The sequence below is a fragment of the Roseburia sp. OM02-15 genome (assembly GCF_003481835.1).
In the GTDB taxonomy this organism is placed as follows: Bacteria; Bacillota; Clostridia; order Lachnospirales; family Lachnospiraceae; genus Eubacterium_I; species Eubacterium_I ramulus_A.
In genome coordinates this window covers 1-54556 of record NZ_QULX01000018.1, presented here as the reverse complement: position 1 = coordinate 54556, position 54556 = coordinate 1, and the positions used below count along the sequence as shown (strand labels likewise).

Sequence of the window (54556 nt, the reverse complement as noted above, 5' to 3'; positions counted from 1 at the left end):
TTAAAAGAAAAATGGTGCTGGATATAACACCCAACACCAAGTTTGTCTACAGTCTGAAGAATAACTGTATTGTAGAAGAAAGATGAAAAGGATACGAGGTAGAAACATGGAATACATACATCATTATAAATCTCCGTTGGGAGGCATCACCATGGCAAGTGACGGCAAAGCACTGACTGGTTTGTGGTTTGACGGTCAGAAATATTTTGCTGTGACTTTATCAAAAGAGCATGAAAAAAAAATGTTGCCGGTATTTGAAGCAGCAGACCGTTGGTTAGACATTTATTTTCAAGGAAAAGAACCGGATTTTCTGCCACCAGTTTCTTTTGCCTGTGGATCAGAATTCCGGCAGGAAGTGTGGAAAATTTTACTGTCTATTCCGTATGGAAAAACCATGACTTATGGAGAAATCGCGACATGTATCGCGCAACAGCGTGGACTTAGCAGAATGTTAGCGCAGGCCGTTGGCGGCGCAGTTGGTCATAATCCGATTTCTATTATCGTGCCATGTCACAGAGTGGTTGGAGTGGATGGGAGCTTGACCGGGTATGCGGGTGGTATTGCCAGAAAAGTCAGTTTGTTGAAACTGGAACATGCGGATATGGAGCAGTTTTATGTACCGAAAAAAGGAACGGCGTTATAAAAAATGCTTTTTCTCTATTGGTTTCCCGATGTTAAAAAGCGCATTTTTTTGAACAGGGACATCCGCTGGCAGCAAAGGAGCGTATTGATATTCATGAACTGGAGAATGAGCCTTTTATGCTGTTGGAACATGGTGGAAAAACGGAAGTGACAGAATTGTTGGAAATGTATGGTGTTCATCTCAGTCTGAGATGAGACTCCCACTTCTGCAAGTGGTGAGTAGTAACAAGTATTTCTCAGTGGGAGTTCAATCTCCGAATGAGATAAATGCTCCGCGAGGGCGCACATTGTCTGGGAGACAATGGTTTTGCGCTGACCGAAACGAAGTGTAGAGTGCAGTGATTCTGAAAAGAAGATGTCAGCTTGCGCTGACCAGAATCACGCACCAAGTCTCACGTGCGTTCGACTTGAATATTTTGTCAAATTGGCAGAAATAGTGTATAATAAGTTTCAAGTGATTCAAAGAAGGGAAGGTATAAAACTTATGAAAATTGCAGTAACATATGAAAACGGAATGGTATTTCAGCATTTTGGACATTCGGAACAGTTTAAAATTTATGAGGTAGAGGATGGAAAGATCATCGCATCAGAAGTAGTTCCAACAAATGGACAGGGACATGGCGCGCTGGCAGGATTTTTAACGAACCAACAGGTGGAAGTACTGATCTGTGGCGGCATTGGGGCAGGTGCTCAGACTGCACTGGCAAATGTTGGAATTAAATTGTATGGTGGTGTATCCGGTCTGGCAGACAGTGCAGTGAGCGCATATCTGGCAGGAAAACTGGATTATAATCCGGATATCATGTGTTCTCATCATGGAGAGGGACATTCCTGTGGAGAACATAACTGCGGTAATCATTAAATGAAAAGAAACTTAGCTGTGAACAAACCTATAGAGAAGATATTTTGAAAAAAATTAATGCGGAGAAATCCTGAAAATGAGCAGTCAGTTGATGGAGATGTCAACTGGCTGTTTTTTCATATTTGACATATTTTTCATAGTTGTGTATGTCTGTATTTTTTTGAAAAACTTTGTAATGGAGAGTTGTCTGGGAAAGATAGAAAACAAAGGTAAAATATCTGATGAAAATTACAGGAAAGAAGATTGCATAAAATCTGTTTTTAGATAATTTGTTTTAAATAAGATCAGCGCTGATCTTAACGATATTGGAATGTGTTCTATTGACGATAATCCGCAGTCTGTTTATAGTAAATGGTAGTTTTAGGAGGCAAAAGGCAATGGACAGCAAAACAATCCTGCAAAAAATGACATTAAAAGAGAAAATTGCACTTTGTTCCGGTCAGGATTTCTGGCACACAAAAGCGATGAAACAGTATGGCATCGAGGCATTGATGATGTGTGACGGACCGCATGGACTGCGCAAACAGGAGGGAAAGGCGGACATGCTTGGCGTACATAATTCCAGAGAGGCGACCTGCTTTCCGACAGCAGTAACAACGGCATGTACGTGGAATCCTGAATTGATGGAGATCATGGGACAGACGATTGCGGAAGAAGCACTTGCTTATGGTGTGGATATTGTTCTGGGACCGGGAGTGAATATCAAGCGTAATCCGCTGTGTGGCAGAAATTTTGAATATTTCAGCGAAGATCCTTATCTGGCAGGAAAACTGGCAGCAGGATGGATTAGGGAGATGGAAGGGGCAGGCATTGCTTTATCCCTAAAGCATTTTGCCTGCAATTCACAGGAATGGAAACGTTTTTCGTCGGATAGCATTGTGGATGAGCGTACGTTGCGTGAGATTTACCTTTATGCTTTTGAACTTGCCGTAAAAGAAGGGCATCCGTCGACCGTTATGTGTGCGTATAACAAAATCAATGGCGTGCATTGTAGTGATGATAAACGACTATTGACGGATATTTTGCGTCGGGAGTGGGGATTTGACGGATTGGTTATAACGGACTGGGGCGCGATGAATGACCGGATCCAAGCGTTTCAGGCAGGTTGTGACCTGAATATGCCAGGTGGCAGTGCCTATATGGAACGTGAGACAGAGCAGGCAGTAAAAAGTGGAATTCTTTCGGAAAAATCAGTGGATGCGAGTGCCCTTCGCGTGTTAAATCTTATGCAAAAATGTGTTGCTAATAGACTGGTTTATGATAGAAAAACAACTGGAGTTGGATATGATCAGATGATAACTGAAAGAGAAGCTCCAGCGGAGAAAATGGCATCTTCAAAATATGATGCAGAAGTGCATCATGACATTGCCAGACAGGTGGCAGAGGAAGGCATTGTATTGCTGAAGAATGAGGATCAGATTTTGCCATTGCAACAAATTGATGACGATTCGAATGTATCTATGATAAATATGGAAGAAATAGCCGATGCTGATATGCCTATTGAAAATATGGTAAAAACAATTGATTCTGATGCATGTATAAAAAATGAAACAAATACATCAAACGTAGCAAAAAATACTGTTGCTCTGATAGGAAATATGGCTCAAAATTTGCGTTATCAGGGAGCCGGAAGCAGTCATATTAATCCAACAAAATTGCAGCAGCTTGTTGATGTGCTGCCGCATACGGTTTTCGCAGAAGGTTGTGATGCATATGGAAATACAACAGAGAAACTTTTAGAGAAAGCAAAAGTGGCAGCGCGTCAGTGCGAAAAAGTTGTTTTATGCGTCGGATTGCCGGAGCGGTATGAATCGGAAGGATTTGACCGGGGATCTCTGAAACTGCCGGAAGGTCATTTACGCCTGATCAATGCAGTGACTGAAGAAAATGCAAATACTATTGTGATTTTGATGAGCGGTGGCGTGGTGGAATGCCCATGGGCAGGCAAAGTAAAAGGTATTTTGTATGCAGGATTATCCGGACAGGCAGGTGCACAGGCGATAGCAAATATTTTGTATGGAAAGGTCAATCCGAGTGGAAAACTGGCAGAGAGCTGGCCGATAAATTATGAGGATTGTGCCACAGCAGCTTTTTATGGCAAAGAAAAGGATGCTATTTATCGGGAAGGTATTTATGTTGGATATCGGTATTATGACAAAATACAGTTACCGGTGAGATGGTGTTTTGGTTATGGATTATCGTATACAACATTTGCTTATTCTAATCTGAAAATACAAGAGCCGGAATCATCAGAACAGATCAGACAATTACAGAAAAACAATCAGATAGAAAAGATAAAACGATTGCAAAAGGATATTGGAAAACAGACAAAAGATTTAAAAGAAGAATATGTCGTTTCCTGTGATATTACAAATACCGGGGCGCTTCCGGGTAAGGAAATCGTGCAGTTATATGTATCTGCAAAAACTCCTGAAATTCACCGCCCGGTGCGGGAATTAAAAGGATTTTCCAAAGTTTATTTGATGCCGGGAGAAACAAAACAGGTACAATTTTTATTGACAGATCGTGATTTTTGTGTATATGCTGACGGGTGGAAGAGTCCGAGAGGACGCTATACCATAGAGCTTGGGACATCCAGCAGAGATATTCGCCTGTCTGAGACGATACATGCTGGAACGGTGGATTTTGATAAGAACGACGATTGTGCGGATAACATAAAGCAATCAGAGTTTAATAAAATGATGATTTCTGAAAAAATACCAGATCAAACGACAGAACATTTGCCAAAACAATTATCAGATGAGGTGATACAGGCAGTTATGCAGAGAAAACCTCACCATAAAGGAACCTACACTATGGAAGATTCTGTGGAAGAAATGCAGAAAGATGTGCGGTTTATGCGCGTATTCTATAAAGCAGCAGATTGGTTTATCCGGCGTTCTCTGGGTGGAACAATTATCGATGAAAACGAGGCGCAGTATCAGATGATGCTGGCTTCTTCTATGGGAAGCCCGATGCGTACCATGATGATCTGCGGTGGAATTCGTGGCGGTTTGATTCCCGGAGTATTGGATCTGGCAAATGGACATGTGCTGCGCGGAATTGGAAAAATGTGCGGCATTGTGAAATCAAATTTTTCAGAAACAAAGGAAGTTGAAAAAACACAAAGAAATGATTATCAATAGCTAAAAATATCCGAAATTAGCTTAAGAAATGCAGGAAGGACAGCAGATATGAAAGCATTTTTATTTGATGTGGATGATACATTATACGATCAGGTGCAGCCTTTTGCCAGGACTTTTTACCGGTTGTATCCTGAGCGGAACGATATCGACATTCATAAACTGTTTGCCAGAAGCAGAGTGTACAGCGATGAGGTGTTTGAAGATTCCTGTACGGGAAAAATCACCATGGAAGAAATGTATATTTACCGGGTACAGAAAGCACTGGCAGATTTTGACATAGCGATCAGTGATGAACAGGCATTGACTTTCCAGAAGTATTATGAGGAATATCAGGGGAAAATTGAAGTGTCAGAACAGATACAGGCGATGTTGCAGGCATTAAGTGAGAAGGAAAACGTACAGCTTGGCGTTATTACGAATGGTCCCAATGAACACCAGTGGGACAAGGTGCGTGCGTTAGATTTACAACGATGGATTCCAGAGGAACATGTATTTGTTTCCGGAGAGATTGGAATTAACAAGCCACAGAAAGAAATTTTTACCTATGCAGAGAATCGAATGCATCTGACCGCAGAGGATGCCTATTTTATTGGGGATTCCCCGGAAAATGATGTGGCAGGTGCAAAAAATGCCGGCTGGCATTCCATCTGGTTTAACCGAAGAAAAAAAACGACGGTAGTTGGATTAGAACCGGAGTATTGTGTGACCAGCGAAGAAGAACTTGCAGAATTGTTACAGAATATCTGTGGAGCATAATCTGTCAGAATGATATTTATGAAAAGGTAAATACAAACATAGTACAACCATATAGGAAACAAAGGAATAGAAAAGAAGAAGGAAGCAAAGTGCCTTCCCACTTTTTATGCATTCAAGTCGAACGCACGTGAGACTTGGTGCGTGATTCTGGTCAGCGAAAGCTGACATATTCTTCTCAGAATCACTGCACATCTACACTTCGTTCCGGTCGGCGCAAACCCATTGTCTCCCAGACAATGTGCGCCCCCGCGGAGCGTTTATCTCGGTCGGAGATTGTATTCCCACTGAGAAAGACTTGTTATTACTCACCACTTGCAGAAGTGGGAGTCTTCTCGACTGAGATAAATACTTAGACATAAAAGCAGGAATCAGAAAACTGGTCGTTTCTGGTTCTTGTTTTTTTGAAAATTAGATAAATGCTAGTCCCCATTATTGTGATTGCCGGAAAACCACACAGATTTTCAGACACGGGAAAAGCCTGCCTGACATAGAATAATAGAAAGGCCGCACACGGAGGTGCCGATTTGAAATCATTTCAATCGCCGCTGAGTACGTTGGAAGAAAAGCAGTATCTGGAGCAGCTGAAAAACGGAAGCGAGCAGGCAAAATCGGTATTAATCGAGCGAAATCTGCGGCTTGTGGCACACATTGCACGGAAATATCAGGGCGCGCAGGAAGATATGGAAGATCTGATCTCCATTGGAACCATCGGACTGATCAAGGCCGTGTCAACCTACAATCTGGAAAAAGGAAGCCGTCTGGGAACCTATGCCGCCCGCTGTATTGAAAATGAACTGCTGATGTATTTTCGCAGTAAAAAGAAAACAGCCAGAGATGTATCGCTTTATGAGCCTATCGGAACGGACAAAGAAGGCAATCAGATCAAATTGCTGGATATCGTAGAGAGCGGCGAACCAGAGCTGTGGGAGCGGGTGGTAGAAAAGAAAAATATTCTTCGGTTATACGAACTGCTGCCGAAGGTGCTGGATGAGCGGGAAAGCTGGATCATTCGGCGGCGATACGGTCTGTACAACACAAAACCTGCCACACAGCGGGAAATTGCCAAAGGTCTTGGAATTTCCAGATCTTATGTCAGCCGGATTGAGAAGAAGGCATTGGAAAAGTTACGGCAGGAGTTTGTGGATGGATAATCGGCTTAACTGCAAAGAAAAGATATGTTACAATCAGAAAAAGATTTCAAGAGTAACAGCTTGAAGGAGAGCGTAAATGAAAATAGAACACCTTGAGACCGTTCTGGCAGTATACCGCTGTCAGAGCCTGAAATAAGCGGCAGATATCATTCCCTGTGCCTGTTCGACCGTTACAAAACATATCCAGTATGTGGAAGAAGAATTTCAAGATGGACTTTTTGGTACAGATATGCTACAGTAAATTTGTCTTTTATCTTACTTTTTACTTTTTTCGGCAATCGCCGGATTTTTCCGTATACGAAAAGAGGAAAAATGAATATATGTATAGTGTAATTAAAACAGCGGTAGTCTGTGGCTTTGAGTCGCTTCCGGTGAAGGTAGAAACGGATGTCAGTGACGGCATGCCTTCCTTTGATATGGTGGGATTTTTGACATCAGAGGTAAAGGAAGCCAGAGAGCGGGTGCGTACTGCCCTGAAAAACGCAGGATTTCGTCTGCCAGCCAAGAAGATTACCATTAATCTGACACCGGCGGATGTGCGAAAATCTGGCACCGGGTGTGATCTGCCCATGGCAGCGTCTGTTCTGGCAGCATTTGGTTTTCTGGATGAGCATATTTTAAGTAATTATCTGCTGCTTGGAGAGGTTGGATTAAATAGCAGTATTTTGCCAACCAAAGGCGTACTGTCTGCAGCAGTACTGGCACAGAAAGAAGGCATGCAGGGGATTGTGGTGCCGTGGGAGAATGCCCGGGAAGCGGCAATTTTAGATACCGTAAAAGTCATTCCGGTGAAAAATCTCAAAGAATTCGTACAGATTTGTCAGCAGGAACTGCCGGAGACCTGTTTTTACCGGGAGCAGCAGGAAATCTGGAAGACAGAGTATGATGTGGATTTTTCGGAATTGCGGGGACAGCCGATGCTGCGCCGTGCCTGCGAGATCGCCGTTAGCGGCATGCACAATCTGTTGATGATGGGGCCGCCGGGTTCCGGAAAGACTATGGCAGCGAAACGGATTCCAACGATTTTGCCGGAACTGAGCCGGGAGGAAAAACTGGAACTTTCTCAGATTTATTCACTCTGTGGTCTGCTGGATCAGGAACGTATCATTCAGAATGAACGCCCCTTTCGCAGTCCGCACCATACGGTGACGGCGCAGGCTCTGGTGGGCGGCGGAAAGCAGCCGCATCCCGGAGAAATCAGTCTGGCGCATCATGGAATTTTATTTCTGGATGAACTGGCGGAGTTTAAACCGGGAATTTTAGATGTATTGCGGGAACCGTTAGAGGAAAAGAAAGTCCACATTTCCCGGGTAGGAGGCAGTTTTGTCTATCCGGCGGATTTTATGCTGGTGGCATCTACAAATCCTTGTCCATGTGGTTTCTACCCTAATTTGGATCGCTGTAACTGCAGGCCGCAGGCAATCAAAAACTACATCAGCCGCATTTCACAGGCATTTTTGAATCGTATTGACCTGTGTGTGGAAACAGAAGAAGTTCGATACACAACGATGGTGGATATGCGAGAGGAAGAAAGCAGTGCGGTGATCCGTGCCCGGGTAGAACGGGTGCATGAAATTCAACGGGAGCGGTTCGAAGGCAGAAAATATCGGTTTAACAGTCAGATGAACATGGAAGATCTGGAAACATTCTGCGCGCTGGATGCGGAGTCCGCGGAGCGGATGCAGGACAAGTATGAGGAATATCATTTAAGTGCCCGCACTTATGGGAAAATCCTGAAAACGGCCCGCACCATTGCAGATATGGAAGGAGCGGAAAATATTCAGTGGGGACATCTGGAAGAAGCTTTTATGTTCCGAAATCCGGACAAGAATTACTGGAGGAGGGACTAAGTATGCGTGAAATGAATAAAAAGAACGAGATTTTTGATCATACACAAAGGTTTTCCCAAGAAAAGGAAGCCAGAGAAGATTCTGAAAAAAGACAAAGTAGAGAATTTTCCGAGAAGATAGAAAAGAGCGAAAAACAGGGAGAGATAGCAGAGAATCAAAGGAAAGATGATCTAAAGTATGATTTCTGGTTAGCCTCTCTGACAAATATCAACAGCAGCAAACGAATCCAAGTCCGTGAATTATGCGGCAGTGCACAGGCAGTCTATGTACTCCGGGAAGAAACTTTAAAAAATATGCACCTTTTTACCGACAATGAACTACAGCATCTGTTGGAAAGCCGCAAAAAAGATCTGAACCGTGCCTGGGAGCGCTTCCTGGGGCAAAACATCCAGATGTTTCCCATTGGAAGTAAAAAATATCCACAGCGCTTAAAAGACATTGCACAACCGCCATATGCGATCTTCTGCAAGGGTTCCATGCCAGATGCAAGAAAAAGCGTAGGCATCGTAGGTGCCCGCATGTGTTCAGAGTATGGCAGAAGTATCGCCACAAAGCTTGGCAAAATGCTGGCAGGCAAAGACGTGCAGGTGATCAGCGGCATGGCACTTGGCATCGACAGTGCCTCTCATGCCGGTGCCCTGCAGGGGAAGGGCAGCACCTTTGCTGTCCTTGGCTGCGGTTGCGATATCTGTTATCCGAAAAATGCCCGGAATCTGTATGAAAATATCCAGACTTCCGGCGGAGGTATTTTGTCGGAGTATCCGCCGGGAACGGAACCGCTGCCTTATCGCTTCCCGGAGCGCAACCGCATCATCAGTGCCCTGTCCGACAGTCTGGTGGTGGTAGAGGCAAAGAAAAGGAGTGGATCTCTGATCACGGCAGACGCGGCGTTGGAACAGGGCAAAGATGTCTATGCGGTGCCGGGGCGCTTCGGAGATGTATTGAGCGACGGATGCAATGCCCTGATCGGTCAGGGCGCGGGAATTATCTATGATCTGGATATTTTTTTGCAAAATCTGGGATATTTGCCCGAAAAAAATGTAGAAACGACAAAAATAAAAAATATTTCCCTTGATAAAAGCGAAAAGTTGGTGTATGGTTGTCTTGGTTTCCACAGCCGATATATTAACTATATTATAGAAGAAACAGGTTTGGATCTGATTACAGTACTGCATAGTTTAGACAAACTCAAGCGGTACGGACTGGTGCAGGAAACTTTTCAAAATTATTTTTGTAAACGTATATAAATAAGTAAGAACATAGGGGTTAAGAGGTAAGTATGGCGAAGTATTTAGTAATCGTGGAGTCTCCTGCAAAGGTTAAGACAATAAAGAAATTTCTTGGAAAAAATTACGAGGTAGCAGCATCGAACGGACATGTGCGTGATCTGCCGAAAAGTCAGCTTGGGTTTGATGTGGAAAATGACTTTGAACCGAAATATATTACTATCCGTGGAAAAGGAGATATTCTGGCAAATCTGCGAAAAGAAGTAAAAAAAGCAGATAAAGTGTATCTTGCAACTGACCCGGACCGTGAGGGTGAGGCAATTTCCTGGCATCTGGCAACGGCTTTAAAGTTAAATGACAAAGATGCGAAACGTATTACATTCAATGAGATTACGAAAAATGCGGTAAAGGCTTCGCTGAAGAATCCACGTGAGATTGATATGAATCTGGTGGATGCGCAGCAGGCGCGTCGTGTGCTGGACCGTATGGTAGGTTACAAAATCAGTCCGGTACTCTGGGCGAAAGTAAAACGTGGCTTGAGTGCAGGTCGTGTGCAGTCTGTGGCACTGCGTATCATCTGTGACCGTGAAGACGAGATCAACGCATTCATTCCGGAAGAATACTGGACCATTGATGTGGTATTAAACGTAAAAGGCGAGAAAAAACCATTGGTTGCAAAATTTTACGGCGATGAAAACGGCAAGATCCAGATTCACAATCAGGCAGAATTAGATGCAATTTTAAAAGAAATCGAGTCTTCCGAATATAAAGTACTGGAAGTGAAAAAAGGCGAGCGTACCAAAAAGCCGCCACTTCCGTTCCGGACAAGTACCCTGCAGCAGGAAGCAAGTAAGCATCTGAATTTTTCCACTCAGAAGACCATGCGTCTGGCGCAGCAGTTATACGAAGGTGTGGATATCAAAGGCAGCGGAACTGTTGGTCTGATCACATACTTGCGTACCGATTCCACCCGTGTGTCTGAAGAAGCAGAGGCAGCGGCAGCAGAGTATATCGGCAGCAATTATGGCGTTGATTATGTGGGCGGAAGTGCTGATGTGAAGAAAAATACAGCAAAAATCCAGGATGCCCATGAAGCAATCCGACCGACAGATCTGAATCGTTCACCGGCTATGGTAAAAGAATCTTTAAGCCGCGATCTGTTCCGTCTGTATCAACTCATCTGGAACCGTTTTGCAGCGAGCTGTATGACACCGGCAGTATATGAGACCACATCTGTTACCATTGGTGCCGGAAAATACCGTTTTCATGTATCTGCTTCCAAGGTAAAATTCGATGGTTTCATGTCTGTTTATACCTTAGATGAGGAAAAATCCGACCGTGTATTTTTATCAAAATCACTAGATGAGACTTCAGAGCTGACCAAAGAAGAAATCGAGCCGAAGCAGCATTTTACACAGCCACCGGCACACTTTACCGAGGCATCTCTGGTAAAAACACTGGAGGAACTTGGCATCGGACGTCCGAGTACTTATGCTCCGACTATTACAACGATTCTTGGCAGAAGATATATTGTAAAAGAAAATAAAAACCTCTATGTTTCCGAACTTGGCGAGGTTGTCAATAATATTATGAAGGAAGCCTTCCCGGAGATCGTGGACGAGCGCTTCACCGCAAATATGGAGTCCCTGCTGGATAAAGTCGAGGAAGGCACCGTAGACTGGAAAATGATCATCCGAAACTTCTATCCGGATCTGGATGCAGCAGTCAAAGCAGCGGAAGCAGAACTGGAGAAAGTAAAGATTGAGGATGAAGTAACCGACGTTGTCTGCGAACAGTGTGGACGCCACATGGTCATCAAATACGGACCGCACGGCAGATTCCTTGCATGCCCGGGCTTTCCGGAGTGCCGCAACACAAAACCGTATTTTGAAAAGATCGGCGTAGCCTGCCCGAAATGCGGCAAAGATATCGTTTTAAAGAAAACGAAAAAAGGAAGAAAATATTACGGCTGCGAGAACAATCCGGAATGTGATTTCATGTCCTGGCAGAAACCGTCCAAGATCCCGTGCCCACAGTGCGGCGGCTACATGGTGGAAAAAGGAAACAAGCTGGTCTGCGCGGACGAGCAGTGCGGTTATGTCATGGGAAAACCGGAAACTTCCGAAGAATAACACGTCGAGGGTAGTTTTATACAAAATTAAATGTATAAAATGGCTGAAAAAGTTGTGATTTTTAAAATTTCTTGTGAAATTTGAAAAAATATGACAGATTTAAATAAAATTTGTTGAATTTACAGAAAAATAGTGCTAAGATATGCCTGTTAATTATCTTGGCACTATTTTTTTGCCGAAAAATCGGCGTGATAGATAAGAAAAATGATATGGAGGAAGCTATGAGCAGCGTACAGTTATTAGACAAAACACGAAAAATCGGAAAACTGCTTCATAATAACAATTCGTCTAAAGTTGTTTTTAATGACATTTGTGATGTTATGACAGATATCCTTGCATCGAACGTACTGGTAATCAGTAAAAAAGGAAAAGTTCTTGGAACAGGACTTCGCCCGGAAGTGATCGAGATCACAGAACTTCTGGCAGATCAGGTAGGAAATTATATTGATGCATCTTTAAATGAGAGATTACTGGGTATCCTTTCTACTAAGGAGAATGTAAATCTGGAGACACTTGGATTTATGGTAGACAGCGAAAAAGGCTATGCAGCAACCATCGCACCGATCGATATTGCAGGTGAGCGTCTTGGTACTTTATTTGTATATCGCCAGAATGCACAGTTTGATATTGATGACATTATCCTGTGCGAGTACGGTACCACAGTCGTAGGACTGGAAATGATGCGTTCCGTAAACGAGGAGAACGAGGAAGAGACCAGAAAGAAACAGATTGTAAAATCTGCACTGAGCACACTTTCTTACTCCGAGCTGGATGCTATCGAGCATATTTTTGATGAGCTGGAAGGCCGCGAGGGAATCCTTGTTGCCAGCAAAATCGCTGACCGCGTCGGCATCACACGTTCCGTTATCGTCAATGCACTGCGCAAATTTGAGAGTGCCGGTGTCATTGAATCCCGTTCCTCAGGAATGAAAGGAACCTACATTAAAGTATTAAATGATGCAGTGTTCGAAGAATTAGACAATCTCAAGGCAAAAAATGACTAAAAATGTCTTGAAGCGTACCTATAAGTATGCTATACTGAATCGGTCTGAGAAAAGTCACAAATTTTTTTGTGCGCTTTTTTAGATAAATACTATATTAATCACATATGCGGACTAACCGGGATGGTGCCCACAGGGTGAACCGGCGGGTGAGATGCATATGGAAGAGACAAAACCATGGAGGTAAAAAAATGAGCGTTATTTCAATGAAACAGTTACTGGAAGCAGGTGTACATTTCGGACACCAGACAAGAAGATGGAACCCTAAAATGGCTCCGTACATCTACACAGAGAGAAATGGTATCTACATCATCGACTTACAGAAATCTGTAGGTAAAGTTGATGAGGCTTACAATGCAGTAGCAGATATCGTTGCTGAAGGTGGTACAATTCTTTTCGTTGGTACAAAGAAACAGGCACAGGATGCTATCCAGGCAGAAGCTGAGCGTTGTGGAATGTACTATGTAAACGAGAGATGGTTAGGTGGTATGCTCACAAACTTCAAAACAATCCAGAGCCGTATCGCTAGACTGAAAGCAATCGAGAAAATGTCTGAGGATGGAACATTCGATGTTCTGCCGAAAAAAGAAGTTATCAACCTCAAAAAAGAGTGGGATAAACTTGAGAAAAACCTTGGCGGTATCAAAGAGATGGACAGAATCCCGGATGCAATCTTCGTTGTAGATCCGAAAAAAGAGAGAATCTGTGTTCAGGAAGCACACACACTGGGAATTCCGCTGATCGGTATCGCTGATACAAACTGTGATCCGGAAGAGTTAGATTATGTAATCCCGGGTAACGATGATGCTATCAGAGCCGTAAAACTGATCGTTTCCAAAATGGCAGACGCTGTTATCGAAGCAAAACAGGGTACTGTAGAGGCTGACGAGGAAGTTTTCGAAGAGGCTGAAGGAACAGAGGAGTAATCTGTAGATTTGCGGGGAACCGCATCACTATGAATGAAATCGGAGGAATAAAACCATGGCAATTACAGCATCAATGGTAAAAGAATTAAGAGAAATGACCGGCGCAGGTATGATGGACTGCAAAAAAGCTCTTACAGAGACAAACGGTGATATGGACGCAGCTGTTGAGTTCTTAAGAAAGAACGGACAGGCAAAAGCTGAGAAAAAAGCTGGACGTATCGCAGCAGAAGGTCTTGTACGTGTCGCTATGGATGGTGACAACACAGCAGCAATCGTAGAGGTTAACTCTGAGACAGATTTCGTTGCTAAAAACGAGACATTCCAGCAGTATGTAGAGGCTGTTGCAGCTCAGGCTGTTGCTTCTGATGCAGCTGATATGGATGCATTTTTAGCAGAGACATGGAATGCAGATTCTTCCAAAACTGTAAAAGATGCTCTTGTAGAGAAAATCGCAGTTATCGGTGAGAACCTGAATATTCGTAGATTCCAGAAAGAGACACAGGAGAACGGATGTATCGTATCTTATATCCACGGTGGCGGACGTATCGGTGTTCTTGTAAAAGCTGAGACAGCAGTTGTTAATGACGCTGTAAAAGAGGCTCTTACAAACGTAGCAATGCAGGTTGCAGCTCTTGCTCCGAAATATGTATCTTCTGACGATGTAAGCGAAGAGTACAAAGAGCATGAGAAATCTATCCTTCTTGCTCAGGCTAAAAATGAGAACCCGGACAAACCGGACAATATCATTGAGAAAATGATCATCGGACGTCTGAACAAAGAGCTGAAAGAAGTATGCCTGCTTGAGCAGCCATATGTAAAAGCTGAGGATGGAAAACAGACTGTTGCTAAATACTTACAGCAGGTTTCCAAAGAAGTTGGCGCTGACATCAAGATCACAGGTTTCGTACGTTTCGAGACAGGTGAAGGTCTTGAGAAGAAAAACGAGGACTTCGCAGCTGAGGTAGCAGCACAGATGAACGCATAAGTACGTCGGCAAAGTCCGATGGAGGAACCACTGCAAGACCTTGAATTTACTGCATTTTAGGCGTGGTTTCGGAATAAGATGTAAGGTTGCGTACTTGTCATAAAGTATCATAATTTATTGTAGATTATCAGAGGTTTTTGTGTCAGGTTTGCGTAAGGAATTGCGTCAATTGAAAAGACGACTTCCTTCAGCGAATTTTACGCATTTTTATGACTATAAAGCAATCTCATGAATAAAGAGTGTGAATGAACATTGATTTGTTTTTCACACTCTTTTTTTGTGTGAAAATAGGTAAGTTGACGCAAAATACAAAGTGACGTATATATAGCACTAAGGAATCAGAGAAATCTGATCCGATAAAAATGAACGAAAGATGCCATATTGCTACAATCCAGAAAAATTTGAAAAATTAATTTCTTGTAAATAACGAAGTAACCTATTGACAAGACACAACCCAAATTAGGTAGAATAGATTCAAAGATAAGGATTGATAAATTTTCTTGGTAAAAATACAGGGAAATGAATCAGTCCTTTTTTTTGTTGGATTTTTTCGGGAAGAGGGCAAAAAAGCAGAGGTGAAGGAGGTAAAACATGAGAAAAAAAGAAATCAAATGTCCTTATTGTGGCAGTAAAGCAAAATTAGTTCATTTTTATGATATCTATGGGAAGGACGCAACTCATCCGGAAAGGTATGCGTGGGCATGCGCAAGATTTCCACAGTGCGATTCTTATGTAAGCACAATCAAAGGTAGCACGAAACCAGCGGGGACACTTGCCGATGCACAACTACGACATGAGCGGATTGAAGCTCACAGGGTTATCAAAAAAGTGGTGGAGAGCGGTATGGATCAGCATAGCGTCTATCGTTACCTGGAAGACCGGATGGGTCTGCAGAGAGACCAGTTACACATTGCAAGCTTAGGGATTTATTATTGCCGACTGGTACAACAGATTCTGAAATCTTTGTTAGAAAGGAGATGCGGAACATGTTAGGTAAGAATGCAGAAAAAGAATTATTGGCAAACATGGAAGAAATCCGATATATGACCAGAAGTATTGTTCGTAAAAGTGCAATATTTGCGAAATATATGGATATAGAAGATTTTTATCAGGAGGCGTATATTGAATACTTACAGTCTGTAGATTCGTATGATCACACAAAAGGAAAAAGTCTCCATAATTACGCTTATAGCAGAATCAGGCATCGTTTGATGAGTATTTTTCGGAAAAACCGGAATATATACCAGGAATATGGAAGCAATAAATTAGAGGAACAGTTGTCATGTAGACAGGATGTAGAAAGTGAATTACGTGCAGCGGAGTTTGCGGTGGACTATCTGGAAGTAGAAAAGGAGATGATGAAGGTATATATGGATGCTCCAAAAACGATACAGTATGGAATCCTTGCAATCTGTAATGAGGTGCGAGGGATTTCAAAAGCAGAAACAGCGAAAGAACTTGGCATAACTACCAGCTATATTACAGTAAGTATGCGGCGTGCAGCAGACAAACTGAAGTTACCGGTGATGTTTGCCTGGTATGGTTATCATAATCTCAAATGACTAGAAATGATTTTATGATTTAGTATGAAAAGGAGTAAAAATGGCGAATCCGTATAGAAAAGTAATGTACCGATTAAAAGAAAAATGGTCTATTCGGGAAATCGCGGAATTATATGTTGACCGGAATTTCAGTATGGATTTGGTCTCACATATTACGGGAATCCCGTTAGCACCATTGAGCCATATCTTATGGGATTATCATCTGCCAGAAGTGAAAAGCAAATATTATACAGAAAACTTTTTAGGCGAGATTTCCAAACTTACAAAACAAATGCATGCAGAATTTTTCCGGGAAGAGCGGATCTTTACACGACAGTATGAGAATGACAGACGAAAGATGGAGACAGATTTTTTAGCGGAGATTTCGTAACAAAAGAATCATAACTCTATTCGTTTCGTAAGGAAGGAAGGGAGAAAAATGGCAGGGAATAAAAAAGTGAACTCTATTTTTCAACATAAGAGAGAAATACGTGACTATGCACTATGGGCATTGCAGGTGCCGGATATTAGTCCGAAAGAAGATACCTATCTTTTGGTTTCGGAAGCCCAGGCGGGAAATGTAGATGCCAGAAATATTTTATACCTGGCTTATATGAAGTATGTATTCTACATTGTTTCGCATTATTACAGTTTCAAGGATTATATGGAAGGGGAAATTGAAGATTGCGTGCAGGAAGGAATGCTTGGATTGTATGAGGCAATCATGCGATTCGATGTCACCAAAAATGCGAGTTTTACGACTTACTTAACCATCTGGGTGAGAAAATATGTTTCCAGATATCTATCGGAAGATGGAACGATCAAACGATCTTCCAGGATCGTGAAAAAAACCCAACAGTTGCAGAGTGCCTGCATGGACTATGAGCTGCTTCATGGAAGGCGACCTACGATCGCGGAACTTGCGGAAATAATCGGGGAAAGCGAAAATGTAACCAGAAATCTGCTGGAAGCATTGCAAAGAGCAAGAATCAAATCTCTGGATCATCCACGAAATGACGATGAAAAGTGGACAGAACAGTTAAAATACGATTATGATCTGGAATCCGAAGTGTGTCAGGAAGTGATGGATCGTGAATTTGAAAATATGGTCATTGAGGTGCTTCAGAATGAGACCGACCGGCAGATCATCGATTATGTTTTTGAGTATGCTGACAATGACATGACACGCTCGGAGATCGCGGAAAGCGTAGGAGTATCCAAGCAGTATATCTGCAAGCGAATCATCGCAATCAAAGAGCTTTTGAGAAAAAAACATATCATCTAACGGAATGAAACATCCTCCGGCATTTTGCCAGGGGATGTTTTAAGTTTCCGAAAAAGAAGAACTGACGTATTTCTATTAATAGAGGTCATCTATTCTGTATATACAGAACGTCTAAAAAATAGCGAGAACTATTTCTTATCATGTGGAGCGTTGTCTGCGCTCGGAATCCAATTACAATCGGGAGCAATCCTGTTTATTTGATAAATGAAACTAACATAGAGAAAGGAGGGTATGCCATGGATTATGCGGTTTTTCAGGACTGTGTCAAGAGTATGGATCTGCGGCAGCGTTTCCAGAAATTGCAGGATGAGATTTATATCCTGAACAAAAACCGGGAGCTTGTTCCAAATCTTGAATGGGATCAAAGGTACGCCAGAGCATATGCACAGTTATGGCAGCAGATCCAGCAGCGGATTAAGGTCATACAAAAACGGATGCTTTCCGAATATCACCTGCCTAAGTTGAAAGATGAGCAGAAATATCAGTGGTTTATGAGGCAATTTTTAAGCCTGACCACACAGGAAGAGGAGAAAATCTGCCAGATGATCTACCGGAAGGAACATTTTAGACGGATCGAACTGGAATTTTTTTTATGGAGAGAGACCATCGACCGTCTGGTAGGAGAATATAACGTGCAGAAGGCAGAGGAAGGATTAGAACATGAAAGCATTACAAACACATGCACAGATGCTGGAGCCAAGCCTGGGCTTTTTTGAAAATGAATGGTCTGTATTGCTGCAGTTTTTACTGGGACAGGGATATAAACTTTCGATACGGGTTAATGGATTTTTTGTGATCCGTCCGGGAGAAGATGCCTGTTTTTCACGCTGTCTGAATCTTTTGGAGATTGTGAATGAAGCGTTGGCATGTAATGCCCGGTGTCAGCAGTCATCCTGTCAGAAGTTTTATGCGAAGCAGGGGGATCGGAAGGCTGTATGGAAGCAGATCCATAGTGGCATTGAGCGGGAACGGATGTTCCTGAAATTGCAGTGGCATCTGTCGAAGCAGGAGGGAGTGCTGGCTAAACAATGGAAACGGATGTGTTAAAAATGGAAAGCTTCTGGCAGAAACATAAAAAATATGCAGCAGAAGTGTATGAAATCGGAACCAACGTAACCGGAAAACAGCATGGATATGGAAAATACCGGCAGGGAAAAGCCGAACTGATCTGTGAACTGTTTGAGATACCGATGGAGCCGTTTTTACAATTTTCAATGGAAAGGGGAAAAGAAGATGGTTGATATTCTAAAAGGAATGGATGTGTCATTGTGCGTATTCATGGCAGGGATCGTGGCATTTGTTATCGCGGCGATCCTGTATCTGTTTTTGTGGGAAACCTGGTCGAAAGCCTATGAGGAAGATCTGGAAGAGGAAACCATAGAGTATTACATGATCTATACGGTTTGGAGTAAACCGGAATCCTATGGGAGCAGGGTGATCCTGGCAACCGCAGATGAAGCGGAAGCAAGATTCCGGTTCCATCTGATCCGGACGGTGTCGGAAATATATTTTTCCGGTGCGGCGATCGCGGAACATAGAGACGGAATCCGTATCTCCAAAGGAGATGCAAAACTGTATTATGTGATGAAAACGGTGCAGGTAGAAAATCTATAAAAAATGAGAAAGAGAGGACAGAAAAAATGGAACAGTTACAAATTGTAGCGAAGATCACCCCAGGTGCAATCCAGACCAATTTCGAAGAGACGAAACAATGGCTTGCTCAAAAACTGCAGAAGTATAATCTGAGCAATTATACTGGTGATGACGTCATAAAACAGATGAAAGAGGGGCGAGCTACGTTAAACAAACTGAGTGATGCACTCAAAGAGAGAAAACGGGTGGTCAAGGAACAGTTCCTGGAACCATATACTGCATTTGAGATGGCGGCAGATGAGCTGCTGGCAATGATCAAGGAGTCCTGCGATACGCTGGATGGAAAAATCAAGGAATATGTGCTTATCGAAAAGCAGGAGCGCGAGAAAGAAATCACAAAATATTACCGGGAGGCAGTGGCAGAAGCAGGGATTACCTATGATCTGTGGACACAGATCTATGACGAGAAATGGCTGAATAAAAGTTGCAGCAAAAAAACTTGGAAGATGGCAATCACAGAAGCAATCCAGTCTTACCAGAAAAACATAATGCTCTTAGGGCAGCTTGCGGGTGAAGATGATTTTGAGGCGGCACGAAAGCTGTATGAAGTGGACTTAAACTTGCAGGATGCGATAACCTTTATAACCAAGAAAAAGGCAGAAGCGGAAGCACTTGAGCGGGAGCGGATACGCATTGCTGCAGAAGAAGCAGCAAAAGCACAGGCACGCGTGGAAGCAGAAACCCGGCAGGTAATGCAACAGGCAGAATCTTATGCCAGAGAGCGGGAAGCGGCTGTACGGAAAGAAGAACAGGAAGCGGCACAGAAGCAGATGCAGCAAAAGCAACAGGAGCTGGAGCAACAGACTTATCTTCGTATGCAGAAGCAGATGCAAAGGCAGACACAGACCATGCCGGTACAAAGAGCCGGGATGAGTTACCAGACCGGTATTCCGACAGGTGAAAGCACAATGTCAGGAGGGCGGGCAGCCGCCACATCCGGACAGGGAATGTCGCGACCGGCATATGGTATCCGGCAGGGGATGCAACGGCAGCAACCGGTACAGCGGGGAAATGCACCGATCCAACGGTCAGTGCAGCAACCCATTTTGCAGACACAGGCGGCAGAACTGTGTACGTTTACGGTACATAGGGTACACCAGGAAGAAGTCTGCCAGTTTTTGACACAACGTGGTATCGGGTATCACATTCACTAAGATGCAGAAAGGACATGATTTCATGAGTTTTAATATCAGCGAGGTTGCAGACTACCTTGGAATTGAGAAATTACAGGATACAGGTGGGGATTCCATTCCCATCTGCTGTCCGTACTGCGGCGACCGGCGAGGAAAAAATACAATATGTATCAGAAAGGATGGAAAGGAAAAAAATGTATTCCAGTGTTTTTCCTGCGGCAGGCATGGAAATATGCTGGATTTGTATCTGGATCAGAAAGCCGGATATGTCGGAGTCGATCGCTATAAACGTGCATATGCAGATCTGAGGGATGCGCTTGGAAAAGGGTACAGGGATCACACCCCAAAAAAGCGGATGGAAGAAACAGACAGAAAAACAGAAAAGACCAAAGCTCCGGTGAACGTGTTAGACCATACCTACCGGAGCTTGTTACGTCATCTGACGTTGCAGACGATAGACCGATTGGACCTGCAACGCCGGATGCTTACTGATGCAGAGATAGAGGCGGGATTGTTTCGGTCTGTGCCATCTGATCCGGTGGGCATCTGCTGGATTTTAAAGCGGGAAGGATGTACGCTGGAAAACGTACCAGGTTTTTATAAAAATGCAGCAGGTAACTGGCAGTTAAATGTATGGGCAGAAGGCTACTTTTGCCCGGTGCTGCAGGATGGATATGTGGTCGGGATGCAGATCCGGCTGCGTAACCCGAAAAAGCAGAAGTATATCTGGTTATCCAGTTCCGGCAAAAGGGCAGGAATTTCGTCCGGAGCCCCGGTCTGCTTTTATGGCAATCCGGATGCAGAGTCTGTCATCATCACAGAGGGTATTTTAAAAGCATATGTAACGTACTGTCTGCTTTCGGATATCGGTGTCAGTGTGATCGGAGTGCCGGGGGTGAATGTCCTTGGCGGATTGAAGGAGCTTCTAAAGCAGCATCATCATAAGATTGCCTATGAAGCCTACGACATGGACAAGTATATGCCGGTAGCCTGCATGCGGGACTATGAAGCCAAGAAGTGTGCTGCCTGCATACAGTCAGGCGGGCGTGAAGCCTACTGCCCGGATGGAAGTTGCAGATATAAGGAACGAAAAAGGCAGATGATCCAGGAAGCACAGGATTCCCTGCAAAAAGTGATCACCAAGGCAGGTCTGATCGGCAGATCCTATCACTGGGACAGAGATCCGGTCAGCGGTCTGTGGCTTGGAAACAAAAAAGGGATTGACGATTACTGCAGTATGCGGCGAGGAGGAATGAGTCATGCAGGAGCTGGCTATCCGGGCAGTGCCCGTGCAGGTGCGCTGTGAGTTTGATGATTACCAGGTGGTGGTCTATGAGACGGAATCCGGGGAAGAACTGACGGCCGTTGGTTCCCTGCTGTGTACGGAAGGGGAATGTGTCCTGCATGGGACATATTCCCAACATAAGAAATATGGAAAGCAGTTTCAGGTTACATTTTGCGAAGAAGTATTACCGACGACACCAGAAGGCATGAAACGGTATCTGGTGAGCAGTGGGATTGCTGAAATAGGAAGTGCAACGGCAGACCGCATCGTGGATACATTTGGGGCAGAAACATTCCAAGCCATGCGTGATCCCATCCGGTTAGCTGCGGTACAGGGAATCTCGGAGACGAAAGCGGAAAAGATCGTTGTCTCTTTTAAAAAATGCCAGGAGTTACATGAATATGTGCAGTTTTTGGCAGACTATCGGATTCCAAGCGGAAAAACACAAGAAGTCTATCAAAAATTTTCCGGGATACCGGATGCGCTTTCGGTGTTACAAAGCCGTCCATATCTGCTCTGTATGTGTGAAGGGATCACCTTTGCCATGATTGATGCAGCGCAAAAACAAAGAGTTGGATTTGATCCGGTCCATGGTGACCGGATCTGTTTTGCTCTGTCCGCTGTCATGCAACAGAATGAACAAAACGGACATGTATTTATGCAGAAGGAAGACTTGTTTGAAAAGGCAGTGAATATCCTGCGGATACCGGGGTGTGACCAGTCAGTGTTTTTCCCATACCTGCAAGCAGGACTTGTGTATCTGGTAAAAAACCAGACACTGATCTATGACTGCGGTGTGCTCTACCGGAAACCGATGTACCTGGCAGAAAGTGAGTCAGCAGAAAAACTGCTGAGCCTTTTATGGGACGGACAAAAGCAAAAAGTATCGCAAGATAAGATCAATGCAGCGTTAGTGGAAGCAGAAAAACGGCAAGGACTGGTACTCTCAAAGGAGCAGCAAAACGCCGTTTCGTATGCGCTGACAGAAACAGTGAGCATCATTACTGGCGGACCGGGAACCGGAAAGACAAGTCTGTTGCAAGTCCTGATCTGTGCAGAAGAAATGCTGCATCCGGAAGGGAAACTCACCTTGTGTGCACCTACCGGGCGTGCTGCCCGAAAAATGGCGGAGAGTACCGGAAAAGTTGCAGTCACGATGCACCACTTGCTTGAAATCCGTCAGGAGGAGCAGGAACGTGAGGAAGAAGAGGAATTAAAACTAAGTACAGACCTTGTGATCGTTGATGAGTGCTCCATGGTGAGTATGCAGTTACTGTATGCATTGCTGAAGGCATTGGATAAGGGGACGCGGCTGGTGTTGATCGGGGATTGTGACCAGCTTCCCAGTGTACAGGCAGGAAATGTGTTTGCTGACCTGATCGGAAGCCAGGTGTTTCCGGTTACTTATCTAACAAAAACCTTCCGGCAGAAACAGGGGAGTGCGATCCTTACTAATGCAAGCTGCGTCAACCGAGGACGGGGCAGGTTTTTATGGAACACAGACTGTATGCTCTGCCAGACCTGGCAGGAAGAGGATACACTGGACGGTCTGCTTCAGGTGATCCGTGCTCTGCAAAAACAGGGGATTTCCTCAAAAGCCATGCAGGTGCTCACACCGTTTCGAAGTAAAACAAAGCTTGGGTGTATCCAGCTAAACCGGGTGTTGCAGGAGCTTATGAACCCGAAAACGGCAGGAACGGTTGAACTTCTGGTTGGAAGCCGGTGTTTCCGCAAGGGGGATAAAGTGATGCACTTGGAAAATGAAGAGGATGTGAGTAACGGTGATGTTGGTTATATTACAGAGATCAACCAGACGGAACGGAAACTGACGGTCTTGTATGAGACGAGTGTGGAACGTACTTACACGTCAGAAGAATTTTCCATGCTGGAGTTAGCGTATGCATTGACAGTGCATAAAGCTCAGGGCAGCGAATACGATTGCGTGATCCTGCCATTCACCAAGATCTTTGGCCGCATGCGGCAGAAGAACCTTCTGTATACTGCCATGACGCGTGCCAGGAAAAAGCTGGTGATTGTTGGGAATGAAGAAACGCTATGGTATGCTTCCGGAAACCGTATGGAGCGTAGGAACTCCTATCTGGGATTTCGGCTCATGGATGGGAACCGGATGCGGAAAGTAGCGCATAATAAAAGGAAAAGTAGACCTAAAACTGTCATATAGGGAAAGCGAAGCTGCCGCTCCATGAATTTTTGTTCGTGGTAGCGGCAGTTTCCCTGAAAGAACAGGGACGAAACAAAGCTGAGAGAGTGAATCTAAAGTGCAGATTCTTGTATGGATAAAACCATTGTATAATTACTGGTTAGTATCCTCGTTGGAATCTGTCGAATCATCTATCGCAAGATCAGTAGAATCAGAATCTGTGTGGTTGTTCATCCTGACAATGGCAAGAATGCCTGCAATGAACATAATAGTAATACACTGTGCGTTGTCCAAGTTCTGTATATTTGTTGATAATTTCCTAAAAAAGTCTTTCATAGTAATAATCTCATTTAGCTTTTATAAGGATCAGTCCCTCTCTTTCTTTGTTTATGACTGTATTGTAATCATCCGGAATAAAAAAATAAATGTATGACTCAGTGAAATAAGAGGGCTATTTCTGCCAAAATAGTGAAATAGCAATGGAAATGTTTCTATCAAACATATGAAGTATAGGGAATCCGTTATATGGATGGAAACTGGTTGCGAATATGGGCAAAACAGCTTATGATAAAGAATAATATAAACGGAAGTTTGCACAGTTCAGAATACATACTGTGTTAAATAATTTAGAACAAGAAAGGTAGGCGTATGGGTATGAAAATCCGGCAGATTGGAGTTTTATCTGTAAAAATTTTTACACAGGATGATGTTTTGGCACAAAACAGATTGCTTAGCAAAAGTGATCGAGAAATGGATACCAGAGCTGTTGCAGCAGTTAAGTCAGCAATCTATAAGGCAAAAATCTGCAAAAAGCCCATTGCAAAATATGATCCGGTGTTGAAAACGGTATATATAGAATATGCAGATGGAAGGAGATGTTATGTTGAGTAAAAAAGAAAATCTGGCAGTACGTGCTATGCAGTTACTGCAGAAACAGATGAAGCATGAGGCAGAAGAAACAGGACTTGTTTCCGAAGAACGTATTATGGATGTCGTTAAGGAAGTTCGTTCAGAAAGAGAGAATATAATCAGAAAATGGAGATGGATGATGCCAAAAGCATATTGGAAACGTTAAAGAACTATTGGAGAGAGATGGCGAAGAATCAGTAAACTAAAATCTTTTTTGAGAAGGAGCTTTTATGGAGTTAAATGTTAATTCCCCTGCATATTTTGCAGATCATTATGGTATAGATGATGAAGTATATAAATACTGTCAGCAGTTACATGATTTTTTTAAACCCAGGGAATACAGTGAGAGTATGAACATTATCGGAATTACACCTGTTATTGCACCAAAAGAAATATACGATCAGGGAATGTGGAAAGAGAAAGTCCAGGTAGTGGGATTAGGATCCTGTGCGATGATCGATATTAGAATGGATTTTGACAATTATTATAATGCCGATAGTAGTGGGAAAATAGAATTGATTCAGCAAATGATAATCAGAGCTGTGAGAAAAATTAAATCGAAAGGAAAATTTGACTGGGAAAAATTCAGAGATGATTTATTGAGTTATCAAGGTTAATTATAATGCGGATGGGGGAAAGGCATGATTATTAATATGGCATCTACATCAGCTCATGATGAGAATGAAGTTCAATTAGAGGTTGTTGCTGAAAAGGGTGAAATAATTAAAATCGGTGATATTATTACAATTCCGATGAATGACCACACTTTTGAGCAGCGTGAGATTACAGATATGTATAGAGACTGGAAAAAGTGGAAAAGAGGTAAAGACCTATTTTGTGAAATAAGAGAGGGCGAATGGGCAAACTGTATCATCCATAATATTTTTTCCGGAGATATCCATACGATACATTCGCCTTATGAGGAAGAACTGTTCGACAAAGATTGGGTAAGTGGCTAATATTAAATCAAGTAATTGTAAAGGAGACATCATCATGGGATTATTCGATAAGTTAAAAGGGAAAAAAGAAACCGCAGATTGGAGCAATGCATATATCGCAACACCGAACTTCTATGGAAAACCAGATGGTACACCGTTTGGTGCTATTGCATTGACAGAGGGGACGGAAACGGTTTTACCCAAATCTCCGCGGAAAAAATATCTAGTAGACGGTAAGGTTGTATCCGAATGGAAATTAGTGCTTGTCAGTACCACAAAAGATACGATTATCGGAGATGCAGATTATTTTATGGCATTAAAGAATATTGAAAAATATGCTCTTGATTCAAAGGAAGATAGTATTTTAGTAAAAGGTCTTTCGTTAAGTGAATTGGAAAGTTTGGCGGGATTATAAAATGAATGAACTTATTCAGGAAATTATGTCAAACATAAACAAGAAAGGCATCCAAAGGGACTGTAAAAAGATATTGAAGAAATGCAGCATGAAGTCTGCAAAAGATACCGGTTTTATTACGGAATTAGCCGTCTGGTTATATATTTATGGATACACACAGGAAGCAATCTCTGTTTGTGATTTATTTTCAAATGAAAAATTTGATGGCAATTATACTCTTTGGAGTAACATAGATCATGCCTATTGTTTAAAAGCGCGAATACTCAGAGAAATGGGAAAGGTGAAAGAAAGCCAGGAGATTATTAAGTTTGTCAATAAATATAGGCATCCGGAGTTATACATAAATGGTGTAGAATGGTTTACAAAAACAATAGATGTGAATATTCAAAGTAATCTTGATGCAAACAGTAAAGCAAGGGCAAGAAGTTGGAGATTATTAAAACTGGAAGAGGCAATAGCACATAGAGAAGCGGAAAATATCCAATATCATCGGATATTTTGGATAAAACCATTGATGAGTTAAAAGAAATATTATCTGCTGAGAAATAAAAGGACGAGATAGATATGAGACTGTTGGATAAAGTTAAGAAAAAGGGATTTGAATCTGAAAATGTAAAACCAGAGAATAGTGAAGAAATTATAGTAGATAAATTTCCCTTTGCAGATGCACCGAATACTGCTTGTTTTACCTGCCGTCATGTGCTAGAGGAACACAAGCCAATCTTATATGTTTCTCATGATGAAGATGGATATTGGCAGTTCCTATGTGGTGGAAGTCATAAGGAAGAGGATGCGAGAGTAGCTTCTTTAGCATCGATTTTAAATATTGATGAAACAATGAGAGATTTGGTAGGATTAGATTACGGTGAATGTGCACAAGCAGAAGATGTTACAAGTGATTGGACTGTAAATAAAGAATGAGTTATTAAGTCGTGGTTTTTCAATGAATGAATTGAATAATATGTAAAGTAAGTAAGCCAGAAGAAAAACGGATTTTTAGAGGAGGTATGGATTTATGACGAAAGAGCAGATAATTGCTGGATTGCAAAATGCAGCAAAACCATATGAAGAATATTATATAGAAGATGATCTGATAGATGCTATCAACCAATATCCAGAACCTTTTGAATTAGTGGAGCCGATTTTAGAAATCATAGGTACAAATCCACTGGTCGATTTTGGAATGCCGGGGGATCTGCTTCATTTTGTAGAGCAATTTTATAAATATGGATATGAAGAATTACTGATTTCGTCGGTAAGAAAAAATCCAACTCCACATAATATCTGGATGGTGCACCGTTGCTATAATGATACGGAAAATCCAAAGCGTGAAATGTTTGCTGAACTTATGCGCGATTTGAAAAATGATAGTTCTGTTTCTGCGGAGATCAAAAACAGTATTGATGAATTTGATTGGGAATAAAGTAAATTACATAAAGTCATAACATATGGAAAAATCCATACCGAAAGGGTATTCACAAAGATGTGGGTACTTTTTTTTAGTTTCCGAAAAAATGGAATCGGCGTATATAAGAAGCATAAGTTATCACATTCTTTTTACAAGAATCTTCACAGATAGGCAGCGGCCTACGTCACAAGAGCAGGAAGTTCTACCTGCAGTAATCAACAAGGCAAAATAAAAGAGAAAGGAGAGCATGACATGTTATTTATTTCTGCGCTGGAACTGGTGCGGATGTGTCAGAAACATGGCATTTTAATTGGAACAGATTGCGTCATACATTTCTGCGATGAGCAGGGAACCTGGCATGAGATGACACATGCCGAGATGGCTATGGAACTGATGCAGAATGCAGAGGAGACCCGAAAATTATTACGGGAGTTATCAAAGGCAGGAACTACATTTTATTTAAAGGGATAAATTGCCTATTGCAAAGGTGCTGCCATGTGATAACAAAAAATGGAAAGGACAAAAGAAAAATGAAAGAATTGACACTTGAAGAAGTAAAAATCTATGTACTGGAGCATTTTTGTGAATATCTTCCAGTATGCTATCAAAAGAGTGCGCTGAGAGTGGAATCGGTGGTAAAGAATAATCAGAGATTAACGGGAATCAGTTTGGCGGGGGTAAAAATTTCTCCTGCCATTTATCTGGAACATATTTATGAAGAATATCTGGAGCATAAATCTTCTTTATGCCAGATTTTAAGCAAAAAAGCGAAACTGTTTTATGAACGCATGAAAAATGGGGAGGAGATCATGGCATTGTTAAAAAAGGTAAAAACAATGTCGAAAGAGGAAATCGGGAAACATCTGTTTCTTACCCTCGTACAGACCAAAAATAACCATGCGCTTTTGGAACATCGCATTCATCGGAAATTTCTGGATTTATCCGTATTATGTAATTACGAATTTACAGTTGGAAAAGAGCTGTTAAGTATCGGATTAAGCAAAATGCTGTTGGATCAGATTCAGTTATCGGAAGAGGAAGCGTTCAATCTGGCATATAAAAATTCCTGTGCAAGAGGAATACTTCGACAGGATGCAACATTCTACTCACTGGTAAAACTGGAAATGCGGTTGAATCCTGAACTGGAAATGCCTGATGTACATCTGGCATATTCACTCGATGGGGAGTATGGTGCAAATATCATGCTGAATAAGCAGTTTTTAAAAATGGCATCTGATCGTTTGGGTGGAGATTATTATGTAATACCAGCAAGTATTTATGAGCTTATCTTAATATCCGGAAAGATTGATCGTAGTGAGGAAGAAAGAACAGCTTTAAATAAAATGATAGGAGAGGCAAATAAAGTGGCAAAGATGGAGAAATTCATACTGTCAGACCATGCATACTTTTATAATTCCAAAACACACAAGTTGGAATGTGTCTACGAAGAGGAGTAATACCATATGATGAAAACAGTGATTTTATATCTGGCAAGTGCCATTGGTCTTATGCGGATGTTCCAGAAAGCAGGATATTTTGACAAAAAACTGGCATTTGTGCCGATTTTGAATGAATATCTTGCGTTCCGGCTGGCAGGTGTACAAAAAGAATTTCTTTTATACCTGGTCAGCAGTCTGGTATCCTGGCTGTTGCATTTTAATCGGTCATTGATTCTGGCTGCAGCAGGAGCTGGCATTTTTGCGTTGATCCTCCGGATTTACACATCGTATGAACTGGCCAAACATTATGGGACAGGAAAACTGATGGCGGCAGGCATTGTATGTTTTCCAGCACTTTCGTATCTGATTCTTGGATACGGAAAACATGTTTATCAAAAATAGCAGAATGGAGGAACAGGAAAATGAAAAATGAAGCAAAAGAAAACATCGAATATAAGGCTCAGATTAGAAAAGTGTGCCCAATGTGTGAGCGGGAAGTAATCCTGCGTCTGACAAACCAGCAGACGATGGAGCTAGAAGAGTATCAGCGCTATGGAGGACTGATTCAGGACCGTATGCCGTCCCAGGATAGATTCGGGCGCGAATTTATCAAAACCGGCTACTGCCCGGAATGCCAGGAAATGCTTTTCCACACTGAGTGTGAAGATTCTGTCTCATATATCATAAATGGAGTTGTTAAATAAGCAAAAGACGTGGAAAGAACAGGTAGCAATATCTGTTCTTTCTTTTATTAATGGGAGAACAAGATGAAAGCAGAGAAAACAGACAGAAAAGAGCAGGTGCAGGAACTGACGAAAAAGCTGGAGGATGGGATCACTGCATTGTTTGAGAGTGACCGTTATCTGGAGTATTTGACCATTATGGCAAGGTTCCACCATTACAGTTACCGGAATACACTACTGATCTTATTGCAATGTCCGGATGCAACACTGGTTGCCGGATTTCATGCATGGAAGCAGAAGTTTGGGCGTCATGTGAAAAAAGGTGAGACCGGGATCTGTATCCTGGCACCAATGGCGTACAAATACAAGAAGGAAAGTAAGAAACAGGATCAGGAAGTAGTGATTCTGGAACCGGAATCAGAAGATACAAAGCATACAAAAAAAGCGGAGCAGTCAGAGGAACTGGAAGAAAAATCAGAACAGAGGATCGTAGGCTTTCGTGTTGTCCGGGTATTTGATGTTACTCAGACGGAAGGAAAGGAGTTGCCACAGTTAGGGGTAGACGAACTGACGGGAGCGGTAACCGATTATGAAGTTCTCATACAGGCACTGCTTATGGTATCCCCAATGCCGGTCTCTTTTATCGAGATTGAGAGCGGAGCGAAAGGATACTGCAATGTGACCAAACGTGTTATCGCGATCCAGAAGGATATGAGCCAGTTGCAGACGGTCAAAACAATGATCCATGAGATCGCACATGCCATGCTGCATGCTGATAACGATAAGGTTGAAAGAAAAGATGCAGGTACCAGAGAAGTAGAGGCAGAAAGTATTGCTTATGTGGTATGTCAGTATCTGGGACTGGATACTTCCGATTATTCCTTTGCATATCTGATAGGCTGGAGCAGTGGTCGGCAGATGCCGGAACTGCGGGCATCCCTGCATACGATCCAGACAACAGCGGCAGATCTGATCGATCGGATAGAGGAGCAGATCAGTCAGACGAATGCCCGCAAAAGAAAGGCGGAATCGGAAGACTCCGGTCAGGAGATATCCGGTGTTGCGGGTGACTATTTTGAAATCTATCAGTTGAAAGAAAATATGGAAAATCGGCAGTTTTATTTTATGGATCTGTCATTCTGGCAGAGCAGAGGTGTGTCTGTGGAGCATACGAGGTATGACGTAACCTATACGGCACCATTGGATGAAAAAACTACACTGGATGATATTTACTGCCGGTTCAACATAGACCGACCTTCTGATTTCTTCGGGCATTCCTTATCCGTCAGTGATGTTGTTGTACTGCACCGGAAGGGGAAAACGGATAGTTATTTTGTAGATAACATAGGATTTCAACCAGTAACAGATTTTTTCAAGAAAGAGCCAAAGGATGTAGCAGTGTAATAGAAAGAGAAGGAGAAAAAGTAAATGGAACAAAACAAAATTGTTACTTATTATGTGATCAAGGATCTTGCAACATGGACAACACGCGGTTGTAAGCAGAGTGTATGCGAACGTTATGAACATGCGGAAGAAGCAATGCAGCAGTTTCGGGATTATGCACAGTGGCAGACCGTCATAGAGGATAAGCGCATTCGTGCAACGCTTGGAATCCGCATCAAGGGACTGGATTTTGACGTAGTTTACCGCATTGGTGGAAAAAATGCCTTGTCCTTAGAATTTCATCTTTCCTCATCTGTAAATGAGAATCAAAATTTTCTGGTAGCATTGCAGAATATCTGCCAGCAGCTTCCGGTAAGTCATGTCCGGATACATCGTCAGATGACGGAGGAGGAGAAAAAAGAGTGGACAAGAGAGCGGTTTACAAAATGGGTATTGCTTAATAATGTGCATGGGATTATCCAAGACTTGGAGAAAAAGTTTGAACCTCTTTATGAGCAACAGAAGCTGGAGCGCTTTTTGCCAACGAGACAGCAGCAGGATGTTGTGGAGCATATGTCACTTGGTGCATGGGACAATCCGTATTTTGAAGCATTGCCACCGGAGCATTTCGCATTATTTGTTCCGTCCCAATCCCTGTATGTCTGCATGCAGACAAGTGAAATGGAATTTGATTATACCCTGTATGACTCACAGGAGCATATACTGGATGGCGGCAGGCTGACCGGAAATGGAGCATGGACTATCTGGGACGCAATGAATGATCTTTTTGAAGAACTGGAAGTGGACTGGAAAGATATCATTATCCTGGATCATGACAGAGTCAAAGATTGGATCGAAAGCGGAGGAGAAAAGTAAACATAAGTTGAGATAAGGGAAGAAACCGATACCTGACAGGGCATAGTAAGCACTGCCAGTGTCGGTTTTTTCTTTTTCCCAAAATGCAAAGTCACTGAAAAAATGTAGCAATATGTGTGACAGTGGCTTATAATATGGTGATAAGTACGAGAGAGAAAGAGGGTTCAACGTGGCAAAATTGTATTTTCGCTATGGGGCAATGGGCAGCTCAAAGTCTGCCAACATTCTGATGGTTCGTTATAATTATGAAGAGCGTGGGCAGTATGCGGTGCTGTTAAAGCCAAGAACGGATAACCGGGACGGGCAACGGGAGATCAAATCCCGCATGGGTCTTGCAGCTCCGGCAGAGTATGTAGACAATTTTTTGAAAGAAATTTCAAAAAGCTGGAGTGAAACAGATACGGAATATCGGTATCAGGGGAAAAAAGTGGATGCGATCCTGATCGATGAGGCTCAGTTTCTTTCTGCAGAGGAAGTGGATACGCTGTCGGACATCGTTGATTTTTATGAAATACCAGTCCTTTGTTATGGGCTTCGGACGGATTTTTTGAATCACCTGTTCCCCGGCTCCAAACGGCTGATGGAGATCGCTGACGTGATAGAGGAAGTCCCAACGGTCTGCTGGTGTGGCAAACGGGCACAGTGTAATACCAGATATGCGGATGGGAAGATTGTCCGGGAAGGTGCACAGATCATGCTTGGCTCCAATGAGAGTTATGTGGCTTTGTGCAGGAAACATTATAAAGAGGGAAAGCTGTGGAAATAGCGATATAAAAGTGAAGAGAGTAAAACGGATGCTGGTAAGAATTTCAGCATCCGTTTTTTCGACCGTCTTTTAGTGGTTCAAAAATTTTTCTAATGTATGAGCTGTTTTAAAAGAGAATCCCAATTTCTCATAAATTAGATATAAGTGTTCTGTTGGAACTTTCGCGTCGAGCTGACGAGCTGGCACGACGGTTAAAAGGGTAGCATGATGTTTTTTGATGATGTAGCGTTCTGCCTTTGTCAACAATTTTTTACCGATTCCAGAATTTCGGTACTGGGGATCAACATAAAAATCCACAATTTGAAAATGATGGAGATCTTTATTGATTTCAACAATGTCAATATTTCCGATTTCCAATTTCTCATGATGAAACAAACCAATTTTCATTGCTTTAAATACGATATTGATGCGACCGCAATCTGTTGATTCGTTTACATATTTCCTCATAGAATTTCCTCCTTTCTTGATTATTTGTTATAACAGATAAATGCATCTGTTTTAACAATATAAATATGAAAGATGAAATATCATTTTTTTCGATTTTTATACAAGAGTTATTTGTTTATGATAAATAGTGTAATAGGTGGAATATATAACAAAAGTTTTGAAAATTGAAGAAGATATCGTGGATAGAAAGAAACGGATGCTGGTAAGAATTTCAGCATCCGTTTTTACGCTCATATATTTATTGCATGTTTTGTGTTACCAGCATTTGGAGCATTTTCCAAGTCCCATGCTGATTGCTTCCTGTTCCGTTACCTGAGTGGCTTTATCTGGATTCATCCTGCCGCAATTATTTTTGCTGTGGTATTTGGAACCGGTTTCGGATATCCAGACAGTGGCTTCCGAACCCTGCTCTGATTGTGCAGGAGGAGTGGATTCTACTGCCTGCTGTGCAGGCTGAGGTGTGACTGTTTCTGTTGATTCTGTCTGTGATTCCTGTGCCTGAACGTGAGCGGTGCCTGTTACCCGGTAGGTCGTGTTATCTTTTGCGACAACACTTGCATCTTCCCAGGAGTCACCGGTCTGGTAATCAATTCCGATGCCAGGCTGGATATTATATACATAATAACAAAATTGAATGCCTGCGCCCTGATCTTCCACAGAGTAGGCTTCCATTAGGACACCTCTGGCAACTAATTCATCCCCGGAAAACATCGGGGTTACACGATACAGTACATGGTTTCCGGTTGTATCGACATAATCATCGACTGCATTCTCAAAAGGCAGCATTCCGACAACATTTAAGTAGCGGGTTCCGGTGATCAGGTTCTTTGGGTTCGCGTTTTCTCCCGCCAACTGAAATCCGATCAGGTGACACCTGTTGTAAAGATAATTGCCATCGATGATGTCATTGTATTTTACGGTGTGCCAACCGGACGGTTTTACCATTCCGATCTTTCCGCGTGGTTCCGTAGGCTGCAGTTCTTTACAGATGTTTGCATAGGCAACGCCACATCTTCCGAGACTGTCTAATTCACTGTAATCTTCAAACGCATCTGTTCTCTGTTTGTCTGCATCTGTAAAAAAGGGTTGATTGTTATTGATCTCTACAAATGCATAGCCTTCATAGGCAGGGATGGCATCAAGGGATGCACTTGTGGATGAGACCTGCTCTGCATCTGAAACCTGTGTGGCATCAGAAGATTGTGCTGTGTCATCCTGATCCTGAAGCTCCGACTGGTCCAGTTCATCGGTGATCGCTTCCGCATCGGAAGCTTCCTGTGTGGTGTCAGTAACTGATGTTTCAATGGAAGGCTGCGGGTTTTCTGTTTGCACATCGCCGCATCCGCCCAGTGAAAACAGAAGGACAAAGGATAGCAGCAAGCCATACCAGCGGTTCCGTTTCTTAAAGTTCATGTTCCATTTCCTCTCTCTCTGTAAATAAATTCTCTCTGATCATTATACCAGAAGTAGCATGCATTTAAAATTATAATTTAAAAATCACAGGGAGTAATTTCCGATCTGAAAGAAAATTTTGAAAAAAATATAAATTTGTTGTTATTGGCAGCAGTCATTTTCCGTATATAGTATTGGGAGTGTTTCATAGCACTTCCCGATTACAAAGGAAAGAATGCATTTTGATATCAAAATAGACTATGCTTTAGATTAAGACTAAAATTTGGAATATCCAGGGCATCAATCTGCACATGTTTTGATACTTTTTGTCAGACTGTTTATTTTGATACAAAAATGCCGGTGTAACAAATGGGAAAGCTATACGCATATGCAAGGGTGTCTTCCCAGTCCCAGAGACTGGACCGCCAGATCCGAAATATTCTAAATTATCTCGGTGAGGACAGGGCATTAACCAAACTGTTCAAAGAAAAATATACCGGGACAAAACTGGACCGCCCGGAGTTTCAAAAATTATTGAAGATCCTAAAACCTGGGGATACGGTCATTTTCGATTCCGTATCCAGGATGAGCCGAAATGCAGAGGAAGGATTTCAGCTCTATATGGAATTGCTGGAAATGGGCATCAACCTGGAATTTATCAATGAGCCACACATCAATACGGATTATTACAAAAAGATGCAGGCAGAAACAGTTGCCATTGCAAAATCCGGCAGGGAATCTGTGGACAACCTGATCCAGTCTGTGCTTACGGCCATTACGGAATTTCAGCGGGCAGAGACAAAAGAGAAGATCCGGGTGGCATTTGAGCAGGCGGAAAAAGAGGTCACAGATCTGCATAAACGGATTTCACAGGGCATCCAGACGACGAAAGAGAAGAACCAGTTGCTGCCGCCAGAGGAGCAAAAGCAGATCGGAAGACGAACGGGTGTCTCTGTCAGGACAAAAAAATCAGTGGAAATGAAGAACCGGATCTTAAAGATGTCAAAGTGCTTTTCCGGCAACATGTCAGATAAGGAATGTGTGGAAATCTTACAGATCGCCAGAAATACGTTTTACAAATATAAGCGGGAACTTTTGGCAGAAATGGAAAGTGTCGGGAGCACAGTGGAATAAAGCGGTAACGTTAAAATCGGATGAGGGAGCATATCCCGTCATCCGATTTTTCGCGACGGTTAAGTTTCATGACTTCTTGGGCGGTACTGGGAAGGGGAGCAGCCTTTCTGCTTATGAAAGATCCGGCTGAAATACAGGGCATTGTTGTATCCGACAATGCGTGCAATTTCATTGATGGAGTAAGTTGTATTTTCCAACAGTACCTGTGCGTTGGTCATCCGAAGCGAAGTAATGAACTGCACCGGTGTTTCCCCGGTATATTTTTTGAAATTACGGATGAACCAGCTCACACTCATGCCAAGGGAAGATGCATACGCATCGATGTTAATGTCATGGTTGTAATTCTGGTTAAAGTAGGAGGCAGTAGTATCCATCTGCCGGTCCAGAAATTCATTTTTCAGGGTGTGCTCCTGGAGCATTGCCCGGTGGAAGATGATGAGCAGATGGCATAGTAACAGCGTCAGCATTTCCTGATAATCCGCATCACATTTCTGTAACTCTAAGATCATGCGTTTAAAGACGCGCTCATACTCTAAGGATGTCCCGACCGGGAAGATCCGTTCTTTATCTGCAAATCCATTTTTCCGTAAGATATTTTTTACTTCGCCGCCGGTAAAGTGTACCCAGTAAACTTCTGTTTTGTCTTTCCCGTAAAATTCATACTTCTGCAGTTCTGCGGGACGGAAGAGTACAATGTTCCCGGCAGGGACGATGGTCTCATTTTCCGGTTTATCAAAATGAAAATGCACCAGTCCGGAAGCGATGTAAATGATCTGGAAGTCTTTTCGTCCCTTGGGGCGGTAGGTTGGCATTTTTGGATGGCTGGAGAGCCGGTAGGTGCCACAGCTTCTTTGATAAAGCTTTCATTAAATCCCCAGAGATTCATGGAAACGGTGGTGTACCCATCGATGTCCTGCCAGGTAGCTCCTTTATCTTCGGTAAAGTGGATGCCGTTTTCATACGTTTCAATCTGTGTATGCTCCACGACACTGACCAGGTTGGCATCAGCATCGGTGGTGCAGACACCTCTTGCAACGGAGCCGTTTTCCGTAACGGTATTTTTTAACTGATAGCCGACCATGCAGTAGCGGTATTTATCATCATCTGAATGTGTGGACAGGTAATCGTAGATGATCTGAAAACAGGTGGTGCTATAGTAATCATCCGCGTTGATCACTGCAAACGGTGCATCAATGAGATCTCTGGCTGCAAGGATCGCATGGCAGGTGCCCCATGGTTTTTCCCGTCCGTCCGGTACGGTATATCCTTCCGGCAGGTCCTCTAAATCTTGATAAGCATAGGAAACATCCATATAGTTTGCGATACGTGCTCCGATTGCTTCGTGAAAATCCTTTTCGATGGAGTGCTTGATAATAAAGATCACGCGTTCAAACCCGGCACGACGGGCATCATATAGTGAATAGTCCATAATGACTTCCCCATGGCTGCCAACAGGATCTATCTGTTTTAATCCCCCATAGCGGCTGCCATAACAACTAAGATCGGTTTTTTCATGTATGTATACCTCCTGTGTAAAAATGCTGGAAGGCAGACGGGTATGTGATTGAATAAACACGTAAGTCTGTCTCCGTTCGATTGTGCCCTAAGTATACTGCAAATAAAATGAAGTACAATGGATAATACCGGAAGAAAAAAGTGGCAAAATGGTACAATACAGAAAGATGGGAAAAACGGAAGAGAAGATGATTAGCCCAGGGGTGGATTTTTTGCGGAAGTTATGGAAAAGTAATAAAAAATAGAAGTCCACTCCGTTTAAGAGTGAACTTCTGATTCGTTGATTGGTTTTTGTGGGAAGAATAGCATTGCAGATGCTGCAAAAATACCATTTTTGTAATTAAATTGTAAAGCACCATCATATTTTTCAACTGCCTGAGCTACATTATGTAATCCCCAACCATGGAAGGAAGATTTATTTGTCCGTTTCGGAAATCCGTCAGTTGCAAACTCAATTTCAAGAGATGGATTTCTGATTTCTATGATGACAAATTTTTTGATACTTTGGATATGGATTTTTATTGGTACAGTTTGCTCCGGTAATTGTTTCGTTGCTTTTATTGCGTTATCCAGTAAATTAGCCAATATCGTACAAAGATCGGCATCCTCAATACCTGTATTGTATGGAAATTCTGCTTGAACATCATAGTGGATACCTTGATTTTCCATAAGCTGTATTTTGTCATTTAATACGGCATCTACGACATCATTATCGGTCCAGCTCGTTTTCTTTAATAATTGGACCGGTTTTTGTATATTTTCAATGTAATTTATGGCATCTGAAACACGATTTTCTTCAAGCAGATGGTATAGTGTGTACAGATGATTTCTGATATCATGGTACAGCATTGCATTTTGATTAAACATTGCAGAGAGATTTTGATATTTTTCTTCCAATAAATGTTTGCTCAATGCTTCTTTTTCTTGTAAATGTCTGCGGCTTCGTAAGTCAATTTCAAAAAGCAGGATGAAAAACAGCAGTAATAAGAAAGCAGCGAAAACCACCCAGAGTTTTGAAGTTGTTGTCGTATAATTTTGAAATGTACTATGGATCATATATAAAATACTGATATATCCTAATACCGTAACAATCGCCAGTTTCCAGACGTAAAATTTTTCTTTTGCAATACGCCGGATGACAGCACATACAAGAAGGACAACAATCGCCTGTCCACATTTTGTTGTAAGTGAGAAGATAAAACGTGGCCATCCATAATCTAAAATGAGTGTAAGATAATCAGCTCTGTAAGAAGAAAAATGCATGATCAGTGAGGCATAACAAAATTCATAGCATCCCATCATCAATACATAAAATGCACTTATGGAAAGTAGCATAAAATAATCTTTCCGGACTAAAATACATCCGCCAATAAAGGTAGACAGGACGAATATTATAACTGAAAATGCAGAGAACAATGATATCTGGTTAATAAACGTAGTGCAGCAGGCTGATACAAGCGTGATAATAAATGCATATTTATAATTAATATCAGAATAAATGGCTTTTAATATAATAAAAAATAAAAATACTTCGATGAATGTAAAACCATAATCAAAAATCATAAATAAAGCTGTCATAGTGAATCCCTCCATAATTTTTGAAGCTGAAATTTCAACTCTTTCATACGAGGAATACTGGCAAGGATAAAATGACCATTATCTAATTCAATGGTTGTATCTCGAATGCATACAATATGAATTAGGTTTACGATAATACCTCTGTCAATAAAAATAAAATCAGAACTGTTAAGGCTTTCCATAATCGGGACTAAACTTTTTCGTTCTTTTAAAGTATCTTGATTTGCTAAATAAAAAATACTATTTTTCCCTTCACGCTGTATGTATAAAATGTCTTTCAATACTATTTTTCGATGCATTCGGTTATACGATAAGAGATAATATTGATCTTCCTGTAAATGAATCATTTTAAGTGCATCTGCAATAGCTAGTGGCAATTTCTTAGGAATGGTTTCTTTATCAATATACCGGAAAATGGATAGTTCAAATGCATCCAATGCATATTTGGAATGGGCGGTAATAAAAATAATCAATGAATTTGGCAAATGTTTTCGGATATTTGCGGCTAATTCCATACCATCAATGTGTGGCATTTGAATATCCGTTAGTATAAGATCATAAAAATGCCCTTCGTTTATATCATAATTTAAAAATTTACTTTCCCTATAAAGCGTAATTTCTGCAAGTTCATGATTTGATTTTAGTATATCCGTTACTGCCTGATTCAGATTTTGTAAAGATACTTCTGAATCATCACAAATTGCAATTTGAATCAATTTATAAAACCTCCCTAAAAATAAAACTATTTAGATGATAACTCAAATAGCAAATAATAACAATGTTTTATTTGGAACTGTCACATTCAGAGACAGATGGACATAATGTATCAGGTTTTTGAGGCTGATAGGATAGCCAATTAGAAGTAGTTCCGGCACATGTTTTGGCAATCCACTCTAATAATGATGTAATAAAATTCATAATAATTCCTTCTTTCGTACAAGTGTTAGCATAAAGATTTCTATAAGTGCAATCGCTGGCATAAGAGCAAGGGGGTAGTCTAAAAATGACAATACAATCAATCCTAAATATTCAGTAATAGAAAATATAATGCATAGCATATGATTTTTGCGGATTTGCGTAGTGGTGAGAGGTTGATCTGAATGTATTATAGGTTTTTGCTTTGTAAAATAGGTTACAATAACAAGCATTATAATTATAAGGTATAGGGGTGAAAACTTTACCATATATAAAAACTTGTATAGTATAATTCCAAAAACAAAAAGTAACATAGATAGAAAAAAACACCCATGATATGTTTTTGCATGGTAACCGCCTACTACGGATCTTATAGGCATGAAAAATAGCAGGTATAGGATACCATGGATAGGTCCTATGGATAATGTTGCTATGGTAATGATTCCAAGTATTCCAATTATAGTGGATAAAAAATATTCTAATGCATATTGATAAATATCACGCTTCTGGTAATCAGCTCCCTTCTTGATTAATTGTTCTGTAAGTAATTTTGCTAATTGCTCCATAATACTTCCCCCCTGCAGTTTAGCTGACTGTATCTTAACATATAAAATCAAAAATAGTTTACTGTGTCCGCGAATAATAGGGTTTCTGTCCGCGAATCAGTCTCTAATAAGGATTGACGGACTGATAGTATATGATTGACGGACATTTCAAGACAGACAGAAAAAAATATGTCATAGTATGGTTACACAGAAATACTGGAAGAAAGAGAGAAAGGAGAAAATACTATGAGAAAGAAATTATTAACAGGTATTATGACTGCAGCAATGGTAATGTGTTTGGGAGTAACACCTGCATTTGCAGGAAATACGAATTATGCGACTGGAAAAGTAACAAACGTTTATGGTACATTCACATATCGTGCGATGACTAGTTACCCAAACAAAAAAGCGACAGCAAATGCAATGTGGTTTATGAATATAAGTAGTCTTAACTTTGCGGGTTCAATAGATGGTACATCTGGAATAACATTTAAACCAATGTTGCGTTCAGGAAATTCTTCTTATACTGAAGTTGAAGATGCAGATGCTGCATGGGCAAAAACAACAATGAGTACTAAGTATTATAGTTGGAATGGTCATGGACCTGCAAATGTAACATATTATCTGGGAGTACGATTAGATAATAGATTGAGAAATACCAGTGCAACAGCTTCGGGTTACTGGAATGCAAATTAACAACTACTGAGAAAATATAATAATGTAATAGGGTAAAGTAACTTTATTCCGGTATTTCTGAAGTTGATGGAAGCAAGGAAAAATATATGAAGAGGAAAGTTACGACAGTTTTATTTTTATCTCTAATAGTTGGAATGATGTCTGCCTGTGGAAAACCGGAGTTGGATAATACTTCGGTACAGGCTGAATCATTAGATAAGATAGTGCGACAACAAATAAAAGAAGAACAGGGTCGATGGATTGAATGTACGTTTGCAATACCAAATAAAGATGAATATCCAAGTGATATACACATTGCAGCAACTGTTACTGTACCGGAATCTGAAATTGTGCAAGGCGATTATGAACAGACACTGATTTCTAAAAATCAAATAGAAGAAGTATTACTTAATGATCAAAAAATGGAATCAGTAGAAAGTAGCGTCTTAGAAGAAGTATGGCAAATTGCATCAGAGTCAGAAAGTAATAAAGCATTCAAAGTTGATTATACGATAGATAATGGAATCAAAAAGTCTTTTTATGAGAATACTTCTATCCAGAATGTTGCAGACATTGAGTATACGGAAAATAATTGTCCAACACAGGAAATGAAAGAACAGCTAAAAGTTTTATCTGAAAAAGCGAAGGGAGTATCAGAACAGCTTGGCATAACATCGTATATTTTAACGACAAGAATAGGCGGGAATAATGGATACTATATGGCAGACGTTTTAAGTGCTCCTTGTATTGATGATGTCCCATTAGTTGAGCGTACTGGGATTTTACGAGATAGCTATTTTATTTCAAATGATGGGGTTAGCAGTATGCAGATTCATGGATTTTATTCAAAAAAGAATGAGAAAAGAGTTTCTGTTATGTCTGTTGATGATATGCTAAAGATTGTAAAAGAAAAGGCAGAGAATGGAGAAATACTAGGATGGAAAGATGTCACTTATACAAATATTACGTTAGCATATTACCTAAATTCTGGAACGAATAGTTTTTATCCTGTTTGGTATATATTTTCGAACTCATCAGATGCATATATCTGTATCAATGCACAGAACGGTGAATTGTTATCTTAATAAAAACTGCTCAGATACTAATGGATACATTGTTAAATATATAGGAGAGAAATAATTATGCTAGGTCATATGATAAAGCGTGCAATCTGTAACAAGTGGATGGTATTAGCATGCACTGTTTCGATCGCAATTATTTATTATGAAATATTGCTTGGATGGATACCAATTAGGGGGATGATAAAAGAACCAGAATATTATAATGGATTGGCACAGATGGTTTGGTTGTTTTCCTTATGCTCATACTACACGTTTGCTGGAATGTTTCCGGGGCTTGCATATGGAAGTTCATTATTAGAAGAACGTAATAGTGGATACCTAAATTATGTAAAAAACAGAATATCATTAAAAAAATATATGGGGTATAAGGTGATTGCAGTGGGTATTTCCGGTGCAGTATCAACGCTTATCCCATATCTTTCCGTAGCTGTTCCATTCAGTTTTTTTACGCGAAATTCTTCTGTAAAATTTTCGAAAGATTTTGCTGAACTTATATGGAATCGGGTTATAACAATGTGGGGAGAACCAGCAGTTTACATTTTGCGTGGTTTACTTATGGTTTTATTTGGAATTCTATGGGCTGAATTGGCACTTCTGCTTTCAATGGTTATAAGAAACAAATATATTGTCTATATTTTGCCATTTGTAATCTATCAGATTTTGTGGATTGCATTACCTCATGCAGTGAGCCCGATTTTTATGATTGGATACGATTACGATTATAACGATTCATTGATACGACCATACCTTTTGTTTGCAATTTATATTGTAGGGGTAGTTTTGGCGATATGGTTTTTATTCAGGAGGCAGAAAAAACATGAGAAAATTTAAAACAATGTTCTTGCTGCTCTGGTATCAGTTGCAGACAGTAGCATATCGGAAGCGATGTGTTGCAGGTTATCTAGTTGGAATAGCATCAATAGCTGTTACGTCTGTGAATTATTATCATTTTTTAGGAACACATACAGGAAATTTGTGGGAAGCGTTTATTCAACATTTTGGTATGTATGGAAATATTTCCTTGGTCGTTTTCGGATTTATTATCGTGATATCGGATGCACCATTTATCTATTCCGATTCATTTTTGAAGATTCATCGTACAGGAAGAAAGAATTGGTATGATGCGATGTGGTTGTATATCGTAATTCAGGCTATACTATACTATTTTATATTGGCACTCCTAAGTGCAGTGATTTTAATAAGAAAAACCTATATGAATAATATATGGAGTCAGGCTATACAGAGTTATGCAGGGGCAAGTTCATTCCGAAATAATTTATCGATTCCATCACCGTTGTTACTGAGTCAATACAGTCCATGGTCAGCGATGATACATACGTTTTTGCTTATGGTTTTATATAGTGTATTTTTAGCTGGAATACTATTTGCTTTGAATATGTATTCAAATACTGCTTTTGGCACGATTACTGTTGGAGTTCTTCATGTAATTACAATGCTTATTTCTTCCTTGGATCGGTTCACATTTTTGGGACCATGGTTACATTTTAATAATGCTATTTTGTCGAACCATTTAGGTGATTATGGACTTACTTTGGCACATTCCTATATTTATTTCGTTGTTAGTATTTATATTGTATATATGTTAGGAAAATTTGTCGTAGTCCATACAGATTTTAGAATGTTAGGAAGCAGTGAAAATAATGAATAAAAAATTTTTATTATCGATTGTGATTACGGTTGGATTAACATTTTTTTTAGGCATTACGGCATTAGATTTTACAGATTTGCTGTCCGGACCGGGATGGACACCGGAAAATGATGGATTTTATGGGATGGATATTGTGCAATGGCTGTTGCTTTTTATGCCTGTCTATGCTTTGGAACTATGGCATTGTGAAAATATGTTAGATCAGGCATTTTTATACGCGTATCGTTACCAAAAAGTACAGAGATGGTGGTTACATACATATGGAACACTTATTTTACAAACAGTAATTTTGTATTTGTGCGTGAGTGGATGTGCATGTATTATCATGGGTAATCATTTAACAAAGCAGATAGCATTACCGCTGTTTTTGATTATGTTACATTCGGTGTTCTTATTAGCTTTTTCTATTTGGATCAAAATGATAAGTGGAAATATGATTGTTGCAAGTATCTTGGCAGTAGTTTTAGAAACGGCCGCAAAATTTATGGTAGTTACGCAACATTTGACACCAGCACACAGTCCATTTTCCTGGGGAATGTATTATTATATCAGACAAAATTATGGAGATGGAGGCTTTTCTGTTATGGTGGTAGCAGTCATTCAATTACTGGTGATTTGCAGTCTGTTAATATTAGTATCCAGAAGAGGAAAAGTATTGTTGTTAAGGAGGATCAGTGATGGAAAAGTTCATTGAGGTTAAACATGTAAGTAAAGCCTTCAAAGGTGAAAATGTTTTAGAGGATATTAATCTTGAATTATATGATGATCATATTTATGGATTTGTAGGACGGAATGGCTCTGGCAAATCAGTTTTGTTCAAACTGATCTGTGGTTATATGTATCCCAATCTTGGAGAGATCATTGTTCGCGGAAAAAAAATAGGAAAAGATGTAGACTTTCCGGAGAATTTAGGTGCATTGATTGAAAATCCGGGATTTTTATGGCATGAAAGTGGATTGTCAAATTTAGTATATCTGGCAAAGATTGCCGGAAAAATATCGAAAGAGGATGTAAAAGAGGCAATCAAGCGCGTTGGGTTAGATCCGAATTCCAAGAAACATGTAGGAAAATATTCACTTGGTATGAAACAGCGTTTGGGGATTGCACAGGCAATCATGGAAGATCCGGACATACTAATTTTAGATGAACCTATGAATGGGTTGGATGAGAGCGGCATAGAAGATATGCGAAAGCTGATCTTGGAATTTAGAAAAACTGGAAAGATTGTATTGATTGCGAGCCATAACAAGGAAGACATTCAGGTATTATGCGATGAAGTATTTGAAATGAAAAATGGAAAACTCTGTAATAAGGAAACAGCATAAAATGGGAATCTATGGATGGAAACAAATAGTGAAAATAAGATAATCCAGATGTGGTCTGGCAAAGATCCATTTAGCGCCCCACAACATTTTAAAGAGGTTGTGAGAGCCAGGTTAAAAAATGTAGCAAAGAAAATTTTTTATATAAGAGTAAAGCGTTAGAAAGGCGGTAGAGGAAGCTGTGAAAAAGAAAGTTATGAGAACATTTTGTTGTATATTGGCAACATTATTTTTAAGTGTACCAGGTATTGCGTATGCAGCGGAAACAGGAAATGCTCCAGCAGATAATGTACAAAACTGTGAGATACAGATTTTATCAACGGATGTGGAACATAATCGTAGTTTGGCAAGAGTGACAACACATACTGCGAATGGTGAGATCATCAATAATGGAGTGCGGTTAAGAAAATCTCCAAGTACATCTGCAACGATTCTTGAACTCATGTATGATGGAGAACTGATCTGGATTGACTGGTCTGCATATGGAAGTGCCGGATTAAATTGGCATCGTGTACAGCGGATTAAAACAGGAACCTACGGATGGGTGAGCAAATCCTATGTATATCATTGGGATTAAGAAAAACGATTGATTATTGCAGAGGGTTTTGCTCTCTGCAATTTTTCTTTATAAAAAGATGCAGATAACATGCATATTCGACTTGATGTAAATTTTAGAAAACCATTTGCAGGTTTCAACTGTCTTATATATGTAACGGAAAATTATAGTAGAGAATTGGTGGACGAACTTATATGAGTGTAATGAATAAGGAAGAATTATCGAAGCTGATCTTGGAAAATCAAAAGGAAATGTATGTCTTGGCGTATTCCATACTGAAAAATCAGGCGGATGCCCAGGATGCAGTGAGCGAATGTATCGTGCGTGCATTTGAAAACAGGACAAGTCTCAGGAAACGTACAAGTGCAAGATCCTGGCTGATGAAGATTCTGATCAATGTATCCCGTTCGGCGATCACGAAACGACAGAAAGTTGTGCTTTTTGCTGATCCGGAACAATACGAGCAGGAACCAGAAACAGCGGAAGACCATTTATGGTCAGTAATTCTGGAACTGACGGAAAATGTGTGTGTTGTCATGGTTCTCTATTATTATGAGGGATTTTCGGTAAGGGAGATCAGTACACTGTTAGATATTCCGGAAGGAACGACAAAAACAAGGCTCTCATCCGGGAGAAAACAGCTGGCAAAATGGATAGAGGACGGAAAGGAGCGTGGACATGTTATCTGATGAAAAAATGGATCGAGAGATTCGGGAGCATGTAAAGGAGCATCCGGTGATTTTACCGGAAGATTACCAGGCAATGGTACAGGAGCAAATCAAAAAATGTTGTGAAGGGGAAATGCATATGAATAAGAAAAAACAGAGAAAAAAGAAAATGATTGCAGCAGCTTGCGTTATATTATGCGTTGGAGTTTGTGGCGCTGGTGGCGTGCGTGCTGGAATGAATTATGCAAAACAGCGTGCGGAGCAGACCTCTGAAAAGGAGCAGGAAGATTTATGGACGGATGCTGCCAAAGCGGATGCAGATACATTTTCCAGAGAGTTATCACAAAAGGAGCAAAAGCGGCTGAATGAACTGGCAGAGAAATACCAGGCAGAAGGTTTATTCCCAGATGGAAGCATTTTGCAGATTTCGGATAAATCTGAAATTGTATCAGATCAGATCTGTTTTCTGGCTCAGAACAGTACCTTTTATCTGCCAGAGAAAGCATTGAATGATGAGCAGATGTTGGAATTGATCGATTTTTATGCAAAGCGGGATTACAGTGTGACAGCACAGGGACAAAAAGATGCAGATGTGACCAATGCTTCAGCAGATGATGTGACAGAAATTACCCAAGAGGAAGCATTAGAAAAAGCATCTACTTTGTTGGAGCAGTTATATGGGATTGATACGGATACGCTTGCAGTTGATACAGAGCATGATCAGGCATTAGACGCAAATGGAGAGACATTTACAACAGATCATATTACTTATCGGGATGAAGCGGCAGGTATTTCCTATATGGTATCCGTAAATCTGCAGAATGGAGAAATAAAGACTGTTTCAGCGGAAAAAGACACTGGTTCAAATTATTCCAAAAAAATAGCGGAAGATGCAGCACAGTACCAGGGACTTTCTTTGGATGCAGAGAAGATGGCGCATGCATATATGGGAGAAAATGCTGTGTGGACTGCAAAACGGATCGAATATATGCGGGATGAAAAGCAGATGCTAGGAACAGGAATTGTAAATTATATCTTTGTGACAGATGCAGATGCTTGTGTTATAAGTTATAGCTGTGCACAGCAGTATTTCTACCAGGTTCGACAATTCTCAAAGGATGAGTTAGACAGCTACTTGTCAGATGAAAAAGAGCAGGGGGCATTGAGAAGCCTGGAACAGATAATAGCAGACGTAAAGTAGTGAAAGTATCATATGAAAATACGACAAAAAGTGGCAGGAGATAAAAAACTTCTGTCACTTTTTTGCGTCGAATAAGTGTTAAGTTTCCTCCCAGTTCAAATCAACGTATATATCTATTAAGAGTCAATAATACATTCGAGACAGAATGATTCAGTCAGGAGCGGTGTCAGTAGCAGACAATAAGCTCAGTCAGTAAAAAGCAAGGTTCCTTGCAAACAAACCCAAGTGGATATAACAGGAGCAATCCTGTTTATATTAAAAAGAAAATATTCGGATACCGGAAAGCAGGGCATCATGCTCTGCTTTTTCGTATTCCCAAAAAGAGGAACGAAGGAGGAACAGAAAAAATGAAGATCACAATTCAAAATGGTGAGCTGGAGCAGAAAGTTGGTATTGCGCTCAAAGGTATAAATGGTAGGAATAGCACAAGGCCGATTTTAAAATGCATCATCATCAAAGCGAAAGAGGATGAAATCCTGCTGGAAGCTACTAACCTGGAGATTGGATTACGGGTGAAGGTAGACGGAACGGTAGAAGAGGAAGGATGCTGTGCGATTGATGGAAAATCACTGGCAGACATTTCCAGAAAAATGCCTGACGGTAATGTGGTAATTCAATCGGATGAAAAAATGGCTGTGATATCCGGGAAAAAGGTGAAGATCAAGCTGCCAGTCAGCGATGTCGAGAACTTCCCAGGACTTCCGGATCTGACAGAAATGGAAGTAAGTTGCAGCGTGTTGCAGGGAATGTTAAAAGATGCCTTAAATGGGGTACTATTTTCCATTGCGGTCACAGAAGTGAATCAAATGCTGTCGGTGGTACATGTTAAGTGTGAGGAAGGGCAGATGCGTCTGACCGGACTGGATGGTCATCGGATCGCAATCCGGGCGCTAGAGGTACAGACGGAGGAAATGGAATTAAATCTTCCGGGAATCCCATTAAAAGAGATCGCCAAGCTGTTAAATAATGAGGAACAGAAAGTAGATCTGTGTGTAACGGAGCATCTGGCTTGCTTTCTGATGCCAGATGTCTGGGCATCTATGCGGCTGGTTGATGGAAAATATTTTGATCTTTCTGCATTCCTGCAGGATAAGACAAACAGAAAGATCAGAATCGATAAGACACAGTTAAAGGACAGTGTTTCCAGGGCATTGCTGCTGCTGGCAGATAAGGTGCAGAAGCCATTGGTCGTACAGGTTGCGGAGAATAAAGTGACACTGGAAGCTGTGACCACAGCAGGGGAAATGTCAGAGTCGATCAATGCCGTAACGGAAGGGGAAAGTGGACTGCTAAGAATAGGATATAATCCCCGCTATCTGATGGAGATCTTGCAGGCCGTAGAGGATGAAACCATTGACTTGAGTTTGGGTGGTGCAAATGATCCTTGTCTGATCAAAGGGATGGATTATCTCTATGTTCTTTTACCGGTTTCATTAGGCAAAACAGAAGCAGCACTTTAAATATTGGAAAGGAAATTTTTGATGAAGAAAGTATTAAAAGGAAAAGTATATTGCACCGAGACTGCAAAAGAAGTTGCGCGTATTGAGAATGGATGTATTTTTTACCACAGTGTTAAAATCTTATTCCAAAAAAACAGGGGAATATTTCCTTTATGAAAAGTACGTCGTAGATGAAAGTATCGAACCATATACGAAAGAGGAAGCGGATGCGTGGCTCAAACGGCATAAAGCTGAAATTGAGGAAACAAAAAAACGTAACAAGAAGTAATTGCAGGTACGGGTCATGTCAAAATAGGTTGATCTTGGAACCGGAATGTGATTTGCAGAAACTTTTTTGTAGAAAATTGTAAATATTTGTTACTACATGCCCGTTAAATCCGTATATAAGTATATAGGCATGGAAAGGAGGGCTGGAACAAATACTTACAATTCAAATGAAAACAGGAGGTAGAGAACTTGAAAGAAGAAGTGATTATGTGTAAAATAGTCTCAAAGACAAATGGATTTCATGGGAATAGTTGGGAGGTGAAGTACACCGATGAGCTATAAGATGGAAACATTTGAAGAACGCAAAGTGCGCTACATTGAGAAGATTAAAAATCTCACCATGATGAGCGACATTCTGGCAAGGAATGTGCTCAAAGATAAGGAATGCTGTGAATACATATTGCGTATCATTATGAATGACAGCATGTTGACCGTTCTTGATAACCAGGTTCAGGTGGATTACAAAAACTTACATGGCAGGAGTGCTGTTCTTGACTGTGTAGCAAAGTCGGGGGATGGTCGCCTGTTTAATGTAGAAATCCAGCAGGAAGATGAGGGAGCAATCCCGAAACGTGCCAGATATCATTTAGGATTAATGGATATGAATGTATTGAATCCGGGAGAGTTTTTTGATAAACTTCCCGAAACATATATTATATTTGTCACACAGGATGATACGCTTGGTTACAGATTACCGATTGCTCACGTGGATCGGATCATAAAAGAAAATGGGGCAGAATTTGGAGATGAAGCCCACATTATTTATGTGGATTCAAGCAAGCATGAGGATACAGAGCTTGGACGGCTGATGCATGATTTTCACTGCAAGGCGGCATCTGATATGCAGGACGGTGTATTAGCAAAAAGGATATACGAGTTAAAAGAGTCAGAGGAAGGAGTCACGCATATGTGTAAAGTGTTGGAAGAAATTCGTGAAGAGGGACGAATGGAAGACAAAATGGAAACAGCAAACAATTTATATAAGATGGGGATGCCATTGGAGCAGATTGCTCAGGCAGTGCAGGTAAGTGTTCAAATGATTCAGGAATGGCTTTCTGGAGAAACTTCCCCAGTGAAATAATTCTAGTAAATGGATGAATAGCCAGAAATAACAAGATATAGGCTCTGATAATATAACGATCAGAGCCTATCATGTTAAAGGAGGAGTAATAGAAAATGAGCCGAGAGATAGAAGAGATACGTGCAGAAGGCTATGCAAAGGGACGTGCAAAGGGATATGCCAAGGAATATGCAGAGGAATATGCGGAAGGTTATGTAGAAGGATATACAGAAGGCTATGCACTAGAAGAAAAAAAGGAAATGGCGAATCGATTAAATGACTTTGGCCTGCCAGTGGAGCAGATTGCCCAAGCGTTAAATGCAGATGTTTCCATGGTGCAGGAATGGCTTGCTGAGCCACAGTTGCCGAAAGAACAGTAGGTAGGAAGAAAAGATAAAAACAGTGAAATCCTGGCTTCGTTTATTGAGGTCAGGATTTTTTTTCGCATTTTTTTGTTATGAAAGGTGCTCGAAATCCGTATATATAAGTAGACAGATGAGAAAGGATGCAGGAATATCCTGCAAATAGGTGCGAAAATGGAACAGTACACATTACCAATTATGCGTTACACAAATGAGATCTGGGATATTTTATATCCAGAGGCTACCAAGGATGAATGGAACTGGATGAACAATGTACATTCCAGTGCAGATGCCGCAATCATACAAATGCAAATGGCAAGGCAGAGTGCGCATTATCCTAAAAAACTGGGGAAAGTGCAGTTTGTGGTAATCGACCAGGAATTTTTTCAGTGGATTGGTATGACGATCCATGAGTGGGGGCAATTGTCACTTGGAAAAAAGGCGAAAGACATGCAGAAGTATTTTCATCAGTTGACGGAGCCGGATATGCAACGCCTTTTGGAAAAGAACCATATGGATCAGGATCATCGGATGTATGTTTACCGATTCCGGACAGAAAATATGTTACCAAATTTGTGTGAACTGCCAACGAATCTAAAAGAGCTGCTTACAGACTGCCTGAAACTGCGGGTGGATGGGAAGCCGTTATATCTACCGGGAATCTGCTTTCCCAAGAATTTTCATGGATTGGAATTTACACCATCAGAACTTTATCGGGATTTCCAGGAGATGGCAGAGATTTACTTTGCCACAGGTGCCAGCGTCCGGAAGGGAAAATACCGCGTGGACCAAAAGCGAGAGGTTCGGGAAGCATCCGGACAGGAGCTTCAGATTCCCTTTGTAGTGGCGCATGAAGCGAAGGCATCCATGAACCTAGAGGAGCTGTTTGAGTCACCATTTCACTCAAACGTATTTCCGGAAGAACTGCATACAGCTCTGAAAGAGACGTTTGGCGAGATCCAAAACCCACAGATTATACGCATTTTGGACTTGCCCTGGTTTATGAAGTTTCCATATGTAAAAAACTGACGTATATAAAGAATATCAGTCATAGATCAGGAAAAAATTGGAAGAGTTCGATGTATTCGGTCTAGGTAGGGAGCAAGATATTGAAAGCTGTTGTACAGTGTGGAGAAAAAGTTATTGCTCCGATTCAAATAGTGATCAAATTTCATACATAGAAGGCAGTTATTTACTCATATCAGAGAATAACTGCCTTTTTTGTCTGTCTATTGAATTATATTTTGTGGATTCTTAAAGCTGGTTATGATTTACCATAGCATTTCTATGAAATAGTATACTATTTTCCATTTCTCTTTATATAATGTAAATTACTATGATATTGACTTTAATCTGATATAGAAACAAAATTTTCTAAAGTAGGAATTGTGCTTATTAAGGGATTTCCACTTGATTTTACCCAAAAACAATATACAGATCATTGATAGCAGGACAAGTGTAATTAGCCATAGGTAATGTTGGCTATTCAAATAATAAAGTATGGATTCCGCTACAAAGATACAACAGATGGAAAGCATTAAACGAATTCCAAATGTATGGTACTCTCCTGGTAAAATTGGTCTGGAATCATTGATAACGGGAGAAATACACAAAATTGCTATCATACTTAATATTCCTAATATATAGGAAATTTTACAATTAACAACGGTAAAGTGTGATGTTTCCATTATCAAGAAAAAATACAGTGTGGATATTATTGTACAAATCCATGCATTATCGAAATGAAATCCTCCGGCAAAAGAACGTAGAGGAATAAATACGGAAAAGAAAAGAAGTCCTTCTATATAGCTATGTGTTATGAACATAATGAAAAAACATATTATAAAAGTTATTCCGATTTCGATCATGGCATGGATACCATATAAGACAATTTCCAGTTCTTTTTCAGTGTAGTTTTCAGTGCGAATTAGTTTTTCATATATTTTTTTGTACATTTCTTATGCTTCTCTTCCAATAAACAGGATGGGGTTTTTGGCTGATGGAAAACAAACCAGCAAAATCCATCTAAGGTCATAGCTGCAACAGCAGCAGTTGAATGAAGTAAAATTTTTTTCCCATTTTTTTTCATAATGTAAATCCTCCTTTTTGAAAAGAATACCATATAACGGGTATGAGCAATTCTATCAATCATTTTTAAGTATAAAAATGACATTTTTGCATGAATATATAGCAAATAGGTTTTCCTTATAACTAATTGGAGTATCACAGAACGGATTTTTTTATACACTTAGGGTTAAAAGGAGACGGGAATGGTGAAAAATCGTATTAAGGAATTACGCACGCAAAAGAAATTAACACAGCAGGGATTGGCAATGGCGATAGGATGTTCTCAGAATCAAATTAGCAAAATTGAATCGGGGAAAAGCGAACCAACAAGCAGTTTATTGAAATCATTGGCACATTTCTTTAAAGTGTCTGTGGATTACTTACTTTGTGAAACTGATTTTAGATATAAAGTAGATGTTTCCGAAGCATATAGTAATCAAAAATTTGTTGAGACATATGCCAGATATGCAGCTTTGCCAGTTAAAAAACAAGCACTCATAGAAGATCTTATAGATGCTCTTTCACCGGAAGAAAATGATTAATATAGCAATATGTGATGATAATGTATTTACAACAACTCAAATTGAAAATTTAATTACCAGTTTTATGAAACACAAAAATGTTGAGTATAATATTGATGTTTATTTTGATGGAAGTACACTTCTAAATGGATGTTCAACAACTTGTGTATATGATCTCGCATTTTTGGATATTGAAATGCGTGTGGATGGGATAACTGTTGCACGTAAAATGAGAGAAAAATCTTATGATACGGTTATCATATTCATTTCAGCATATACTTCATATTGTCAAGAATTATTTGAAGTAGAGCCATTAAGATTTGTACAGAAGCCTATTGATCAAGTTCGATTTAATGAATATCTGGAGCTGGCATTGAAAAAGATTATATCTGAGAAAAAGATTTATTCATTTATGTTTAAACATAAACGATTTTCAATTCTAGTCAAGGATATTATATATTTTGAAAGCCGACTACATACAATAATTATTCATACAGTAAATGGTGATATGTATCAAAGTGGAAAGTTAAATGATATAGAGAATAAATTTCAAGAAGGACAGCACAATTTTTTACGGATACATCAATCCTTTTTCGTGAACCTACATTATATTCAAGCATTGAGCTTTTCGGAAGTGAATTTATATGATGGTACATATTTAAAAATAAGTGAAAACAGAAGAAAAATGGTTCGTGAACAGTATTTACGAATTATGGAAAGATTGTAATGGAATACATAGTAACCTTCTTACAATATATTATATATTTTTGGATTATTGGAGAGTTTTTTAACTCTTTTTTTGATGAAAAACGAGAACTTAGCATGGTGTTCAGGATATGTATATGGTGTATCTTGTTTTTCTTAAACTTTTATTTCCTAAATTGGATAGGTGCAAAATATCTACTCAATTTTATTTTGCAGACGGCCTTTATGGGATGTGCATGTTATGCTTTATATCATGCGTCTGTTTTAAAAATTGCTTTACTTACATTTCTTTGGAATATAGTAGCTGCATTGATAGAGGTAATTGTATATATAATTTTACAGGGAATGCATTATCCGCAAGAGGTTTTTTATTTAACGGGAAGTATTATATCTAAAATGCTTTTGATCGCATTATTAACATATATTTCGCGAATATTTGTAAAAGGTTCTTTCTCAAAGTTACCGGTTAAATATTGGAGTTTTATGATGAGTATTCCACTTATCAGTAGTTTGATTATTTATTTGATTTTTGAAGCTGATAACAAAAATGGAAATACACATGTTAATTCTATGTTTGCGGCAGTGTTACTGTTATTGGTAAATATATGCATTTTTCATATTTATCAGCAAATGTCCAGATATATAGAACTTGAGCGTGCTCATATTATATACGAACAACAAATACAGAATACTTTAAAACAGATTCAGGGAAATGAGCACTCTTTGAAAACACTAAAGCGTGAGTATCATGATTTTAAAAATAAAATCATATATATACAAAATTTGGCTCAGAAAAATGACTGTTGGTCCTATGTCAAGATTTAGTACAAGTTAAAATGAGGTTTTCCTCATCTTAACTTACT

Annotated in this window: 63 protein-coding genes and 2 pseudogenes; 55 read left to right on the top strand and 10 right to left on the bottom strand. The window is 40.6% G+C overall.

Annotation, left to right across the window (positions count from 1 at the left end; translation table 11 throughout):
- The first annotated feature begins 106 nt into the window (after window positions 1-106).
- The 22 genes from DXB15_RS13825 (at window position 107) to recD2 (ending at window position 23756) form a co-directional block, all read left to right on the top strand.
- Complete coding sequence (locus tag DXB15_RS13825) at window positions 107-643, top strand: methylated-DNA--[protein]-cysteine S-methyltransferase (protein ID WP_118703282.1); 537 nt, start codon at window positions 107-109, stop codon at window positions 641-643.
- 483 nt (window positions 644-1126) lie between these two features.
- On the top strand, window positions 1127-1504 hold the full coding sequence (locus DXB15_RS13820; protein ID WP_109216925.1) for a NifB/NifX family molybdenum-iron cluster-binding protein: 378 nt from the start codon (window positions 1127-1129) through the stop codon (window positions 1502-1504).
- A gap of 377 nt (window positions 1505-1881) precedes the next feature.
- Entirely contained in the window at window positions 1882-4650 is a 2769-nt protein-coding gene (locus DXB15_RS13810) for a glycoside hydrolase family 3 C-terminal domain-containing protein (RefSeq protein WP_118703280.1), read from the top strand.
- Between the two features lie 48 nt (window positions 4651-4698).
- On the top strand, window positions 4699-5406 hold the full coding sequence (locus DXB15_RS13805) for an HAD family hydrolase (protein ID WP_109216928.1): 708 nt from the start codon (window positions 4699-4701) through the stop codon (window positions 5404-5406).
- Window positions 5407-5930: 524 nt separating this feature from the next.
- Complete coding sequence (sigK, locus tag DXB15_RS13800; protein ID WP_118703279.1) at window positions 5931-6557, top strand: RNA polymerase sporulation sigma factor SigK; 627 nt, start codon at window positions 5931-5933, stop codon at window positions 6555-6557.
- Window positions 6558-6877: 320 nt separating this feature from the next.
- The gene (locus DXB15_RS13795; protein ID WP_109215837.1) at window positions 6878-8407 is read left to right on the top strand and encodes a YifB family Mg chelatase-like AAA ATPase; all 1530 of its coding nucleotides are present in this window, start codon (window positions 6878-6880) and stop codon (window positions 8405-8407) included.
- A 2-nt stretch (window positions 8408-8409) separates the two neighbouring features.
- Entirely contained in the window at window positions 8410-9654 is a 1245-nt protein-coding gene (gene dprA / locus DXB15_RS13790) for a DNA-processing protein DprA (protein WP_118703278.1), read from the top strand.
- A gap of 32 nt (window positions 9655-9686) precedes the next feature.
- Window positions 9687-11765, top strand: coding sequence for a type I DNA topoisomerase (topA, locus tag DXB15_RS13785; protein ID WP_118703277.1), 2079 nt, complete (start codon window positions 9687-9689; stop codon window positions 11763-11765).
- A gap of 221 nt (window positions 11766-11986) precedes the next feature.
- Complete coding sequence (gene codY / locus DXB15_RS13780; RefSeq protein WP_109215840.1) at window positions 11987-12769, top strand: GTP-sensing pleiotropic transcriptional regulator CodY; 783 nt, start codon at window positions 11987-11989, stop codon at window positions 12767-12769.
- Between the two features lie 188 nt (window positions 12770-12957).
- On the top strand, window positions 12958-13692 hold the full coding sequence (rpsB, locus tag DXB15_RS13775; RefSeq protein WP_109215841.1) for a 30S ribosomal protein S2: 735 nt from the start codon (window positions 12958-12960) through the stop codon (window positions 13690-13692).
- Window positions 13693-13747: 55 nt separating this feature from the next.
- Window positions 13748-14677, top strand: coding sequence for a translation elongation factor Ts (tsf, locus tag DXB15_RS13770; protein WP_109215842.1), 930 nt, complete (start codon window positions 13748-13750; stop codon window positions 14675-14677).
- 591 nt (window positions 14678-15268) lie between these two features.
- Window positions 15269-15670, top strand: a complete 402-nt coding sequence (locus tag DXB15_RS13765; RefSeq protein ID WP_118703276.1) for a zinc-finger-containing protein — start codon at window positions 15269-15271, stop codon at window positions 15668-15670.
- Window positions 15664-16239, top strand: coding sequence for a sigma-70 family RNA polymerase sigma factor (locus DXB15_RS13760; protein WP_021738777.1), 576 nt, complete (start codon window positions 15664-15666; stop codon window positions 16237-16239). Before DXB15_RS13765 ends, DXB15_RS13760 begins: the two co-directional genes overlap by 7 nt.
- 40 nt (window positions 16240-16279) lie before the next feature.
- Window positions 16280-16609, top strand: coding sequence for a hypothetical protein (locus DXB15_RS13755; RefSeq protein ID WP_021738778.1), 330 nt, complete (start codon window positions 16280-16282; stop codon window positions 16607-16609).
- Window positions 16610-16657: 48 nt separating this feature from the next.
- Window positions 16658-17503: a sigma-70 family RNA polymerase sigma factor gene (locus DXB15_RS13750; RefSeq protein ID WP_118703275.1), complete on the top strand. Its 846-nt coding sequence runs from the start codon at window positions 16658-16660 to the stop codon at window positions 17501-17503.
- 236 nt (window positions 17504-17739) lie between these two features.
- Window positions 17740-18219: a hypothetical protein gene (locus tag DXB15_RS13745; protein WP_118703274.1), complete on the top strand. Its 480-nt coding sequence runs from the start codon at window positions 17740-17742 to the stop codon at window positions 18217-18219.
- Complete coding sequence (locus DXB15_RS13740; RefSeq protein WP_118703273.1) at window positions 18164-18550, top strand: hypothetical protein; 387 nt, start codon at window positions 18164-18166, stop codon at window positions 18548-18550. Before DXB15_RS13745 ends, DXB15_RS13740 begins: the two co-directional genes overlap by 56 nt.
- Window positions 18532-18744, top strand: a complete 213-nt coding sequence (locus tag DXB15_RS13735) for a hypothetical protein (protein ID WP_118703272.1) — start codon at window positions 18532-18534, stop codon at window positions 18742-18744. Before DXB15_RS13740 ends, DXB15_RS13735 begins: the two co-directional genes overlap by 19 nt.
- Window positions 18737-19117, top strand: coding sequence for a hypothetical protein (locus tag DXB15_RS13730; RefSeq protein ID WP_021738783.1), 381 nt, complete (start codon window positions 18737-18739; stop codon window positions 19115-19117). Before DXB15_RS13735 ends, DXB15_RS13730 begins: the two co-directional genes overlap by 8 nt.
- A 26-nt stretch (window positions 19118-19143) precedes the next feature.
- Complete coding sequence (locus DXB15_RS13725; RefSeq protein WP_118703271.1) at window positions 19144-20310, top strand: DUF1351 domain-containing protein; 1167 nt, start codon at window positions 19144-19146, stop codon at window positions 20308-20310.
- A gap of 22 nt (window positions 20311-20332) precedes the next feature.
- A complete protein-coding gene (locus DXB15_RS13720) occupies window positions 20333-21595 on the top strand; it encodes a hypothetical protein (protein WP_118703270.1) in 1263 nt (420 codons plus the stop codon).
- Window positions 21549-23756 (top strand): SF1B family DNA helicase RecD2, encoded by a 2208-nt coding sequence (gene recD2, locus DXB15_RS13715; RefSeq protein ID WP_118703269.1) that lies wholly within the window; start codon window positions 21549-21551, stop codon window positions 23754-23756. Before DXB15_RS13720 ends, recD2 begins: the two co-directional genes overlap by 47 nt.
- A 132-nt stretch (window positions 23757-23888) precedes the next feature.
- Here recD2 and DXB15_RS13710 read toward each other — a convergent pair whose 3' ends face one another.
- Window positions 23889-24071: a hypothetical protein gene (locus DXB15_RS13710; protein ID WP_118703268.1), complete on the bottom strand. Its 183-nt coding sequence runs from the start codon at window positions 24069-24071 to the stop codon at window positions 23889-23891.
- A gap of 312 nt (window positions 24072-24383) precedes the next feature.
- Between DXB15_RS13710 and DXB15_RS13705 the strand changes: the two genes are divergently transcribed.
- From DXB15_RS13705 to DXB15_RS13635, 15 genes are all read left to right on the top strand, one after another.
- Window positions 24384-24626 (top strand): hypothetical protein, encoded by a 243-nt coding sequence (locus DXB15_RS13705; RefSeq protein WP_118703267.1) that lies wholly within the window; start codon window positions 24384-24386, stop codon window positions 24624-24626.
- A complete protein-coding gene (locus DXB15_RS13700; protein ID WP_118703266.1) occupies window positions 24616-24810 on the top strand; it encodes a hypothetical protein in 195 nt (64 codons plus the stop codon). The genes DXB15_RS13705 and DXB15_RS13700 overlap by 11 nt, the downstream gene beginning before the upstream one ends.
- 64 nt (window positions 24811-24874) lie before the next feature.
- Entirely contained in the window at window positions 24875-25261 is a 387-nt protein-coding gene (locus DXB15_RS13695) for a hypothetical protein (protein ID WP_118703265.1), read from the top strand.
- A 24-nt stretch (window positions 25262-25285) separates the two neighbouring features.
- Window positions 25286-25603, top strand: a complete 318-nt coding sequence (locus tag DXB15_RS13690) for a hypothetical protein (protein WP_118703264.1) — start codon at window positions 25286-25288, stop codon at window positions 25601-25603.
- Window positions 25604-25637: 34 nt separating this feature from the next.
- The gene (locus DXB15_RS13685) at window positions 25638-25997 is read left to right on the top strand and encodes a DUF4299 family protein (RefSeq protein WP_118703263.1); all 360 of its coding nucleotides are present in this window, start codon (window positions 25638-25640) and stop codon (window positions 25995-25997) included.
- Window position 25998: 1 nt separating this feature from the next.
- Window positions 25999-26520 carry a DUF6707 family protein gene (locus DXB15_RS13680; RefSeq protein ID WP_118703262.1) on the top strand — a complete coding sequence of 174 codons (522 nt, stop codon included), beginning with the start codon at window positions 25999-26001 and terminating at the stop codon, window positions 26518-26520.
- Between the two features lie 41 nt (window positions 26521-26561).
- Window positions 26562-26918 (top strand): hypothetical protein, encoded by a 357-nt coding sequence (locus DXB15_RS13675; RefSeq protein WP_199670987.1) that lies wholly within the window; start codon window positions 26562-26564, stop codon window positions 26916-26918.
- A 94-nt stretch (window positions 26919-27012) separates the two neighbouring features.
- A complete protein-coding gene (locus DXB15_RS13670) occupies window positions 27013-27420 on the top strand; it encodes a hypothetical protein (RefSeq protein ID WP_118703261.1) in 408 nt (135 codons plus the stop codon).
- Window positions 27421-27657: 237 nt separating this feature from the next.
- Window positions 27658-27876: a hypothetical protein gene (locus DXB15_RS13665; protein WP_118703260.1), complete on the top strand. Its 219-nt coding sequence runs from the start codon at window positions 27658-27660 to the stop codon at window positions 27874-27876.
- A gap of 59 nt (window positions 27877-27935) precedes the next feature.
- Window positions 27936-28862: a DUF5688 family protein gene (locus DXB15_RS13660; RefSeq protein WP_118703259.1), complete on the top strand. Its 927-nt coding sequence runs from the start codon at window positions 27936-27938 to the stop codon at window positions 28860-28862.
- Between the two features lie 6 nt (window positions 28863-28868).
- Window positions 28869-29246, top strand: a complete 378-nt coding sequence (locus DXB15_RS13655; RefSeq protein WP_109215858.1) for a DUF5684 domain-containing protein — start codon at window positions 28869-28871, stop codon at window positions 29244-29246.
- 20 nt (window positions 29247-29266) lie between these two features.
- Window positions 29267-29548 carry a hypothetical protein gene (locus DXB15_RS13650; RefSeq protein WP_118703258.1) on the top strand — a complete coding sequence of 94 codons (282 nt, stop codon included), beginning with the start codon at window positions 29267-29269 and terminating at the stop codon, window positions 29546-29548.
- Between the two features lie 63 nt (window positions 29549-29611).
- On the top strand, window positions 29612-30931 hold the full coding sequence (locus tag DXB15_RS13645) for a YodL domain-containing protein (protein ID WP_118703257.1): 1320 nt from the start codon (window positions 29612-29614) through the stop codon (window positions 30929-30931).
- Window positions 30932-30955: 24 nt separating this feature from the next.
- Window positions 30956-31786 (top strand): LPD16 domain-containing protein, encoded by an 831-nt coding sequence (locus DXB15_RS13640; protein WP_118703256.1) that lies wholly within the window; start codon window positions 30956-30958, stop codon window positions 31784-31786.
- Window positions 31787-31955: 169 nt separating this feature from the next.
- Complete coding sequence (locus tag DXB15_RS13635) at window positions 31956-32552, top strand: thymidine kinase (protein ID WP_109215862.1); 597 nt, start codon at window positions 31956-31958, stop codon at window positions 32550-32552.
- A gap of 69 nt (window positions 32553-32621) precedes the next feature.
- Here the strand turns inward: DXB15_RS13635 and DXB15_RS13630 are convergent, their stop codons facing one another.
- A complete protein-coding gene (locus DXB15_RS13630; protein WP_109215863.1) occupies window positions 32622-32999 on the bottom strand; it encodes a GNAT family N-acetyltransferase in 378 nt (125 codons plus the stop codon).
- Between the two features lie 255 nt (window positions 33000-33254).
- Window positions 33255-34412 (bottom strand): DNA/RNA non-specific endonuclease, encoded by a 1158-nt coding sequence (locus DXB15_RS13625; RefSeq protein ID WP_118703255.1) that lies wholly within the window; start codon window positions 34410-34412, stop codon window positions 33255-33257.
- A 348-nt stretch (window positions 34413-34760) separates the two neighbouring features.
- On the opposite strand from DXB15_RS13625, the gene DXB15_RS13620 reads away from it, so the two are divergent.
- Window positions 34761-35525, top strand: a complete 765-nt coding sequence (locus DXB15_RS13620) for a recombinase family protein (RefSeq protein ID WP_118703254.1) — start codon at window positions 34761-34763, stop codon at window positions 35523-35525.
- Between the two features lie 59 nt (window positions 35526-35584).
- Here the strand turns inward: DXB15_RS13620 and DXB15_RS17775 are convergent.
- From DXB15_RS17775 to DXB15_RS13595, 5 genes and pseudogenes are all read right to left on the bottom strand, one after another.
- Window positions 35585-36373, bottom strand: a pseudogene (locus DXB15_RS17775) (AraC family transcriptional regulator); the annotation flags it as partial.
- Window positions 36364-37040 (bottom strand): annotated as a pseudogene (locus DXB15_RS13610) (sugar phosphate nucleotidyltransferase); the annotation flags it as partial. The pseudogenes DXB15_RS13610 and DXB15_RS17775, both read right to left, overlap by 10 nt.
- A gap of 258 nt (window positions 37041-37298) precedes the next feature.
- The gene (locus DXB15_RS13605; RefSeq protein ID WP_158582276.1) at window positions 37299-38618 is read right to left on the bottom strand and encodes a sensor histidine kinase; all 1320 of its coding nucleotides are present in this window, start codon (window positions 38616-38618) and stop codon (window positions 37299-37301) included.
- Complete coding sequence (locus tag DXB15_RS13600) at window positions 38615-39334, bottom strand: LytR/AlgR family response regulator transcription factor (RefSeq protein WP_109215868.1); 720 nt, start codon at window positions 39332-39334, stop codon at window positions 38615-38617. The genes DXB15_RS13605 and DXB15_RS13600 overlap by 4 nt, the downstream gene beginning before the upstream one ends.
- Window positions 39335-39532: 198 nt before the next feature.
- Window positions 39533-40099, bottom strand: a complete 567-nt coding sequence (locus DXB15_RS13595; RefSeq protein WP_109215869.1) for an accessory gene regulator B family protein — start codon at window positions 40097-40099, stop codon at window positions 39533-39535.
- Between the two features lie 225 nt (window positions 40100-40324).
- On the opposite strand from DXB15_RS13595, the gene DXB15_RS13590 reads away from it, so the two are divergent.
- From DXB15_RS13590 to DXB15_RS13525, 14 genes are all read left to right on the top strand, one after another.
- Window positions 40325-40774, top strand: a complete 450-nt coding sequence (locus DXB15_RS13590) for a hypothetical protein (RefSeq protein WP_109215870.1) — start codon at window positions 40325-40327, stop codon at window positions 40772-40774.
- An 86-nt stretch (window positions 40775-40860) separates the two neighbouring features.
- On the top strand, window positions 40861-41838 hold the full coding sequence (locus DXB15_RS13585) for a hypothetical protein (protein ID WP_109215871.1): 978 nt from the start codon (window positions 40861-40863) through the stop codon (window positions 41836-41838).
- A gap of 57 nt (window positions 41839-41895) precedes the next feature.
- Window positions 41896-42666 (top strand): hypothetical protein, encoded by a 771-nt coding sequence (locus tag DXB15_RS13580; RefSeq protein ID WP_109215872.1) that lies wholly within the window; start codon window positions 41896-41898, stop codon window positions 42664-42666.
- Window positions 42653-43504 (top strand): hypothetical protein, encoded by an 852-nt coding sequence (locus DXB15_RS13575; protein WP_109215873.1) that lies wholly within the window; start codon window positions 42653-42655, stop codon window positions 43502-43504. Before DXB15_RS13580 ends, DXB15_RS13575 begins: the two co-directional genes overlap by 14 nt.
- The gene (locus tag DXB15_RS13570; RefSeq protein WP_109215874.1) at window positions 43497-44198 is read left to right on the top strand and encodes a hypothetical protein; all 702 of its coding nucleotides are present in this window, start codon (window positions 43497-43499) and stop codon (window positions 44196-44198) included. The genes DXB15_RS13575 and DXB15_RS13570 overlap by 8 nt, the downstream gene beginning before the upstream one ends.
- Complete coding sequence (locus tag DXB15_RS13565) at window positions 44182-44829, top strand: ATP-binding cassette domain-containing protein (RefSeq protein WP_109215875.1); 648 nt, start codon at window positions 44182-44184, stop codon at window positions 44827-44829. The genes DXB15_RS13570 and DXB15_RS13565 overlap by 17 nt, the downstream gene beginning before the upstream one ends.
- Before the next feature lie 178 nt (window positions 44830-45007).
- Entirely contained in the window at window positions 45008-45403 is a 396-nt protein-coding gene (locus DXB15_RS13560; RefSeq protein WP_146190213.1) for an SH3 domain-containing protein, read from the top strand.
- A 173-nt stretch (window positions 45404-45576) separates the two neighbouring features.
- Window positions 45577-46071: an RNA polymerase sigma factor gene (locus DXB15_RS13555; protein ID WP_109215877.1), complete on the top strand. Its 495-nt coding sequence runs from the start codon at window positions 45577-45579 to the stop codon at window positions 46069-46071.
- Entirely contained in the window at window positions 46061-47251 is a 1191-nt protein-coding gene (locus tag DXB15_RS13550) for a hypothetical protein (protein ID WP_109215878.1), read from the top strand. Before DXB15_RS13555 ends, DXB15_RS13550 begins: the two co-directional genes overlap by 11 nt.
- 347 nt (window positions 47252-47598) lie before the next feature.
- Window positions 47599-48711, top strand: coding sequence for a DNA polymerase III subunit beta (gene dnaN, locus DXB15_RS13545; RefSeq protein WP_118703253.1), 1113 nt, complete (start codon window positions 47599-47601; stop codon window positions 48709-48711).
- Window positions 48712-48793: 82 nt separating this feature from the next.
- Complete coding sequence (locus tag DXB15_RS13540) at window positions 48794-48979, top strand: hypothetical protein (RefSeq protein ID WP_147404803.1); 186 nt, start codon at window positions 48794-48796, stop codon at window positions 48977-48979.
- A gap of 270 nt (window positions 48980-49249) precedes the next feature.
- On the top strand, window positions 49250-50059 hold the full coding sequence (locus tag DXB15_RS13535; RefSeq protein ID WP_021738306.1) for a PD-(D/E)XK nuclease family transposase: 810 nt from the start codon (window positions 49250-49252) through the stop codon (window positions 50057-50059).
- A gap of 95 nt (window positions 50060-50154) precedes the next feature.
- The gene (locus DXB15_RS13530) at window positions 50155-50418 is read left to right on the top strand and encodes a hypothetical protein (RefSeq protein ID WP_021738305.1); all 264 of its coding nucleotides are present in this window, start codon (window positions 50155-50157) and stop codon (window positions 50416-50418) included.
- A gap of 156 nt (window positions 50419-50574) precedes the next feature.
- On the top strand, window positions 50575-51429 hold the full coding sequence (locus DXB15_RS13525) for a hypothetical protein (RefSeq protein ID WP_118703252.1): 855 nt from the start codon (window positions 50575-50577) through the stop codon (window positions 51427-51429).
- A gap of 305 nt (window positions 51430-51734) precedes the next feature.
- Here the strand turns inward: DXB15_RS13525 and DXB15_RS17900 are convergent, their stop codons facing one another.
- Both DXB15_RS17900 and DXB15_RS16985 read right to left on the bottom strand, forming a co-directional pair.
- Window positions 51735-52355 (bottom strand): accessory gene regulator B family protein, encoded by a 621-nt coding sequence (locus DXB15_RS17900; RefSeq protein WP_109215882.1) that lies wholly within the window; start codon window positions 52353-52355, stop codon window positions 51735-51737.
- Entirely contained in the window at window positions 52328-52489 is a 162-nt protein-coding gene (locus DXB15_RS16985; RefSeq protein WP_158582275.1) for an AgrD family cyclic lactone autoinducer peptide, read from the bottom strand. Before DXB15_RS16985 ends, DXB15_RS17900 begins: the two co-directional genes overlap by 28 nt.
- A 181-nt stretch (window positions 52490-52670) precedes the next feature.
- Between DXB15_RS16985 and DXB15_RS13510 the strand changes: the two genes are divergently transcribed.
- Genes DXB15_RS13510 through DXB15_RS13500 form a run of 3 tightly spaced genes read left to right on the top strand, consistent with a single transcriptional unit; the run spans window position 52671 to window position 54518 of the window.
- Window positions 52671-53009: a helix-turn-helix domain-containing protein gene (locus tag DXB15_RS13510; RefSeq protein WP_109215884.1), complete on the top strand. Its 339-nt coding sequence runs from the start codon at window positions 52671-52673 to the stop codon at window positions 53007-53009.
- Window positions 53002-53715, top strand: coding sequence for a LytR/AlgR family response regulator transcription factor (locus tag DXB15_RS13505; protein ID WP_158582274.1), 714 nt, complete (start codon window positions 53002-53004; stop codon window positions 53713-53715). Before DXB15_RS13510 ends, DXB15_RS13505 begins: the two co-directional genes overlap by 8 nt.
- Complete coding sequence (locus DXB15_RS13500) at window positions 53715-54518, top strand: hypothetical protein (RefSeq protein WP_118703250.1); 804 nt, start codon at window positions 53715-53717, stop codon at window positions 54516-54518. Before DXB15_RS13505 ends, DXB15_RS13500 begins: the two co-directional genes overlap by 1 nt.
- The last annotated feature ends 38 nt before the right edge of the window (window positions 54519-54556 follow it).

What these genes read in the sequence shown, in the direction of transcription:
- DXB15_RS13765 (WP_118703276.1), top strand. Translation starts at nt 15,269, where the DNA reads ATGAGAAAAAAAGAAATCAAATGTCCTTATTGTGGCAGTAAAGCAAAA.
- DXB15_RS13570 (WP_109215874.1), top strand. Translation starts at nt 43,497, where the DNA reads ATGAATAAAAAATTTTTATTATCGATTGTGATTACGGTTGGATTAACA.
- DXB15_RS13645 (WP_118703257.1), top strand. Translation starts at nt 29,612, where the DNA reads ATGAAAGCAGAGAAAACAGACAGAAAAGAGCAGGTGCAGGAACTGACG.
- DXB15_RS13760 (WP_021738777.1), top strand. Translation starts at nt 15,664, where the DNA reads ATGTTAGGTAAGAATGCAGAAAAAGAATTATTGGCAAACATGGAAGAA.
- DXB15_RS13575 (WP_109215873.1), top strand. Translation starts at nt 42,653, where the DNA reads ATGAGAAAATTTAAAACAATGTTCTTGCTGCTCTGGTATCAGTTGCAG.
- DXB15_RS13795 (WP_109215837.1), top strand. Translation starts at nt 6,878, where the DNA reads ATGTATAGTGTAATTAAAACAGCGGTAGTCTGTGGCTTTGAGTCGCTT.
- DXB15_RS13680 (WP_118703262.1), top strand. Translation starts at nt 25,999, where the DNA reads ATGAATGAACTTATTCAGGAAATTATGTCAAACATAAACAAGAAAGGC.
- DXB15_RS13630 (WP_109215863.1), bottom strand. Translation starts at nt 32,999, where the DNA reads ATGAGGAAATATGTAAACGAATCAACAGATTGCGGTCGCATCAATATC.
- DXB15_RS13695 (WP_118703265.1), top strand. Translation starts at nt 24,875, where the DNA reads ATGGAGTTAAATGTTAATTCCCCTGCATATTTTGCAGATCATTATGGT.
- DXB15_RS13810 (WP_118703280.1), top strand. Translation starts at nt 1,882, where the DNA reads ATGGACAGCAAAACAATCCTGCAAAAAATGACATTAAAAGAGAAAATT.
- DXB15_RS13750 (WP_118703275.1), top strand. Translation starts at nt 16,658, where the DNA reads ATGGCAGGGAATAAAAAAGTGAACTCTATTTTTCAACATAAGAGAGAA.
- DXB15_RS13640 (WP_118703256.1), top strand. Translation starts at nt 30,956, where the DNA reads ATGGAACAAAACAAAATTGTTACTTATTATGTGATCAAGGATCTTGCA.
- DXB15_RS13605 (WP_158582276.1), bottom strand. Translation starts at nt 38,618, where the DNA reads ATGACAGCTTTATTTATGATTTTTGATTATGGTTTTACATTCATCGAA.
- DXB15_RS13670 (WP_118703261.1), top strand. Translation starts at nt 27,013, where the DNA reads ATGACGAAAGAGCAGATAATTGCTGGATTGCAAAATGCAGCAAAACCA.
- DXB15_RS13720 (WP_118703270.1), top strand. Translation starts at nt 20,333, where the DNA reads ATGAGTTTTAATATCAGCGAGGTTGCAGACTACCTTGGAATTGAGAAA.
- DXB15_RS13730 (WP_021738783.1), top strand. Translation starts at nt 18,737, where the DNA reads ATGGTTGATATTCTAAAAGGAATGGATGTGTCATTGTGCGTATTCATG.
- DXB15_RS13825 (WP_118703282.1), top strand. Translation starts at nt 107, where the DNA reads ATGGAATACATACATCATTATAAATCTCCGTTGGGAGGCATCACCATG.
- DXB15_RS13625 (WP_118703255.1), bottom strand. Translation starts at nt 34,412, where the DNA reads ATGAACTTTAAGAAACGGAACCGCTGGTATGGCTTGCTGCTATCCTTT.
- DXB15_RS13585 (WP_109215871.1), top strand. Translation starts at nt 40,861, where the DNA reads ATGAAGAGGAAAGTTACGACAGTTTTATTTTTATCTCTAATAGTTGGA.
- DXB15_RS13535 (WP_021738306.1), top strand. Translation starts at nt 49,250, where the DNA reads ATGAGCTATAAGATGGAAACATTTGAAGAACGCAAAGTGCGCTACATT.
- DXB15_RS13500 (WP_118703250.1), top strand. Translation starts at nt 53,715, where the DNA reads ATGGAATACATAGTAACCTTCTTACAATATATTATATATTTTTGGATT.
- DXB15_RS13580 (WP_109215872.1), top strand. Translation starts at nt 41,896, where the DNA reads ATGCTAGGTCATATGATAAAGCGTGCAATCTGTAACAAGTGGATGGTA.
- DXB15_RS13805 (WP_109216928.1), top strand. Translation starts at nt 4,699, where the DNA reads ATGAAAGCATTTTTATTTGATGTGGATGATACATTATACGATCAGGTG.
- DXB15_RS13665 (WP_118703260.1), top strand. Translation starts at nt 27,658, where the DNA reads ATGTTATTTATTTCTGCGCTGGAACTGGTGCGGATGTGTCAGAAACAT.
- DXB15_RS13710 (WP_118703268.1), bottom strand. Translation starts at nt 24,071, where the DNA reads ATGAAAGACTTTTTTAGGAAATTATCAACAAATATACAGAACTTGGAC.
- DXB15_RS13745 (WP_118703274.1), top strand. Translation starts at nt 17,740, where the DNA reads ATGGATTATGCGGTTTTTCAGGACTGTGTCAAGAGTATGGATCTGCGG.
- dnaN (WP_118703253.1), top strand. Translation starts at nt 47,599, where the DNA reads ATGAAGATCACAATTCAAAATGGTGAGCTGGAGCAGAAAGTTGGTATT.
- DXB15_RS13675 (WP_199670987.1), top strand. Translation starts at nt 26,562, where the DNA reads ATGAGACTGTTGGATAAAGTTAAGAAAAAGGGATTTGAATCTGAAAAT.
- DXB15_RS13620 (WP_118703254.1), top strand. Translation starts at nt 34,761, where the DNA reads ATGGGAAAGCTATACGCATATGCAAGGGTGTCTTCCCAGTCCCAGAGA.
- DXB15_RS13565 (WP_109215875.1), top strand. Translation starts at nt 44,182, where the DNA reads ATGGAAAAGTTCATTGAGGTTAAACATGTAAGTAAAGCCTTCAAAGGT.
- recD2 (WP_118703269.1), top strand. Translation starts at nt 21,549, where the DNA reads ATGCAGGAGCTGGCTATCCGGGCAGTGCCCGTGCAGGTGCGCTGTGAG.
- DXB15_RS13550 (WP_109215878.1), top strand. Translation starts at nt 46,061, where the DNA reads ATGTTATCTGATGAAAAAATGGATCGAGAGATTCGGGAGCATGTAAAG.
- tsf (WP_109215842.1), top strand. Translation starts at nt 13,748, where the DNA reads ATGGCAATTACAGCATCAATGGTAAAAGAATTAAGAGAAATGACCGGC.
- codY (WP_109215840.1), top strand. Translation starts at nt 11,987, where the DNA reads ATGAGCAGCGTACAGTTATTAGACAAAACACGAAAAATCGGAAAACTG.
- DXB15_RS17900 (WP_109215882.1), bottom strand. Translation starts at nt 52,355, where the DNA reads ATGTACAAAAAAATATATGAAAAACTAATTCGCACTGAAAACTACACT.
- DXB15_RS13655 (WP_109215858.1), top strand. Translation starts at nt 28,869, where the DNA reads ATGATGAAAACAGTGATTTTATATCTGGCAAGTGCCATTGGTCTTATG.
- DXB15_RS13690 (WP_118703264.1), top strand. Translation starts at nt 25,286, where the DNA reads ATGATTATTAATATGGCATCTACATCAGCTCATGATGAGAATGAAGTT.
- DXB15_RS13820 (WP_109216925.1), top strand. Translation starts at nt 1,127, where the DNA reads ATGAAAATTGCAGTAACATATGAAAACGGAATGGTATTTCAGCATTTT.
- topA (WP_118703277.1), top strand. Translation starts at nt 9,687, where the DNA reads ATGGCGAAGTATTTAGTAATCGTGGAGTCTCCTGCAAAGGTTAAGACA.
- DXB15_RS13595 (WP_109215869.1), bottom strand. Translation starts at nt 40,099, where the DNA reads ATGGAGCAATTAGCAAAATTACTTACAGAACAATTAATCAAGAAGGGA.
- DXB15_RS13510 (WP_109215884.1), top strand. Translation starts at nt 52,671, where the DNA reads ATGGTGAAAAATCGTATTAAGGAATTACGCACGCAAAAGAAATTAACA.
- DXB15_RS13530 (WP_021738305.1), top strand. Translation starts at nt 50,155, where the DNA reads ATGAGCCGAGAGATAGAAGAGATACGTGCAGAAGGCTATGCAAAGGGA.
- DXB15_RS13700 (WP_118703266.1), top strand. Translation starts at nt 24,616, where the DNA reads ATGTTGAGTAAAAAAGAAAATCTGGCAGTACGTGCTATGCAGTTACTG.
- DXB15_RS13590 (WP_109215870.1), top strand. Translation starts at nt 40,325, where the DNA reads ATGAGAAAGAAATTATTAACAGGTATTATGACTGCAGCAATGGTAATG.
- DXB15_RS13740 (WP_118703273.1), top strand. Translation starts at nt 18,164, where the DNA reads ATGAAAGCATTACAAACACATGCACAGATGCTGGAGCCAAGCCTGGGC.
- DXB15_RS13555 (WP_109215877.1), top strand. Translation starts at nt 45,577, where the DNA reads ATGAGTGTAATGAATAAGGAAGAATTATCGAAGCTGATCTTGGAAAAT.
- DXB15_RS13755 (WP_021738778.1), top strand. Translation starts at nt 16,280, where the DNA reads ATGGCGAATCCGTATAGAAAAGTAATGTACCGATTAAAAGAAAAATGG.
- DXB15_RS13505 (WP_158582274.1), top strand. Translation starts at nt 53,002, where the DNA reads ATGATTAATATAGCAATATGTGATGATAATGTATTTACAACAACTCAA.
- rpsB (WP_109215841.1), top strand. Translation starts at nt 12,958, where the DNA reads ATGAGCGTTATTTCAATGAAACAGTTACTGGAAGCAGGTGTACATTTC.
- DXB15_RS13685 (WP_118703263.1), top strand. Translation starts at nt 25,638, where the DNA reads ATGGGATTATTCGATAAGTTAAAAGGGAAAAAAGAAACCGCAGATTGG.
- DXB15_RS13735 (WP_118703272.1), top strand. Translation starts at nt 18,532, where the DNA reads ATGGAAACGGATGTGTTAAAAATGGAAAGCTTCTGGCAGAAACATAAA.
- dprA (WP_118703278.1), top strand. Translation starts at nt 8,410, where the DNA reads ATGCGTGAAATGAATAAAAAGAACGAGATTTTTGATCATACACAAAGG.
- DXB15_RS13660 (WP_118703259.1), top strand. Translation starts at nt 27,936, where the DNA reads ATGAAAGAATTGACACTTGAAGAAGTAAAAATCTATGTACTGGAGCAT.
- DXB15_RS13725 (WP_118703271.1), top strand. Translation starts at nt 19,144, where the DNA reads ATGGAACAGTTACAAATTGTAGCGAAGATCACCCCAGGTGCAATCCAG.
- DXB15_RS13525 (WP_118703252.1), top strand. Translation starts at nt 50,575, where the DNA reads ATGGAACAGTACACATTACCAATTATGCGTTACACAAATGAGATCTGG.
- DXB15_RS13705 (WP_118703267.1), top strand. Translation starts at nt 24,384, where the DNA reads ATGGGTATGAAAATCCGGCAGATTGGAGTTTTATCTGTAAAAATTTTT.
- DXB15_RS13650 (WP_118703258.1), top strand. Translation starts at nt 29,267, where the DNA reads ATGAAAAATGAAGCAAAAGAAAACATCGAATATAAGGCTCAGATTAGA.
- DXB15_RS16985 (WP_158582275.1), bottom strand. Translation starts at nt 52,489, where the DNA reads ATGAAAAAAAATGGGAAAAAAATTTTACTTCATTCAACTGCTGCTGTT.